The following is a 57671-nucleotide window of genomic DNA, read 5'->3' as shown; positions in this document are numbered from 1 at the left end:
ATCTCCATCGCCTGGGTCCAGGCCGGCCGGTCGTTGACGACGTCACGGACGCGATCGCAAGCGAAGGAGAATTGGCAGCGGTTGAACCAGCCCTTGTTTTGGTAGACGACGCCACAGATCGTATCAGGATAGGCTGGGTTCTTCACCCGGTTGATCACGACCTGAGCGACCGCCATCTGGCCGAGCCGGCTTTCGCTGCGCGCCTCGAAATAGACCGCCTCCGCCAGACATTTGATCTGGCGGGCATCGGTGATGTCTTCCGGCAGCGGGCGGTCGGACCACCAGTGGTCGAGTGGTCCGGCGGTCTTCGCCGTGCCGGCACCTTGACCCAATAGCGCTTCGAATGGCGCGTTCAGATCAATCCCGCCTTCCGAGGCATAGGCCGATGCCAGCGAGGCACTGGTCGCGGCCGTCGTGGCTGCCAGGAAGCGGGCCGTGGCTGCCTGCGCGGACTCGTTCGGTTCGATGCCGCCGGCAGCAAGCAGGCTCTTGGCTCCCGGCGCGCCTTCGAAGCCTTCCGGACGCACGAACGCCACGCGTGGGAAGTCCTTGATGGTACCGGGCGTTAACAGGCTGACGGCTGTGGCGACCGAGCCGGCCCCAATATCGGCATTGCCGGAGTCCGGCCGAATGGTTGCCAGTCGGTCGCCCTTGCTAGCGGTTTCGCTTCTCACAGAGAGGGTTGTGACCGTTGCCTTATCCGGCGCCACAACGTTGGCGTCGGCTAGCCCGAGAGCCTCGAATCCGTCGAGGCCCGCCATTGCGACTTTCGACGACCGGCTTTCCACCTCACCGACAGCGGTACCGTAGGCGAAGGTTGGCGCGATCGTTTCGCCATAGGGCGCATTGACGATCCGCGCGAGATAGCGGGGGCCTGCCTGCTGCGCGAGCATGTAGGAGACCACGTCCTGGTGAGCGACTTGACTGCCGAGCGCGAGCAAGACGCCGGCTGCGAGCGGAAGGCGGCGGGCGACAACACCGGCCGAAGCCACCGAACGCCACGACAAGACAGGGATACGCAAGACTTCAGTCCCCTGATGGATTTCGCGGTGCGATCGGCGCCCTTCGTGTCAAGCGCGCCACGCATGGAACGAGACGATGATGTGCGGGGACGGTTGCCAACGCGTTAAATAGACCGATCTTTTTTGATCGGTTTCAATCGCAAGCCCAGGAAAAGCGCCGCTCCGACTCTCCGTACGGAGCTGCCGGACCGATCTGTTTTCCATTGGATTGTTTGGCTTGATCGCTGAAACGTTAGCTGTTCAACCGCGCACCGAGGGCAGCAGATGCCTCGGCAATACGACGAAAAGGTGTCGTCGCAGCGCCCTCTCCCGTTTTGCGCAAGACGGCAAGACCGGCCGAGCCGAAGCGATCGCGAATCGCATCGGCAACCCAGGCGGCTTCTTGCTCGCGGCGGCGGGCTTGCAGCCGCCCTTCGCCGGAAAGCCATGCTTCATGGCCGGCGACAGCGGTGGTAAGTGCGTCAAGCCCAGAGCCGTTGGCGGCGGAAATCGTCAGCACTTTGGGCCGCCAGTTGCTGATCTCGACCGCGAGCGAGAGTGCCCCTTCCACATCGGCTTGCGCCCGCCGCGCCGGAGCGCCGAGATCCGCCTTGGTGACAGCCACCACATCGGGCAGCTCCATCACGCCGGCCTTCATGAACTGAAGCGAATCCCCCGAACCTGGCTGGACGCATAGCACCACCGTGTCGGCGACCATCGCAATGTCGGCTTCCGACTGCCCGATGCCCACCGTCTCCACGATGGTCACATCATAGAGCGCGCGCATCAGCACTGTCGCCGCTATCGCCGAATCGGACAGTCCGCCAAGGCGATCCCGCGCGGCGAAAGAGCGAACGAAGATATGTTCGTCGTCCGGGTCTGTTCGCAGCCGGGTCCGGTCACCGAGCAGCGCTCCCATCGTCCGCCGCGACGACGGATCGACCGCAATCACCGCAACCGATTGCCCGCGTCCGCGCGCGTCGGCGATCAAACGGTTGGTGAGGGTAGACTTTCCCACGCCGGGGGGGCCGGTAAGGCCGAGCACGCGGCCTTGAGGCGATCGCAAGGCTTCGTCGAGCAGGTCGGCATGGCGAAGCGATCCGTCGCGGGCTTCGATCAGAGCGAGCGCGCGCGCGATCCCTGCCTTACCCGCCGTCCGGATCCCATCGAGCGTGAGCTCTGCCATTCCACCTTGATCAGTTGTCGCTAAGCGGCCCACCCCGCCTCGCGATCACGCGAAGACACGAACCGCCGGATCGGGGTCCCGATGCGAAGAGCCTTTCGTCGACCTCGAGAATTGCTGATTCTTCGCCGTAATATTTTAGCGTAAAGGGTTGAAATTAAAGCGCCTTCAAGGGTGACGGTGGCCGGTCCGCATGGGGCCGACCACGATGCATCTGGCTATTGCCCCGGCGACCATGCGTCGTAGTCGCCGGTCGCCTGCGGACGATGCGGATCCTGGTGAACGATCGAACCCTTCGGCCGATAGGCTCCCGCCGTCCCGGTCAGGTTCGGCTGGAACGGCTTCTCCCATTCGCGCGGCTTGTAGCTGACCTCGCTCGGAGCGGGCACGTCCTTGTGGTGCATCCAGCCATGCCAGCCAGAAGGGATCTTGGTGGCCTCGGCCTCGCCTTTGAAGATCACCCAGCGCCGCTGGAACCCCAATGTCGGGTCCACCTTGCCGCCCTTGCTGCGATAGTAGCGGTTGCCGAACTCGTCCTCGCCGACAAATTCGCCGCTGAAATAGGTGTGCACCCGGGTTCCGATGGTTGCGGAATTCCACCAGGTGAAGATGTCGAGAAACAGACGTTTCAGCACGGCAACAGCCTCTGTCGATCGGCACCGGCCAATGGTCCCGCCGGCAAGGAACACAAATTCGGACGACGCGTCGATCCGCTTTCGGCTGCGGACGACACCCATTTGCCCGCGGACTATGGCGATCCGGCCTGCCGCTGTCCAGCCATGGGCGCTTGACTCAGACCAGTTCCTTCGTGGTGGCGAAGGTCACATCGGGAAAGCGCTCCGCGGTGTAGTTCAGCTCCCAGGCGCTCTTGGCCAGATAGACGGGGCTTTCGTCGTTGTCCTCGCCGATCTGCGAGGAGTTTTTGTTGATGAACTCCTCCACCTTCTCCTTCGGGCCGTAGATCCAGCGCGCGGCGGCATAGGGCGACGCCTCGAAGCCGATCTCGACCTTATATTCCGCCTTAATGCGGTCGATCATCACGTCGAGCTGCAGAGCGCCCACGACACCAACGATCCAGTCGGAGCCGAGCCGGGTCTTGAATACCTGGGCCAGCCCCTCCTCCGATAGATCGTGCAGCGCGCGACGGACCTGCTTGATCTTCATCGGATCGCCGGTGCGCACACGACGCATGATTTCCGGGGCGAACCTTGGCAGACCGGTGATCTTCACATCGGTGCGCTCCGACAGCGTATCGCCGACGCGCAGCGTGCCGTGGTTCGGAATGCCAAGGATGTCGCCGGGAAAAGCCTCCTCAGCGATATCGCGGTCCTGGGCGAAGAAGAAGATCGGTGCCTGAACCGCCATCGACTTGCCTGTGCCAACCTGATTGAGCCGCATGCCACGCTTGAACCGGCCCGAACAGATCCGCGTGAAGGCGATCCGGTCGCGGTGATTGGGGTCCATGTTGGCCTGAACCTTGAAGACGAAGGCGGTGACCTTGTCTTCGGTCGGGTCCACCGGCTGCGGTTCGGCGGGCTGGACGCGCGGCGGCGGCGCCCAAGCACCGATTCCATCCAAGAGGTCGGAGACGCAGAAATCGCGCAAGGCAGAACCGAAATAGACCGGCGTCAGGTGGCCTTCCCGGTAGGACTGAAGATCCATCGGGGAGCAGGCGGAGGTCGCAAGATCGGCTTCGGAGCGGAACGTCTCCATCAAGGTGTCGTCGCCAACCAACTCGTCCACCTTGGGATCCATGATGCCGTTGACGCGGATCCCTTCTTCGAACGCCCCTGCCCCTTCCCGGTTTGGCCGCAGGAACATGTTGTCGCGCAGATTGTAGCAGCCTTTGAACTGCGTCCCCATTCCGATTGGCCAGGTCACGGGAGTGACGTCCAAGGCCAACTTGTCGGAGATCTCGTCCATCAGCTCGAACGGATCGCGGCCTTCCCGGTCCACCTTGTTGATGTAGGTGATGATCGGAACGTCGCGCAGACGACACACCTCGAACAGCTTCAGGGTCTGGGACTCGATACCCTTCGCCGCATCGATCACCATCACGGCGGAATCGACGGCCGTCAGCGTGCGGTAGGTGTCCTCGGAGAAATCTTCATGGCCGGGCGTATCGAGCAGGTTGAAGGTGACGCCATCGCGTTCGAAGGTCATCACCGAGCTCGTCACGGAGATGCCGCGCTGCTGTTCGATGGCCATCCAGTCAGATTGTGTGCGCCGGCGTTCGCCGCGCGCGCGCACCTGTCCGGCCAGCCGGATAGCGCCACCGAAATAAAGCAGCTTCTCCGTCAGCGTCGTCTTGCCAGCGTCCGGGTGCGAAATGATCGCAAACGTCCGTCGATTGGCGATTTCTGCCTCGAGCGTGCCAGGGTTGGCCTTGCTCGCAAGCGCTTGATCCATTCCTGTTGATCCTTACGCTTCAGTACTTTTGGCGGAGCCGCGCGCGCCGCTTCCGTCAAACGGTCGTCCAGCCCGGAAGCGGCGAATCCTGCCAGGCGCCACCCTCGAATATCCTCGTTCGGATGTCGAGGTGGTCGCCGGTGACCTCGATCAGGTTGTAGGCGTTGGGTTCGTCACGCAGCCGGGTCGAGATCGCCGAGCCAGCCTGCAGGACCTTCAGCTCGTTGGTCTGTGTGACGTCGTCCGGCGTCACAATCCGCATATAGCCTCTGTGAAGGTGTCCGGAAAGGATCAGCCGCACGCCGGCCTTTGCAAATCGCGCAAGAGCGAGCTCCGCGCGGCCGACCAAGCGGGCGTCGGGATCGTCCTCGGGCGGGCGGAAAGGATGGTGCGCCACGACGATCGCCACTCGGTTCGATGGCGCGGCCGCGAGGGCGGCCTCCACCTGGCGGATCTGTCCGGCATTGATGCTGCCATGGGACCAGTTCAGCTCCAGTGCCATGCGCCGTGCGGTGTTGACGCCCACAAGCACGACGTCGTCGCCGACGTGGATGGGTTCGATGTCGCGATCGATGAACCGGCGGTAGGCGCGGAACGGGTCGAGGAAACGCTCCAGCAAGCGATAGGGCGAGATGTCGTGGTTGCCGGGTACGGCGAACCAGGGCAGACTCAACCCGTCTAGATAGCGTCGCGCGTCCTCAAACTCTCCATGGTCTGCCACCTGGGTGAGATCGCCGGACACCACCACCAAGTCAGGTGCTTGTGCCGAGAGCTCGTCGACCAAAGCGATAGCCGCGCGCGGATTGACCTTGCCGAAATGCAGGTCGGAAATATGGGCAAGACGCGTCATTCAGGAAGCTGCTGGGATCGGCGCGGTTGCCGGGGCGGACGTGGAGCGGAATCCGGTTCCATGGGGAACGAGAACCTTGAGCGCTTTCGGCCTGATCGCATAGTCGAGCGGTGGCGTGATCAGAACGGTCTCTCCGTCATTCATGACCCGGACGCGCTTGCGGCGTGTGGTGATACGTGCGGATTGGACAGGCAGCCGCAGCAGCCGTTGATCGTTGCGCCATCGGCCCATCACCATGGAAAGCGCCAGGCCGATGAGCCGCCACGGTGTGATCGGCTTCAGCGCGTAGATCACCAGCTGTCCGCCGTCCAGCGAGGCGCGCGTCAACACCTTGCCGAAGCCTTCGGCATAGTCGTTCACGACCACGGCCAGCGCGCGGGTGCGCATCGGGCGCTCCTCGCCTTCGGTTTCTATGCGCACGCCCATCGCCGGATAACGCTTGAGAGCCCGCAGACCGGCGCGAATGAGGCGGGCATAGAAGCGGCCGCTGGAACGTCCTCGGAAGCCTTCGCGCCGCCGGGCCAGGCGGGACGGTGCGCCCAGGACCGAATTGACCAGAAAAATGCGGCCGTTGACCGTGCCGACATCGATCGCGCGCGCCTCGCCGCTTGCAATCAGCGCCACGGCGATGTCCCTCGCCTGCGGCACGCCGAGTTCGCGAGCCAACACGTTCATGGTCCCGGCAGGAATGATGGCCAACGTTGTTTCCGTACCCACGAAGGCTTGCGCCGCGGCCATCACGGTACCGTCACCACCCACGACGGCGACGATCGGGAGACCACTGGCGCGCGCTTCGTCGATCTGAGCGGCGATGTCGGCCCCGTCGTCCGCGAATGTCGCGTCGATCCCCGCGCGGCGAAACAGGCCCCGAATGGTGGCGGAAAAATCCGGATCGTCGAGCCCGGCTCCAGCACGCGGATTGATGATGACGAAGCAGCGCACGACAGCCTTGTTTCCACTTGATTTGAGCAAACGCCAGGCCGAGCGCGGAGTTCCACCTCCCCGATCGCGACGCAAAGGGTGCGTCGTCCCCACTATTCACAGCCGACACAATATATATGGGGTCGCGCCCCGGAGGGACACACAACCCGTTGACCACTCCGTCGACTCGCCATACTCTCCAAACCATCGAGCAGCACCGGCTGGTCGCCCCCCATAGGAACCCCGGAACCGCACAGTTTTTTGACAGGCGGCGGCGCGTTTGGCGTCGGCGTACGGGGATGACTTGTGCCTATCAGACCACACGGCGCTTCGCTTTAAACAATTCGTTAGTACCCCATATCTAGTATTTCGGGTAGAATTCCCGACAACATGCGGGATCGGCATCTGCCGCCCGGCGCGATGCGAGCGCGCTCGGGAGGCGGGAACGAAGCGGCGCCTGGCGCGCCGGCACGAGCAGGGACGACAGAGACATGCGGATCGAGCGACGTTACACTCAGGCCGGGCACTCCCCTTATGAGGGGATCGAATTCCGGCGGTCGACCAGCGAGATCCGCAATCCGGATGGCTCGGTGGTGTTCCGGCTTGCCGACATCGACGTTCCGGCGGCCTGGAGCCAGGTCGCCACGGACGTGCTGGCCCAGAAATATTTCCGCAAGGCCGGCGTGCCTGCGGTTTTGAAGCGGGTCGAAGAGAACGACGTGCCGAGCTGGCTGTGGCGCTCCACGGCCGACACCGAGGCGCTGGCGGCGATGCCGGAAGCGGAGCGGTCCGGTCCGGAGATGGATGCGCGCCAGGTGTTCGACCGGCTTGCCGGTACCTGGACCTATTGGGGCTGGAAAGGCGGCTATTTCGATGGCGAGGACGACGCCCGCGCCTTTTTCGACGAGCTTGCCTACATGCTCGCCACCCAGAAGGTCGCGCCGAATTCGCCCCAGTGGTTCAACACCGGCCTGCATTGGGCCTACGGCATCGACGGGCCGAGCCAGGGTCACTTCTACGTCGACTATCAGACCGGCGAGCTGACCCGTTCGCAGACGGCCTACGAACATCCGCAGCCGCACGCCTGCTTCATTCAGTCGGTCCACGACGATCTGGTCAACGACAGCGGCATCATGGACCTGTGGGTGCGTGAGGCGCGGCTGTTCAAGTACGGCTCCGGGACCGGCTCCAACTTCTCCGAGCTGCGCGGCGAAGGCGAGCCGCTGTCCGGCGGTGGCCGCTCCTCCGGCCTGATGAGCTTCCTTCGGATCGGCGACCGGGCAGCGGGCGCGATCAAGTCCGGCGGCACCACCCGACGCGCAGCCAAGATGGTGGTGGTCGACGTCGACCATCCCGACATTGAGGCCTATGTGGACTGGAAGGTCCGCGAGGAGCAGAAGGTCGCCGCTCTCGTTACCGGCTCCAAGACGGTGAAGAAGCACCTTCAGGCCATCATGAAGGCCTGCGTGAATTGCGAAGGCCCGGGCGACGACTGCTACCTGCCGGAGAAGAACCCGGCGCTGAAGCGCGAGATCCGCGCCGCCAAGAAGGCGATGGTGTCGGAAAACTATATCCGCCGCGTCATTCAGTTCGCACGCCAGGGCTACACCGAGATCGAGTTTCCGACCTTCGACACCGACTGGGATTCGGAAGCCTACCTCACCGTTTCCGGCCAGAACTCCAACAACTCCGTGCGCGTGACCGACACCTTCCTGAACGCCGTCGAGCAGGACGGCGACTGGGATCTGGTGCGCCGCACCGACAAGAAGGTCGCCAAGACCATCAAGGCGCGCGAGCTTTGGGAGAAGATCGGCCATGCGGCCTGGGCCTCTGCCGATCCCGGCATCCAGTTCCACACCACCATCAACGACTGGCACACCTGCCCCGCCGGCGGCGACATCCAGGCCTCCAATCCGTGCTCGGAATACATGTTCCTGGACGACACGGCCTGCAATCTCGCCTCGGCGAACCTGATGCAGTTCCTGGGCGAGGACGGCCGCTTCGAGGTGGAATCGTTCGAGCACGCGGTGAAGCTGTGGACGCTGGTGCTGGAAATCTCGGTGATGATGGCGCAGTTCCCCTCGCCGCAGATCGCCAAGCTTTCCTACGACTACCGCACGCTGGGCCTCGGCTACGCCAACATCGGCGGCCTCTTGATGACCTCGGGCATCTCCTACGATTCCGATGAGGGCCGGGCCATCTGCGGCGCCATCACCGCAATCATGACCGGCACGGCGTACGCGACCTCCGCCGAGATCGCCCGCGATCTGGCCCCCTTCCCCGAGTTCGGCCGCAACCGCGCCGCCATGCTGCGGGTGATGCGCAATCATCGCCGCGCCGCCCATGGTCATTCCGGCGGCTATGAGCTGCTGCGCACCGATCCGGTCCCGCTCGACCATGCCTCCTGCCCGGATCGGCGGCTGGTGGATCATGCCATGCGCGCCTGGGATCGCGCGCTGGAGCTCGGCGAGCGCTATGGCTATCGCAACGCTCAGTCCACCGTGATCGCGCCGACCGGCACGATCGGCCTGGTCATGGATTGCGACACCACCGGCATCGAGCCCGACTTCGCGCTGGTGAAGTTCAAGAAGCTCGCCGGCGGCGGCTACTTCAAGATCATCAACCACGCGGTGCCGAAGGCGCTCGACGCGCTCGGCTACTCCGAGAGCGAGATTGCGGAGATCGTCACCTACGCGGTCGGCCACGGCACGCTCAAAGGCGCCCCGGCGATCAACCACGACGCCTTGAAGGCGAAGGGCTTCACCGACGACAAGATCGCCGCGATCGAAGGCGGGCTGAAGGCGGCGTTCGACATCCGCTTCGCCTTCACCAAGTGGTCGCTCGGCGAGGCGTTCCTGACGGAAACCCTCGGGATCGCGGCGGAGAAGCTCGACGACCCGATGTTCGACCTTCTGGCGGAGCTCGGCTTTTCCAAGGCCGAGATCGAAAAGGCGAACATCCACGTTTGCGGTGCGATGACCGTGGAAGGTGCCCCGCATTTGAAGGCCGAGCATCTGCCGGTGTTCGACTGCGCCAACCCGTGCGGCCGGATTGGTAAGCGCTATCTGTCGGTGGCGAGCCACATTCGGATGATGGCGGCCGCCCAGCCGTTCATCTCCGGGGCGATCTCCAAGACCATCAACATGCCGAACGATGCCACCGTCGACGACTGCAAGGAGGCCTACATGACCTCCTGGCGGCTGGCGCTGAAGGCCAACGCGCTTTATCGCGACGGTTCCAAGCTGTCGCAGCCGCTGAACAGCCAGCTCCTCTCCGACGACGAAGACGAGGCGGAAGAGCAGGCGGAGGCGATGGCCGCCACCCAGCCGGCCCAGGCCCGCGCGGCGGTGGCCGCCGAGCGCATTGTAGAGCGGATCGTCGAACGGGCGGTTCGCGAGCGCGACCCGATGCCGAACCGGCGCAAGGGCTACACCCAGAAGGCGATCGTCGGTGGCCACAAGGTCTATCTGCGCACCGGCGAGTACGATGATGGCCGGCTTGGCGAGATCTTCATCGACATGCACAAGGAGGGTGCGGCCTTCCGGGCGATGATGAACAACTTCGCCATCGCCATCTCGCTCGGCCTGCAATATGGCGTGCCGCTGGAGGAGTTCGTCGACGCGTTCACCTTCACCCGCTTCGAACCGGCCGGCATGGTTCAGGGCAACGAGGCGATCAAGAACGCGACCTCGATCCTCGACTACGTGTTTCGCGAGCTCGCGGTCTCCTATCTCGGACGCAACGAACTCGCCCACGTCCAACCGGAGGACGCCGGCGCGACCACGATCGGCCGCGGCGTCGAAGGCGACAAGCCACAGGTAGTGCCGGTCTCCCACGGCCTCGTGCGCGGCCAGACCCAGCGCTTCCAGGTACTGAAAGGCGAGCCGCGCGGCTCCGCCAGTGGTGGCGCCACCGCGCATGGCGGCTCGGCGACGGTGACCGCGCTCAGGACCGAGGTTCAGACCGCCTACAGCCGCGACGTGGAATCCGACGTGGAGGTGGAGACCGACGACCTCTCGATCGAAGAGGTCCGCCGCGAGGTGGAAAGCCTGCTCGGCAGCGAGGCCCGCGACAACGCCCGTAACCGCAAGTCGGAAGAGGCCAGCAAGGTCGCCCTCGCCCGGCTCCAGGGTTACGAGGGCGAAGCCTGCGGCGAATGCGGCAACTTCACCATGGTGCGCAACGGCACCTGCCTGAAGTGCGACACCTGCGGCGCCACCAGCGGCTGCAGCTGATCGAAAGCTGCAAAAGCAGCCAACTCAAGATCGGGCGCCGAAAACGGCGCCCGATCAAAGATACGGGAACAGAACGTAAACGCAATTTACCGCGGATCTTCCGCACAAAGAAAAAGGCCGGAGCAAACGCCCCGGCCTTCTACCCGCGAGAAACCAGCCAAGGTCCTGGCGGGCGACGAACATGACCGAAGCCGTGTCCTTTGTTGGCACTTCGGACAGTCGCGGATTCGATTGTGAAAGTCGAGACGGAACCTTGGCGCATAGCTAGCAAAGGACAACAGCTATGAGCGAACGTAAAACTTTCGATATCGGCCGCGACTCGAGGACCGGCCATTTCATCCCCGTTGACGAGGCGAAAAGGCGCCCTGCAACCACGACCGTCGAGCGTGTGCCCAAGCCGGGCCGGGGAGACACCAAGGGAGAACCGCACCGCTAATTTGGTCTGAGTTCTCTGTAAAGTCTGGCGGCCGGTCGGAAACGACTGGCCGTTTTGCATTTGGGGGCGCGGAGTTGCCTGCCCGTGAGGCACCGCCTGCCTCTCGAGATCAAGGAGCGGCCAGGATTTTCAATTCAAAATCGCGCACTGCACGCTCGCGATTCATCGAGGCAAATTCGCGTGGCATTCGATTTCGGCGAAGAGCGAACCACTGTGGACGAAAATGAGTGCGACAAAATCGCACGGCACGTCGGATGGCAAAATTGCGGCCGCCGCAGGTCGATTAAATCTTTTGACCACAAAGCACTTTTCGTATCGAGACCCCGCCGAGCCCTCCTGCTGCATTGCACCTAAAACGTATACAAGCGCGGTCAAGGGCGCCGGTTTTGAGCCTCGGCGGGTTTACCCTTTCCGCTGGTCCGGCTAAAAAATTGAGGTGAATTCGTCACTTGGTCGATTTCGTGAGCCTCACTCAAGGCCCTTCACGCGCGTCGAGATAACTGCTCGGAGGGGCGCTTCTTGCCCTCACGCCGAAGCGGCTTTCGAGCTCTCGTTGCCTACGGATTGCAGTGCAACGAGCCGCGGCGAAACAATTTGGGAGCGCATGAACGACAGGCAGACCATCAGCGGAGCGGACAAGCATTCCGTCCAGCCCGTCCTAGCCTGCGTCGCGCGGCTTTGGGCGGACCGATTCTTGCATACGGAGACCTCTCTCCTTGCGCAAATGGGTTGCCGCCTCAGGTTAGCCCGCTGCGCGGGCCAGCGCCCGTTATCGTTGCACGCTCCTCGATCTGGTCATCCCGGCCCGTTGCACGGCGTGTATGCGCTGATCGTCGGGTTCACATGGGCTGGTGGCGTTCTCTCCCGTCCGCCTCAGGGCATGTCCGCCCGTCCAGGATGAGGACCCGGAACGTTCAACCTGCCGAGGGCCAGCACCCGCTGGCATCGGAGGCTTACAATCGGCCGTTTGCCGGCAAGTCTCTCTGATCACCAACCACCTGCGGCCGGAGTCAAGGGGCGGCTTATGCAGCCGATCCAGGGGCCGGTCGTGTCAACAAACCGAAAAGCCGGAGACAAAACATGATGACAGCCCTGCAACACAGCCTGACAACGCGGCTGTGCGCTGCCACCTGCCTTGCCGCCGTTCCTTTCGTGGCTGCAAATTCCGCGCTCGCTCAGGACAGTGTTAAGATCGGCTTCGTCTACTTCCTGTCCGGTGCCGGCGCGGCCTACGGCACGCCCGCCCGCGACGGCGCCAAGCTGATGGTGGACGCGCTCAATGCCGGCGAAGTGCCCGCGCCCTACCAGGCGACCGGCATCAACGGCGTTTCCATCGAGCCGATCTTCATCGATGAGGCCGGCGGCGTGCGCAAGCAGATCGCCGAATATCGCCGCCTGGTCGAGCGCGAGGGCGTCGACATGGTGCTGGGCTACACCTCGTCGTCGAACTGCAACGCGCTGGCGCCGATCATCGAAGAGCTGCAGACGCTGACCAACTTCTTCCACTGCGGCAACCCGCAGCTGTTCGAAGAGATCGACACCGATCCGGTCTACGCGTTCCGCTCCTCGCCCATGGGCACGATGGATCAGGTCGCGCTCGCCCGCTACGTCACCGAAGAGTTCCCGGACATCAAGACCGTTTCCGGCGTCAACCAGGACTATTCCTGGGGCCAGGACAACTGGGCGGAGTTCCAGGCGGCGATGAACGTGCTCAGCGACGACGTTGAGTACAAGAACGCGCTGTTCCCGAGCCTGGGTGCCGGCGAGTACGGCAGCGAGCTCAGCGCACTGGCGAGCGATCCGGCCGACCTGACCTTCGTCTCGTTCTGGGGCGGTGATGCGGATGCGCTGATGCTGCAGGCGGCCTCGCGCGGTCTGGGTTCGAGCACGCGGTTTGCCTTCACGCTGGGCACCGGCGCGATCGACGGCCTCGGCAAGAACACCATCGACGGCACCATCGTCGGCTCGCGCGGGCCGAATTCCTACCTCGCCAAGGAGACCGAACTCTCCACCTGGTTCGCGGACGCCTATCAGAAGGCATATGACAAGTATCCGCCTATGGCGGCCTATGTCGCCGCCCAGGGTCTGCTCGCCGTCAAGGCGGCCGCCGAGGCAGCCGGTGCGCCCGCCGGGGACCTGCCGGATACCGATGCAATCGTAAGCGCGTTCGAGGGCATGACCTTCGACACCGTGAACGGCTATCCGATCTCCATGGCGCTTCACAACGGCCACCAGGGCATCTCCGACACCGGCTACGGCGTCTACACCGGCTGGGACAGCGAGAAGGACGCGCCGATCATCGAGCAGATCAAGATCTACGATGCGAAATGCGTGAACCCGCCGGAGGGCCAGAAGGCACTCGAGTGGATCAAGTCGGGCTTTGAGGGCGCAAGCTGCTGATCGGCGGCTAGCTCTTCCCTTATCGCTAAGAGACGGTGCGCCGGGCTTCCCTCGGAGTCTGGCGCGCCTCTCACCCCGCGGGTGAACCACCGGTTCCCGCATTTCCGCGATCCGACTTTAGAGAGACCATGAATCTCGCCCAAATCATCCTGATCGACGGCATCGCCTACGCCGGCTGGCTATTTCTGGTCGCCATCGGCCTGACGCTCGTCTTCGGGGTCCTGCGCCTGATTAACATCGCCCATGGCGGCTTCTATGCCATCGGGGCCTATGTCGCGGCCTACGCCATTGGCGCGAGCGTCGATGCCGGGTTCTCCACCGGCGTCCAGCTCCTGCTTGCCTTCGGCGGCGCGGTTCTCGTCGGCGGTCTCTTGGGCCTCGTCCTGGAGCGCACCGTGCTGGTGCGGCTCTACGATCACCCGGAAGTGCTGGTGCTGTTCGCCACCTATGCCCTGTTCCTGATGCTGGAAGACATCACCAAGCTCGTCTTCGGCGGTGCCTCGCTCTACGCTTTCCAGCCACGCAACGCCTTCGGGATGGTCGACCTCGGCCCCCTCGCCTATCCCGTCTACGACGTGCTGACGGTTGCGATCGCCGTGATCGTCGCGCTCGGCACTTGGTTCGTCCTCAACCGAACGCGCACCGGCAAGTGCGTGATCGCCGTCGTCCACGACCGCGAAATGAGCGCCTCCATGGGCGTCAACGTCGCCGCCATCATGACCGGCACCTTCGTCGTCGGCACGATGCTCGGCGCCTTCGCCGGCGCTGTCACGGCGCCGAAGATCGCGGTCAATCCCGGCATTGGCGTCGAAGTGATCGTCCTTGCCTTCGCCGTGATCGTCATCGGCGGTCTCGGCAGCATCGGCGGCGCCGTCGTCGGCGCGCTGGTGGTGGGGCTCGCCCGCGCGTTGGCAACCCACCTGTTTCCCGACCTCGCCGTGTTCGCCGTCTACGCGGTGATGGCCCTCGTCCTCGCGATCCGCCCCTACGGCCTGTTCGCTCGACCGATCGCGCGCAAAATATGAAAAACCGACTGATCGATCCGACCATTCTCGCCGTCGCCGCTGGTGCGATCGCGCTGTCATTCGCCTATCCAGCCATGCCGGGCTGGGTAACCTTTCTCCTGCAGATCGCCATCGCCGCGTCACTGCCGGCGCTTGGCTGCATGATTCTGCTGCGTGCCGGATTGCTGTCGTTCGGCCAGGGCTTTTTCTACTTTGTCGGCGCCTATGCGCTGGCCCTACTCTACCAGCATTTCGGCATCACGGACGCTTTCCTCGGAATCGTCGTCGGAGCGGTCGTGTCGGCCGTGTTCGCCGGGCTGCTCGGCTTCTTCATCGCCCGGTATCGCGGCATCTTCTTCGCGATGCTGACGCTTGCCATTACCATGGTGGCCTACGGCATCGCCGTGAAGATGGACCTGTTCGGCCGCTCGGATGGCCTCAATGTCGGCCGCCTCACCTATCTCGGCTTTTCGCCCTCGCGCGAACAGAGCGGTTTCGCCCTGTTCCTCCTGTGCGTCTGGATCTGGGCGGTGTTCGGCGTCTTGACCCATCTCTATCTGCGCTCGCGCTTCGGCAAGTTGATCTCGGCCATCGAGGACAACGAGACCCGGATCGAATATCTCGGCTGGTCGGTGAAGAAGGCGGTGCATATCAACTACATGGTCGCCGCGGTGTTGGGCAGTGCCGGCGGCGCGCTGGTGGCTGCGTCGGCCCACTATGCCGATCCGAGCCTCTCCTATTGGACCACGTCGGGTGAGTTCGTGTTCATCGTGCTCATCAGCGGTCAGGCGAACGTGCTGAGCCCGCTGTTCGGTTCGGTATTCCTAGAGCTCATGCGGACCTACGCGACCGCCTACTTCCCGGACGAATGGCAGCTCATCCTTGGCGGCGTGATGCTGGTCATCATCCTGTTCCTGCCGAGCGGCCTCGGCCATCTGTTCGTGCTGGGCCGCCGGGTTCTGCTCAACCGGCAAAGCCCCAGCCAAACGGGGCCGCGCTCATGACCCAAACCATGACAGAGACCCCAATCCTGGAATGCCGCGGCATTGCAAAAAGCTTCGACGGCTTCGCCGCGGCCAATGCCATCGACCTCACCATCTCCGAGGGCGAAGTGGTCGGCATCATCGGCTCCAACGGTGCCGGAAAGACCACGCTTTTGAACATCGTCTCCGGTCACCTGAAGCCCAGTTCCGGCCAGGTCCTTTTCGCCGGCGAGGATGTCACCGGCGTGCCGTCGCGTAAGCTTGCGCGCAAAGGGATCGCGCGCTCTTTCCAGGTTCCACAGCTCTTTGCACGCTCCACGGCGCTGGAAAATATGATGCTCGCCGTCAGCCTGCTCGCACGGCCGCACGAATCCATCCTGTCGCGCTTCGACAACGACAAGCTCGCTAAGGCGGCGCACGAGGCACTGGCGCACTACGGTATCGACGAGCACACCGACGCCGTCGTCGGCGAACTGCCCCAAGGGGTGCGCAAGCTCCTCGACATTGCGATGGCGACGGCCGCGCAGCCACGTCTGGTGCTTCTGGACGAGCCGACAAGTGGTGTCTCCAGCGAGGAGAAACACGACGTCATGCAGCGTCTTGCCGACCGCTTCGCAACCTCGGGCACCACGGTCGTCTTCATCGAGCACGACATGGAAATCGTGCGGCGCTACGCCAGCCGCGTGGTCGCGCTCACCGACGGCACGGTCATTGCCGATGGTGCGCCGGACGTCGTGTTCGCCGACGAAACCGTTGCCGAAGTGATCGTCGGCGAAGATGTCACCACGGGAGGCGCCTGATGCTTCGCCTCGAAAATGTCTCCGTCGCGATTGCAGGGGCGGACATCCTGCGCGATGTCTCCCTGCACGTTCCGACGAACACGTTCGTCGGTCTCGTCGGCCGAAACGGAGCGGGCAAGACCACCCTGATGCGTGCGGCCATGAACCTGGTTCCGGTGAAGGCCGGCACCATTCATATTGGCGGCGAGGACACCACCGCCGCCGCGGCGCATATTCATGCCCGCCAGGGCGTGGGCTATCTGCCGGAAGACCGCCGTCTGATTCCGGACTGGACCGTGGAAGACAATATCCGCCTGCCGGTCTGGGCCGCCAAGCGCAAGGGCGAGGCCGAAACGCGGCTGAAGCGGATCTACGATCTGATTCCGGAAGTAGCCAAGGTCTCCGACCGCAACGCGATGCAGTTGTCCGGCGGACAGCAGAAGCTGGTGGCGCTCGCCCGCGCGTTCGTGGCGGGCACCCGTCTCATGATCCTAGACGAACCGTTCGAAGGCGTGGCCCCTGCCCTCGTGCAGCGCTTGGTGGAGATCCTCGCAACCTTGCGCAACGAAGGCGATCACGCCGTGCTGATTTCCGAGTCGGATGCGGTCTATTCCACCACCTTGGTGGATCAGACTTACATCATCGAACGCGGCCGGGTCGCCGAAGGCGCAAGCGCGGGTTAGAGCCTTTTCCGCTCGGATGGAAACATCTGAGCGATAAGAAATGACTCCAGATTCAATCGCTTGAGCAATTCCTTTCCGCTCGGACCGATTCAGTCTGAACAGGAAATGCTCTAACGGTCACGCGTCGGATTTCAAGCGGTCTCACCCAACCCGATCGATCAGCGCCATTGCCGCAGCCGGGTTGGCCGGCTTGTAGCCGGATATGACGTAGAGAAACACGTCGCGCGGACCGGATGCCTTTTGCGGATCGCCAATGAGTTCCAGATCATCCGGAGCGCCGCCAGCGGCCCAGGTCTCGGCACGAGCCGCCCAACGATCGAGATCGGCGTTCGAATAGCCGGCTCCCTCCGTCTCCATCGTGCCCATGGCGCGGACATAGACGAATGGCGCGGTGACGTCGGCAATCAGCGGAAACTCCGAATCGCCGGCGATCACGACGGCCACGCCGTGCTTGCGTACCAGATCGACGAACGCCGGCGCCTGAAAGCTTGCGTGACGAACCTCGACGACATGACGAATCGCGCGACCATCGATCTGCTTCGGCAGCAGCTCAAGGAAGGCTTCGAAGTCGGCCGGATCGAATGCCTTGGACGTGGCGAACTGCCAGTTGATCGGCCCGAGCTTGTCGCCAAGCTCCATCACGCCACTGTCGAAGAAGCGGCCGATCGATGATCCAGCTTCCGCCAGAACCTTGCGGTTCGTGGCAAAGCGGGGCGCCTTCAGCGAAAAGACGAAATCGTCCGGCGTCTCGTCGCGCCATTTGATGAAGCTCGCCGGCTTCTGGCTGCCATAGTACGTGCCGTTGATCTCGATCGAGGTCAGATGGTGGCTGGCATATTCCAGCTCGCGCTTCTGCGGCAGCTTGTCGGGATAGAACGCCCCGCGCCAAGGCGCGAACGTCCAACCGCCAATGCCCACACGGATGCTGCCAGCCGCGTCCTTCGTCATGGCCCTCTCCCGAAGCCGCTTTCAATGACTGGTGCGCAACGGGCAACAAACGCCTGCCCGATCAGCACTTGCGCCTCAATAGGGCCCGTTCTGGTAGATGCCCTTGAGGATGCCCTGAATTTCGGCGATTCGCGCCTGGTAGGCAGATGCGATGCAGCTTGTGTCGGCGCCGCACGCGGAACGCTTTTCCAGGAACGCGCGTTCGGCATCCTGCTGGTCACCGCGTACGCCCATGGCAACGAGATTGGTCATTACCTCGTAGAGCGTCGCATTTTTAACGTCGAGATTGGCAAGCTCCCGGCTATCGCAGATTGCCTTTTCGTCCGGCTTCGACGCCTTCGCGCAATCGAAGCTCTGCGCGGCAGCAGAGCCGCACATTGCAAGCGCCGCACATGCGGAGACGAAGCCCAATTTCCAGATAGCCATGAACGAACTCCTCCAATCCTCGATCCGTGAGCATGTCCCGTAAAAATCGGCTCGATTTAAACGACAAGGACCTGCTCAAGCTATTCAATCTGGAGCCATTCTTTATCGCTCAGATGTTGCCATCCGAGTGGAATAGGCTCCGGGATTCTCGCCGCGCCTGGAAGGCGGCAAGAGACGGTTTCTCGTCGCCTTCTACCGCGAATCCGACGGACATACCGCCCCCCCCCCCGGAACTCCGAGAGGTGCGCCTAAAACAAAGGGCGCCCGAAAGCGCCCTTTGTGATTGGCTGCCGACCGATCCAAATCAGCAGGCGACGCGAACGAGCTCGCCGTACTGGTTGCGGACGTAGCAATCCTCTTTCGGCGCAGTGGCGACACCGGCCGCACCGCCCGCCGCAGCGCCGATCAGGCCGCCGGCAACGGCCGACCCGGCATCGCCGCCACCGATGATGGCACCCGTCGCCGCACCCAAGCCGCCGCCGATCAAGGCGCCGGTGGCACCGCGCTGGGTTTGAGTTTCCGTGCAAGCGCCGACCATCAAACCAATGACGATCGGAACAATGAGAATCCGCATGACCGCTCCTTTAGGCTCCATTCTCCGGAAAGATCAGATACGACGTTCGCGAGTTAGGGTAAACGCCAATCTTTCATGCCACAATTCCGTGAAAGTCCAGGGACTGGACCGGCACGTGTACCGACGATAACCGGTCGACCAGAAGCCAAAAGGAGGCCGAGGAATGGACGCCCTCTTCATCGGGCAAGCCTATATCGACATAACCTTCCTAACCGATCGGATTCCGACCGGGGACGAGAAGACCATTGCCGACGACTATGCCGTCTCGTTTGGCGGAAATGCGGTCACGGCCGCCTTTACCTGCGGTCGGCTGGGACTTGCGCCGGACATTCTATGCCAGATGGCCGACGATTGGCTCGCGAGAATGTTCCGCGAAATGGCATCGCGCTACGGCATGACCATCCACAGCCGGAAGGTGCGGGAATCGTCTCTCTCCTTCATCATGCCCAACGATGGCAAGCGCGCCATCGTCCGCTGCCGCGACGACGATTATCTGCATCCCTATCCGAACCTCAATCTGGAGGGGTGCCGGGGGTTGCATCTCGATGGGCACATGGCCGACGCGGCTCTGCACTACGCCAAGATGGGCCGGGAGATGGGGATCCTCACCTCGCTTGATGGCGGCTCGGTGCGCGCCAACACCGACGAGCTCCTGGGCTTCATCGACGTGGCCGTTGTCTCGGAACGCATGTGCGAGCAGATGCGCGTTTCCCAGGGCGGCATGCTGGAGCTGTTGCGGGCCAAGGGATGTAAGGTCGGCGGCATCACGTTGGGCGAACGCGGTCTCGTCTGGTACGAGGGCGACGAGGCGCCGCGTTGGATGCCTGCGCTCGCGGTTCCGCCGGAGAAGGTGGTCGACACCAACGGCGCCGGCGACGTTTTCCACGGCGCCTACATGTATTCGGCGATGAGCCGGCCGGAAATGCCGTGGGAAGCGCATTTCGCATTCGCGCGGGCGGCCTCGGCCCACGCCGTCCAGCACCTCGGCAACGAGCACAGTCTGCCAACGCTTGCCGAGGTCGAGGCTGCCGAACAGATGTTCCCGGAGGCCTGTGCCGGCGCCCCGTAGGTCGCGTCATTAGAGCCGTTCCGCTTTTCTCGGAATCGCGGCGCGGGTCTACCTCATTGTTTCGACGCGTTTCCGGACGGCCAACCGGTTTCCACTGGGCCTCGAAACGCTTCTGAGACCTCATCATCGAAAACAAAAATGCCGGTCTCTCAGAGACCGGCATTTTCATTCGTACTATCGGCCTTGGGCTTAGAACCGTCTGGGCAACCTCTCAGTCGCGCCCTCGTGCAACGCGCACAGGCACGGGCACAAGCACAGGATCAGCGACACGGTGGGGCCGGCGTGGCGGACGCGGTCCCTTCTCTTCCCCAAGGCTCATGATTGCTGCGCCCATGGACGCACTGGTCAACGTGACGAGGAAGCCGAAAAGCAGCATTACGATCGGCAGCACCGGGTTCGAGGAGGACATCACCAGTCCTCGGAGGCCTCCAAGATCGAACGCGAACAGAGCGGCGACAACAACCACGGTCGCGGCCGCTCCCACGAGCCAGTGGCGTAGAAGAAAGCGCAAGAGCTCTCCGCGATCGCGCTCCATAGGATTCTCCCAGCAAAGACGTTTGATCGATTGAATCGAAAATAGTGCGCGGCCCACGGGGCGGCCAGAGGCCAGTTTGCGGCGCGCAGTCGCATGGCGGTCGCAAGGCGTTCATATCGCAGCGCGCAAACGTGTGATCCGAAAGCCCTTGCGCTTCGTATTTCGGATCAGCATATGCATGATCAACATATATCGGCCATGAATATGCTGCATCGAGCGGCCACGGGAAAGCACACGGTTTCAGACTGAGATGAAAATGAACGTCCGCACCCTTTGCCTCGCCATTCTTCAACACGGTGATGCCACCGGCTACGAGATCAAGAAGATGTCCGTGGAGGGTGAGTACAGCTATTTCGTCGATGCCAGCTTCGGCTCGATCTATCCGGCGCTGTCGCGGCTGGAGGCGGACGGGCTGGTAACGGTGCGGGAGGAAACCCAGACCGGCAAGCCGGCACGCAAGATCTACTCCGTCACCGAAGCCGGGCGGGCCGCCCTGGTGGAGGCGCTGATGGCGGAGCCCGAAGAGGATTTGTTCCGCTCTCCGTTCCTTCTGGTCGCCATGAACGCGGAGCTCCTGCCCCGCGCGCATATCGCCCATGCCATCGACAAGAAGATCGACGAGTTGGAGCAAGAGGTCGCCCACCTCGGCCAGATCATCGAGGCCTACGAGAACCCCGGCTCGCGCTGGATCGCCTCATACGGCCTCAATTGCATGACGAATTCCCTTCGCTATCTGCGCGCCCATCGCGATGCGCTGGAAGCGCTCGCGCGCGACGACGCCACCATGCCTCAAAGCCCGCTCGCGGTGAGCTGAGCGGCTTTCGGAGAGGACCGACTTCATGCGCTTCAAGATCAACGGATCATTCGTCGCGGCTGCGGTCATCACCGCCGCGATCGCCGGGTGGATGAGCACCGGCGACGTGGTGATCGGCGGACAGGCGAACTCCGAGAATGCAGTTCCGCCGCCGGCAGAACGGACCGCGCAGGCGGAAGCCGAACCGTTCCGTGTGGAGGTGACCACCATCACCGCCGAACCGCGCCGCACGACCCTGAAAATGCGCGGCCGGACCGAGGCTGACGCTCGAGTGCCCGTTCGCGCGGAAACCCGCGGCCGGGTCGCCGAACGCCGAGTCTCCGCCGGCGACGCCGTGGCCGAAGGCGATCTCTTGTGCCAACTCGACAAGGGCGTACGCGAGTCCCAGCTCCTGAAGGCCAAAGCCGAGGCTGCGCGCGCGAAGCTCGACTACGAAGCGGCAAGCAAACTGAGGGAACGCCAGTTCGAATCCGACACCCGCGTGGCTGCCACCAAGGCTGCGCTGGACGCGGCGAACGCGACCGTCGACGAGGCGCAACTCGAACTCGACCGGACCTCCATCCTCGCTCCCGTCGCCGGAACGGTCGAAAGCCCGATGACGGAAACAGGCGAGATGCTGTCGGTCGGTGATGTTTGCGCGACGATCATCGACGTCGACCCGATGACGGTGACCGGACAGATCTCAGAGCGCGACATCGGCAAGCTCTCCTCCGGAATGGGCGCCACTGTCTCGCTGGTGACCGGCGAAACGGTGAGCGGCGACATCACGTTCATATCCAAGGCAGCCGATCCCGACACCCGCACCTTCACCGTCGAAATCGAGGTTCCGAACCCCGACGCGACCTTGCGCGACGGCGTGACGGCGCTCGCCGATATCCCGCTGCCGGCCATTAGCGCGCATCGCCTGTCGCCGGGCGTACTCACCCTTGCCGACAGTGGCGCGGTCGGAGTGCGCACCGTGGACGACGACAACAAGGTCCATTTTCAGCCGGTGACGATCCTTGGCCAGGACACCGGCGGCATTTGGGTCGACGGTCTTCCGGACACCGTCACGGTCATCACGGTGGGCCAGGACTACGTCGTCGAGGGCGAAGAGGTCGAACCGGTTCCCGCCGGGACCGTGAAGATCGGAGCGCGCTCGTGATCGACGCTCTCGAACAGATTATCCGCCATCGACGAACGGTGCTGACGATCATGGTCGTCAGCATCGTTGCCGGCATTTTCTCCTATCTGGCCATTCCGAAAGAGGCGAACCCGGACATCGACGTACCGGTGTTCTACGTCTCGATCGGCCAGCAGGGGATTTCGCCGGAGGACGCCGAACGCCTGCTCATTCGGCCGATGGAGACCGATCTCAGGAGCCTCGATGGACTAAAGGAATTGACGGCGATCGCGGCGGAGGGCCACGCCGGAATCGTGTTGGAGTTCGAGGCCGATTTCGACAAGGATACGGCACTGGCCGATGTTCGCGACAAGGTCGACCAGGCCAAGGCGGACCTGCCGACGGAAGCGGATGAGCCAGTCATCCACGAGACCAACTTCTCGCTGGTGCCGACGATTACAGTCGCCCTTTCGGGCGACGTCCCGGAGCGCACGCTCTATCGCCTCGCCCGTCAGCTCAAGGACGAAATCGAGGCGATCCCGTCGGTGCGCGAGGCCAACCTAGCAGGTCATCGCGAGGAGCTTCTGGAAGTCGTCATCGATCGCACGGCGCTGGAATCCTACGGCGTGACCCAGGACGAGCTCCTAAGCGCGCTCACCCAGAACAACCAGCTCGTGCCCGCCGGCTTCCTGGATACCGGCCGAGGACGCTTCCAGGTGAAGGTGCCTGGGCTCGTGGAAACCCGCGAGGACGTGTTCTCGCTACCGATCAAGCAGAACGCCGAGGGTGTCGTGACGCTGGACGACATCGCCGACGTCCGCCGCACCTTCAAGGACCCGTCCAGCTACACGATGGTGAACGGCAAGCCTGCGATTGCCATCAACGTGGTCAAGCGGCTCGGCACCAACATCATCGAGAACAACGATGCGGTGCGGGCGGTGGTCGCCGAGGCCTCGAAGGATTGGCCTTCAACGATCCGCACCGACTACCTGCTGGACCAGTCGAGTTTCATCTACGAAGTGCTGGGATCGCTGGAGTCGTCCATCATTACGGCGATCTGCCTGGTGATGATCGTGGTGGTCGCCGCCCTCGGGGTGCGCTCCGCCCTGCTCGTCGGGCTCGCCATACCGACCTCCTTCCTGCTCGGCTTTCTGATCCTGACCGCGCTCGGCATGACGGTGAACATGATGGTCATGTTCGGCCTGGTGCTCACCGTGGGCATGCTGGTCGATGGCGCCATCGTCATCGTGGAATATGCCGATCGCAAGATCGTGGAGGGCATGCCGCGCAAGGAGGCCTATATCCGCGCCGCGCGGCTGATGTTCTGGCCGATCACCTCCTCCACCGCGACCACGCTGGCCGCCTTCCTGCCGATGCTGCTGTGGCCCGGCGTCGCCGGCGAGTTCATGAGCTATCTGCCGATCATGGTGATCATCGTTCTGACGGCGGCGCTGGTCACGGCGATGATCTTCCTGCCGGTCGCCGGCGGCATTTTCGGGCGCGGTAGAGCCTCCGCCGAAGAACAGGCGGCGGCGAAGCGTCTGAGTGCGGCGGAAGACCTCGATCCCGATCACATTCCCGGTCTGACCGGTCTCTATGTCCGTGGCCTGCACTGGCTCGCCGGCACCGTCGCCGGCAACATGGTGACGCTGGTGGCAATCGTTGGGGTCTCGGCCGGCGCCATCATGGCGTTTGCCCAGAACGCCGAGGGCGTGGAGTTCTTCGTGGATGAAGAACCGGATGTCGCTGTCGTGCTGGTTTCCGGCCGCGGCAACATGTCTGCGTCCGAAGCCCTCAATCTGGTGTCACGAGTCGAGCAGGAAGTGCTGGCGATCGACGGCGTGGAAAATGTCGTCATGAACGCCTATCCGAGCGGCGGCTCCTCCGGCGAAGGGTTCAAGCTCGACGGCGTCAACGACAAGCCGGCCGACGTGATCGGCGAATTGCAGCTCGAACTCGCCGATTTCTGCTGCCGGCGCAAATCGGCGGAGATCTTCGAGGAGATCCGCCAGCGCACCGCGCCGATCCCCGGCATCAAGACAGAGGTCCGCAAGATCGAAGGAGGGCCGCCGACCGGCAAGGACATCCAGCTGGAGGTCAAGAGCAACACCTACGACACCGTCAAGCAGGTGACCGGAGATCTGCGCCGGCACTTCGAAACGGTTGTCGGCCTACGCGATATCGAAGACGACCGCCCCCTGCCCGGCATCGAATGGCAGCTCGACATCAACCGCGAAGAAGCCGGGCGCTTCAACGCGGCGATCGCTCCGGTCGGGTCGATGGTGCAGCTCGTGACCACCGGCGTCCTCATCGGCACCTACCGACCGGACGATTCCGACGACGAGATCGATATCCGCGTCCGCTTCCCGGAGGATCAGCGCACCATCGACCAGTTCGAGAGCCTCCGGCTCAAGACGCCGAACGGCATGGTTCCGATTTCGAACTTCGTGAAGGTGGCGCCGGCACCGCGAGTGTCGTCGATCACCCGCAAGGACGGCTCCTACGCCATGAACGTCAAGGCGGACGTGATCGAGAGCGAAGGCTACGACCAGAACGTCATCATCGGCGAGATGCAGGAATGGCTCGACAGCCAGGACTGGCCGTCCGGGGTCTCCTTTCGGTTCCGTGGTGCCGACGAGGATCAGAAGGAGTCCGGCGAATTCCTGATGCGGGCGATGCTGGGCTCGCTGTTCTTGATGTTCATCATCCTGGTGACCCAATACAACTCGTTTTATCAGACCGCGATTACGCTGTTCACCGTGGTGCTGTCCGTGGTCGGCGTGCTGATCGGGATGACGATCACCGGGCAGAAATTCTCCATCATCATGACCGGTACAGGCGTGGTGGCGTTGGCCGGCATCGTGGTGAACAACGCCATCGTGCTGATCGACACCTACAACCGCATGCGCGAGGACGTGGCCGACCCGGTGATGGCCGTCCTGAAGACCGCCGCCCAGCGGTTGCGCCCGATCATGCTGACCACGATCACCACGATCGCGGGCCTGGTGCCGATGGCGACGGAGATCAATCTGGACTTCATCAACCGCACCATTGCGGTCGGCGGCATAACCTCGATCTGGTGGGTCCAGCTTTCGACCGCGATCATCTTCGGTCTCGGCTTTTCCACGTTGTTGACGCTGGTCGTGGTCCCGGTGGCACTTGCCGCCCCTTCGGTCTGGAGCAGCAAGGCCGGCGCGCTCTGGAGACGCATCCGTGGCCGCGGCAAGCCAGATGATCGTTCCGGCGGAGGAACGGAAGGTTCGAGTAGCAATCCGTCACCTAGCGGTCCCGGCCTTCCACAGCCTGCCGAATGAGAGCGAACCGCCGCCCGCGCTTGATGCCGGGCGGCGGGGTCGTATATCTCAGAGACAATAGACGTTCTAAAACGAGCTGCGCGGTTACGTTCTCTCCTAGCTAGCGACGCGCGACGATGCCCTAAGAGGCTGGCCGGTCGCGGGTCGGAACTTCGAGACGCCATCGGGTCCCGCGCCATCCGTTCGCCCTTTTTCTTCCCGGCCGAACCCGACCGCATCGTACGGCATTCGCCGTCGTTGCCTTCCTTATTCGGCCGGCGCTCTAGAGTTCGTTATGACCTCATCGTCTGATCCTCGAAAGCGCGTCACGGCCGACCGTGGCCAGCTTCTGCGCGCAATCCAGGCGCTTTGGCCCTACATGTGGCCGTCCACTCGTCCGGACCTTAAGCGCCGCGTCATGATCGCGATTCTGGCGCTCGTCCTTGGCAAAGTCATCACCGTCCTCGTCCCCTACGCCTACAAATGGGCGACGGACGCGCTCACGGCCCCGCAATCGGACGGCGGCGCGGGGGTCCCTGGCTTCCTGAGCGTGCCGATCATGCTGGTGATGGCCTATGGCGCCGGCCGCATCCTGATGATGACCTTCAACCAGGTGCGCGACGCTCTGTTCGCCCGGGTCGGCCAGCATGCCGTGCGCGGCATGGCCTATCGCACCTTCGTGCACCTCCACGACTTGTCGCTGCGCTTTCATCTGAAGCGACGGACCGGCGGGCTGTCGAGGATCATCGAGCGCGGCACCAAGGGCATCGAGACGATTGTCCGCTTCACGATCCTGAACACCCTGCCGACGATCCTGGAGTTCGCGCTGGTGGCCGTGGTCGTCGCCTACCAATTCGACCTCTGGTACCTGCTCGTCATCGCCCTCACCGTCGTCTCCTACATGACCTTCACCTTGGCGGCATCCGACTGGCGCATCCGGATTCGCCGGGAGATGAACGAGTCCGACACCGACGCCAACTCCAAGGCGATCGACTCGCTCCTGAATTTCGAGACAGTGAAATATTTCAACAACGAGGCGATGGAGACGGCGCGCTTCGACGAGTCCATGGCGCGCTACGAAGGGGCAGCGATCCGGATCTGGACGTCGCTCGCCTGGCTGAACCTGGGCCAAACGTTCATCTTCGCGATCGGTATGACCACCTGCATGGTGATGTCGGCGCGCGCGGTGATGGCCGGCACACAGTCCATCGGCGACTTCGTCATGATCAACGCGCTCCTGATTCAGCTCTCCATCCCCCTGAATTTCATCGGCTTCGTCTACCGGGAGATCAAGCAGGCGCTGGCCGACATCGAGGCCATGTTCGGCGTGCTCGACGTGGACCCGGAGGTGCGCGACAAGCCCAATGCGCCGGCGCTTTCCGTCACGGATGGCGCGATCGGGTTCGAGCACGTCTTCTTCAACTACGACCCCGACCGGAAGATCCTGAAGGACGTCTCTTTCGAAGTGCCGCCGGGCCACACCGTGGCGCTGGTCGGGCCTTCGGGGGCCGGCAAGTCCACGATCTCACGGCTGCTTTATCGCTTTTACGACGTGACCGACGGCCATATCCGCATCGACGGCCAGGATGTGCGGGACGTTAGCCAGCAGTCGGTGCGCGCGGCGATCGGCATCGTTCCGCAGGACACCGTGCTCTTCAACGACACCATCGCGTATAATATCCGCTACGGCCGTCCCGACGCCACCGACGCGGAAGTTCACCAGGCCGCGGAAATGGCCCAAATCGCGGATTTCATCGAAACTCTGCCCCAGGGCTATCGGACCGAGGTCGGCGAGCGGGGACTGAAGCTCTCCGGCGGCGAGAAGCAGCGTGTCGCGATCGCTCGAACCATCCTGAAAGGCCCGCCGATCCTGATTCTTGACGAGGCGACCTCCGCCCTCGACAGCCGCACCGAGCAGGAAATCCAGGCGGCGCTTGACCGCGTCTCGGAAAATCGCACCACGCTCGTCATTGCGCACCGGCTTTCCACGATCGTACGTGCCGACGAAATTCTGGTGTTGGAGGCCGGCCGTATCGTCGAGCGTGGCACGCATCTGGAGCTGATCGAGCACGGTGGCGTCTATGCGCAAATGTGGAATCGCCAGCGCGAAGAAGCTGATGACGAAGAGGTCGGCGCTGATGGCGACGCCGCCAACGAGGCCGATGACGATGTGTCATCCAACTGGATCGAGCCAAGTGCCGAAGAAGTACTGACCAGCAATCGCTAATCGGCCAGGATGCATCTTGATCTGCGCGTCCCACGGCCCCTGCTCTTTTCGGTAATGTTGCATCCTGCTCCAATGGGAGGACGCCGCGGCTTTTGGTCCGTCTGGACGCGAGCCTGCGAACCGATCACAAGAGTCGGTGCAATGCTCCGTTGCTCAGGGGAGGACGACGGTGCGCGAGAGTTGCGATCTCGGTCTTTCCGGTGTGTCCCAGACGCTTCTGGTGCCGCTTGCTGCGCGCGCCCTTGCCCGCCGTCTATTCCCGGCGGCCGGGTTTGCCGACGTGGCGGCCGAACGCGCGATGGAAACGTTGGGAATCGAGCCCACCTCGGTGATCTCCGATCCCTTGAGCATTCTCGGTTTCATCATCCGCTCACGCCTGCTCGATCGGCTGACGAAACGCTTTCTGGCTGAACACGAAAACGCGGTCGTCCTGGACCTCGGGGCCGGCTTTTCTACGGCCTTCGAGCGGTGCGGAGCGAGCGATGCGACCTGGATCGAGGTCGATCTGCCGGCGGTGACCGAGCTCCATCGCCGGGTCGTACCGGCAGACGCACGCAGACGACGCATCGCCGCCTCCCTCGAAACGACCGACTGGCTCGTCGCGTTGGAGCTACCGGATGCACCAACCCTTGTGATCGCCGAAGGGGTCCTGCCTTATCTGTCGCGACCGGCCATCGTCAGTCTGTTTCGTGCCCTCGCCGACCGGCTTTGCGGGCGTACCAGCGTGCTGCTTTACGATACCTTCTCCTTTCTGATGGTGGGAACCGCCCGTTACCACCCTGCGATTGGACGGCTGACGCGCAAGGATCCGACGATCGAATTTCGCTCCGGGGTCCGCACGCGTGCGGACTTCATTTGGGGCGAGCCACGCTGGCACCTAGATGAGATCCACGATGTTTTGGCCCAGCAGCCCCCGCCGGTTGCGCTGTGGAGCGGAATCGTGGATGCGACCTTCGGCGTTCCACTCTATTGCGTGGTCCAGCTTCATCTCGACGCGCCCGCACCGGGAGAGTAGGAACCTCCGAAACCCAAGTTTGGAGTTGACGATATGAACGCCCCGATCACTCCCGAGGTCGAAACCCCGGACACCGACGTGGAGATCCGAGGGGTTCGCTTCGCCAATTCCGCCCCGCTGTCGCTGATTGCCGGGCCTTGCGTCCTGGAAAGTCGAGCTCACGTGCTGGAAATGGCGGCGGCGCTGAAGGAGATCACCGAAAAGCTCGGGATCGGCTGCGTGTTCAAGACGTCGTTCGACAAGGCCAACCGGACCAGCCGCAGCGGTGCGCGTGGGTTGGGACTGGAGGCTGCGCTTCCGATCTTCGCCGAGATCAGAGAAGGTTTCGGACTGCCGGTGCTGACCGACGTCCACGAAAGCCAACAGTGTGTCGCCGTCGCGGAATGTGTCGACGTCATGCAGATTCCGGCTTTTCTCTGCCGACAGACCGATCTTCTGATCGCCGCGGCCGAAACCGGCGCCGTGATTAACGTGAAGAAGGGGCAGTTCCTGGCGCCTTGGGACATGGCCAACGTGGTGGAAAAGATCACGGCGGCCGGGAACACGCGCGTGCTGGTCACCGAGCGCGGTGCGAGCTTCGGCTACAACACCCTCGTCTCCGATATGCGCGCCCTGCCGATTCTGGCAGCCACCGGCGCTCCGGTGATCTTCGACGCCACCCATTCGGTGCAACAGCCGGGCGGTCAGGGCTCGGCTTCGGGCGGAGATCGCCGTTTCGTGCCGGTGTTGGCGCGCGCCGCCGTGGCGGTCGGTGTCGCCGGCGTTTTCGTGGAGACCCATGACGATCCCGACCGTGCACCCTCGGACGGGCCCAACATGGTCCCGCTTAAGGCCCTACCGGACCTTCTGTCCGACCTGATGGCGATCGACCGGGTCGCAAAATCCCGTCCGCTGGACGCGGAGCTGTTCGAAACAAGTTGAGCGGAAAATCACTCTCGGCCGGGCGGTGAAGGTCGCATTTGCCCAATTCGCGCGATTGGATGGGGATCGGCTGGCCTCGTGCGGTTGACGAGGCGTCGCAAACCCACTACCCGAAACCCGTGCGGCGCACGTCGCACAAGCGGGGCGGCTTGTCGCCTTGCCTTCGATCGAACCTCGCGGCACGTCGTTTGCGGATCGCAACCGAACCTGGCCCTGGGTGCCAGAATGGCCGCGGCGAAGATCGAGATCGAACCCTAACTCGTGGACCTCTCCTCGGGCGGTTCGGGTGCCCGTAGCTCAGTTGGTAGAGCATTCGACTTTTAATCGAATGGTCCTCGGTTCGAGTCCGAGCGGGCACACCATTTTTTCAATGACTTAGCTGAGAATTCGGCATACGGCGCGCCCGCAAACTCGGCCCCGGGTAATCCTCAGGGTAACAAACCGAGCGTTCCAACGGCCGCTCTTTGCGTGATCCGATGGAGCTGTCCACCCGCGGACCAGCGCCCAGCGCTATGGGATTCGATCTCCTCGATCGATAGACCAGCAAGCGGCAGCATCTGCACAGCTATCTCTCTGACGGAACACCGCCGCCGGTTTCATTGCAGAAGCGGAACGCCTTCTCGGCACCCGTGGAGCACGGCACGTAGCAGGTCGCATCCTCGCCCATCTCCCGATACAACTCCTGCGCCAGTAGGCGCCTCTCCACCGCCAGGACCTCATTGATCCGTCAAAGCTCTCGCCGCGAGTGAAGCGGGACCTGGCGCTGAAGCCGGAGATCGAGCGTGTCTTCGCCGAGAACTTCGAGGTTTATGGCGCCCGCAAGGTCTGGCGACAGATGACGCGCGAAGGGGTCGATGTTGCTCGATGTACCGTCGAACGGCTGATGAAGGGGATAGCTCTCCAAGGCGTCATCCGCCGCAAGCCGATCCGGACGACGATCCAGAACACGTCGGCGCCATGCCCGCTCGACCATGTGAACCGGGTCTTCCGTGCCCCGGCACCGAACAGGCTGTGGCTCTCGGATTTCACCTACGTCTCGACCTGGTCAGGCTTCGTCTACGTCGCCTTCGTCATCGATGCCTATGCCCGCCGCATCGTCGGCTGGCGGGTGAGCCGGACCGCTCATGCCGGCTTCGTGCTGGACGCTCTGGAGCAGGCGCTGCATGAACGACGACCCGTCCACGGCAGCGGACTGGTGCACCATAGCGACCGCGGCTCGCAATATTCCAGCATCAGCTACACTGAACGTCTCGCCGAAGCCCATATCGAACCCTCCGTCGGCAGCGCAGGCGACAGCTACGACAACGCTCTCGCCGAGACGATCAACGGCCTTTACACGGCCGAGGTCATTCATCGACGCGGGCCCTGACGCTCCTTCGAAGCCGTCGAGATCGCGACGCTAAGCTGGGTTGATTGGTTCAACAATCGCAGGCTGCTGGAGCCCATCGGGAACATCCCGCCCACCGAAGCCGAGGAACGCTACTACGCCATGCTCGGTGAGCAAGCCATGGCGGCCTGACTTAAACCAAACAGCCTCCGGGGATGCCGGGGCGGTTCATCATGCAGTGTCGCGATACAATCAGGGGCCTATCAAGACCGCTCTCGCCGTTGCCATGAGAGACACCGCCTTCACGGCAACGGCAACTCCAACAGCCAGCCAAAGCCGAACCATGTGGTGACGAAAACCGTGGCGGCCACCGTGCCCGCGCGCAGCCACCGCTCCGGCCCGTCCATCAAGAGGACTCCCAGCAAGCTCGCCGCAGCAAGGCCGAGCGCCAACGGCACCCATTTGATAAGGGCAATCGTCAGCCCGAAAAGCCCCAGATAGATCAAGCCTCGCCTGCGCGCGGCGCCCTTCGCGCTGTCGCGGTTGCTCCAAATCTGAACCAGATAGGTTAGCGAAAGCACGATCCCGCAGGCGGCGATGATGACCGGGAGGAAAGCGCCGCCGACATCGCCGCGCGCGTGGGCGGGACTGAGATTCAGGGCGAGAATGACCACGATGCCGAAAAATGCCGTCAGCACCACGCCGGCAAGATACCCTTGCCACTTCATTTCAGCCCTCCGTCTTGTCGAGAGCGCAGGGCAGAGTTGCCCTGCGCCGCTTCGTCTTCGAACGCCTTATTCGAGGATGCCCGCGTCCTTCAGGAACTGTCGCTGGCCTTCGAGCTGGCCCTTCGCCATTTCGGTGAAAGCTTCTTCCTTCAGGTCAGGGCTATTCTGCTTCCGGTTTTCCTGAAACTGCTTCCACTCGTCGGAGGCGGTAACCTTGTCCAGCGCAGACTGGATTTCCGCCACCACGTCGTCCGGCGTGCCCGCCTTAACGGCGACACCCCGCCAGACCGAGTCGACGATATCGAAGCCCTGTTCCCCGAAGGTGGGCAGATCGGGGAAGTATTCCGAACGCTCCTCGCTGGTGATGCCGAGCAATTTCACATCACCCGAAGTCACTTGGCTCAACCCGGAAGAGGGCGTCATGAAAGCCGCATCGATATGGTCGCCGAGCAAGGCAAGCGGCACTTTTCCGGATGCATCGTGCGGGATCCAGCCGCTCTCGAAACCGGCCTCCTGCATGAGTTGGTAAAGCACATATTGGTGGAAGCCCGCAGGCGCGTGGCCACCTACGCGGAGGCCGTTCGGATTGGCCTTCATGTAGTCGACGAAATCGTTGACCGAGGTGAGTTCGCTATCCTCGGCGACGGCAAGCGAGGATGGCTCCGACTGCATCGCCCGCAGCAGGCGCAGATCGTCGATCTCGAACGGGATCAGTCCTTGGGCGATACCGAAGGTCAGCGTGCCCGTCAGGATCAGCAAATGATAGCCGTCCGCGGGCTGCGCCATGATCGTGGCCACACCGACCGCGCCGGAACCACCAGGACGGTTTTCCACCGTGGTCTCCCACCCTGCCTTTTCCTCGAGCAATCGGGCCAATTCACGGCCATAGGCATCGAGCGCGCCCCCCGTCCCGGCCCAGACGACGAGTTTGACGGTCTTGTCGGGATAGTTGCTCTGCGCCTGGGCGGTCGGGGCCATGCCAAGCGCCAATGTCGCGGCCGCAGCGGTCGCCAAAAAAGTCCGTCTGAAAAGCTTCAAAGTCATACTATTATCCTCCCGTGGATTGTGGTGGTGGATGATCTTTCGTGCGCTTAGCTACGCTCCGTCCCCAAGCTTGAGCGCGCAGATTTTCGCCAATGCCGCCAGACGGGCAGCAACAGGCTCACCAGGGACAGCAGCAGGAAAAGAAGACTAATCGGATCGGTAACGAAGATCGCGTAGCTGCCCTGTGAGGTAACGAGCGCCGACCGGAAATTCATCTCGATCAGATAGCCCAGCACCATGGCCAGAACGACAGGCGCAACCGGGAAGCTCAGCTTCTTCATGACATAGCCGACAAACCCGAAGCCCAGCGTGATCCAGATATCGAAGGTCAGGTTTCGCAAGGCAAAGGCACCCAATATCGCGAAGGCCATGATCCCGGCTGCGATCACCGAATTGGGGAGCCGCACGACGCGCGACATGACCGGCAAGGTGAGCGAGCCCACGATGTAGAGGGCGATCGATGAGGCGATCACGCCGAACAGGATAGTGTAAACCAGCCCGGGCGCCTGATTGAACAAGTCCGGTCCCGGATTGAGCCCATGCATGATGAGCGCGCCGACGATGACGGCGGTTGTCGGCGAACCGGGCACACCGAGGGCCAGCAACGGCACCAGCGCCCCGCCGACGGTAGCATTGTTCGCGCTTTCCGGTGCCGCAACGCCCTTGGACTCACCCTCTCCGAATTTCAGACCAGGATTGCGACGAGAGGTGTAATCACGCGCCACCCAGCACGCGATGTTGCCGCCGACGCCGGGAAGAATGCCCAACAGGGTGCCAATGACCGAGCCGGAAAGCATCGTACCGGCCAGCCGCTTCCACTCTGCAGCTTTCAGAAAAACGTGGTTCACTTTGGCGGTGACGTCGGGGCGGCCATCCTTGACAGCACTTTCGGCAATGACCAGCGCCTCCGACACCGCGAAAAGGCCGATCAACGCAGTCAGGAACGGCACCCCCTCGTAAAGCTGATAATAGCCGAAGGTGAAGCGAGGCAGCCCCGAGATCGGGTCGATCCCGACGAAGGCCACGACAAGCCCCAGGACGGCTCCGAGCAACCCCTTGATCAGCGAGCCGCTGGAAAGCGCGGCGACCGACGTCAGCCCGAACAGTGCCACCGCGAAATATCCCGCGGGGCCGAATTGCAGCGCGATCCGCGCCAGAGGTTCCGCCAGCGTCAGCAACGCGATCCCCCCGACGACGCCGCCGATCATGGAAGCCGACAGCGAAACACCGAGTGCCTCGTTCGCACGCCCCTTCCGGGTCATTTCGTAGCCATCCACCGCCGTGGCGGCGGCCGCAGCCGTGCCTGGCGTCGACAAAAGGATGGCGCTGACCGAACCACCATACTCGGCGGCCACATAAAGCGAGATCAGCAGCAGCATCGAGAGCTCAGGCGACAGGTTATAAGTAAACGGGATGAGAAGGCTGATACCGATGGAAGGTCCCAGTCCCGGCAACGCGCCCACAACGATTCCGATGGCCGCACCGGCCACAAGGGCAAGCAGCCCCTGAAACGAGGCCAGAATCGACAGCGCATCGAGAAGGCCGCTCATGTCCCGCACCTTCCCATTGCGTAACAACAAGGACTGCGACAGTCGCGCGCCGCTCCTCGCACCCCCCTGCCTTTCTTCATTGAGCTCATGTTTTTTTTCACATTTGCAGCTATTCAGCGACGTCTCCAACCATGGCCGGACAGATTGCCGACGATGCAGACGTATCGCTGTTTTTCCTCCAGCTCCCCTCGGGAGCAGGCCTCCAACCGCTGTGGACGGCGTCCTTCAGCAGGCTAGGCAAGGCCTCTCGTTGATGCTTCCTCGCATGCCCGGTAAGTTGAATGCTCATAAAAGCTCCATTGGAAGCCATAACTATTTTCGAATGAAGGCCATCAATGCCGTCAATTTGAGACACCTGAGAGCGTTCAATATGATCTGCGAAACAGGCTCCATCAGCCTGGCGGCCGACCATATGAACATGTCGCAGCCGGGCATCTCCCAAGCCGTCGCCAAGCTGGAAAAACGCTTCTCTGCGCGACTGCTCACCCGGCGAACCGCCGGCAGCTTTCCCACGCCCGAGGGCGAGATACTGTATCGCCGTGCAGCCCGTCTGTTCCGGCAACTGCGAGAAGCGGTTCTGGCGGTGGGAGGGCGCAGCTTGATACGGCAGCCCGACGCGATCGATCCCATTCTCAAGCGGATGACCGCGGTACAGTTGCGGGCGCTCCGTCTGCTGTCGCGCTACGGCACCCTGCGCGAAGCCGCCCAGGCGGAATCGATCTCGCTTTCCACCCTGCACAGGGCCGCGCATGATCTGGAGAGCAATATCGGCGTCACGCTCTACCTGCGCGGGGCCGCCGGTTTCACGCTGTCGGAACAAGGCAGGGAACTGGCCCGGCGCTGCCAGGTGGCGCTGAACGAAATTTTTCAGGCCGAAGAGGAGATCGTCGACCACACACGATCCACAGGCGGTCGCGTTGCCGTGGCCACTCTGCCGCTCGTGCGCACCGCGTTCCTTGCCCAGGCAATCTCCTACGCGAAAGCCGAACGGCCCGATCTCGAGTTCAAGATTCTGGACGGCGCCTACGAGGCTATGCTTGCGGCGCTCACACGAGGCGATTGCGATATGCTTTTCGGTGCCCTGCGGGGCCCGGCGCCAAGTCCGCACGTGATCGAGCGCAAGCTTTTCGATAATCCCTATGCCATCGTCGGCCGCGCCGATCACCCGCTCAACCGGGCCGATGTCACCCGGCAGGAACTTGCCCGCATGGACTGGGTCATTCCCCGGCACGGTACTCCGATCCGGGATGCCTTTGAGCAGATATTCGCCTCCATTGACGTTACGCCGAAGGTGGATATCGAGGCCTCTTCGATGGTTCTGATCCGGTCGCTTCTGCTCGACAGCGACCGTTTGACCCTTCTTTCACGGCGCCAGATCGCAGTGGACGAGCGGGCAGGCTTGCTGGGTGTCATCCCCTACCCTCTTCCCGAGACAAGCCGACCGATCGGCATCACCACCCGTGCAGACTGGCTGCCCAGCCCCGGCCAGCGCAGTTTCCTGGGCGCAGTCGAAAGAGCACTGAAGCAGCTCGATACGATGTAGTCCGGCCGGCGGACACAGGAAGACTTCGCATTTCCAATTCCCGTTTGCGGAAAATCAATACCCACTTCTCTGACTGGTCCACGTATGGGAGAGCCGAAGAGCCCCCAAATGCGCCACACAAAAGCGTGGCCCAGACCTGCCGGAGCGGCCCGCGGCAGGAGTAAATACCCTTATTTTTCAATCTGAAGCGTGCTGTCCGCGCCAAAACAGGGAGACTATGACCTTGAAGATCGCATTCATAGGATTTGGTGAAGCCGCCCGGGCCTTTACCGATAGCCTCTCCACCAAAGAAGGGGTGGAAATCACCGGGGCTTATGACGTGAAGACCGATGGTGAAATCCGCTCCGCCGCCGCGGAGCGTGAGATCCGCTTCTGCCCCGACTCAGCCGAGGCGATGGAGGGAGCCGACTGGATCATCTCGGCGGTTACGGCCAATCAGAGCCTCGAAGCAGCAAAAACCGCCGCACCGGCACTTCGGCCGAACCAGGTCTTCATCGATATCAACTCGGTATCACCCGGACGTAAGCGTGAGACAGCGACGCTTATTGAGGCGCAAGACGGCAGCTATCTCGACATGGCGGTCATGGCGCCAGTCCATCCGCGCGGCCACTCCACCCCGGTGCTGATTGCCGGCGCCTGCGCTTCCGATCTCGCGCCTGAACTCGATGCGCTGGGCTTCAGGCAAGAGCAAGTCGGCGACACGCCAGGCGCGGCCACGGCGATCAAGATGGTCCGTTCGCTTTTCGTGAAGGGGCTGGAAGCGTTGACGGTCGAGGCCGCGCTCGCCGCCACGGCGTCGGGCTGCTACGATCGCGTAATCGGCTCGCTTGCGGCCAGCTATCCTGGCCTCGGCTGGCCGGATATCATCAGCTACAACCTCGAACGCACCCTGAAGCATGGCGCCCGTCGGGCCGCGGAGATGCGGGAAAGCGCCCAGACGCTGGACGCGCTCGGCTTAACCGGTGGCCTAGCCGACAGGATCGCCGATGTGCAGGACGCCATGGGCGCACTCCCTCGCGAGGCGCCCGCCGAAGGAGGGCTGCAGGACGCCCTGCGCGAACTGCTGGAGCTTCGGCACGCCGCAGACGGATTTTCCACCAAGGGCTGATCAGGAAGTTCGCGGGGAGCGATTACCGAAGAAGACAGCCCATGGCCGATTATGACGCGTTCCTCGGCGCACTCTCGGCCGACGGTTTCGAAGGCGCGCTGTCGCGGCGGGCTTCCGACTGGGTGGTGATGGCAACAGACAATTCGATCTATCAGGTCGAACCCTATGCGGTCTCCCTCCCACGCGTAGCGCTCCGTCTGATCAGGTAGGTTGGAACGTCGGCGGGAACGGATCCCAGGCACTTATGAAAGCCCAGGAGAGCCTCACAGGGGATCGCGATCTGTCGGGACGGGTTCAACCTGCTCCACCAGCACGATGTGTCGAGTGGGCACACCAATTTTCTCAATGACTTACGAGATCTGGCGCTTCATCGCGCGGTCCAATTCGGGGCCCGAAGCGCTGCTGCTCGAAAGGCTGAGCCCGGTCGGACGCGCCCCTCGTCGGGACCTTTTGGCCTGAATCCATTGGGATTTCGACGCCTCAAACGATAGCATCCCAAAATGGCTGTTTGCACCGTTTGAGGAAAAACCTCGAAGGAGGAAGAGTGCCCTACTCGACGGTATTAGAGCCTTTTCCACTGAGATGGAAATACCCGAGTGAGAGAAAATGGCTTTAGATTCAATAACTTGAGTGAGTCAATTCGAGCGATAAGGACTTACTCTAGGAAGCCGTTTGGATCGAATCGATCCAGACTCATAAGATCTGATTGTCTTCCTGGTTTAAACAGGATGCGGGGCGGAAAACCGGTTCCACTTTCGACGGGTTAGACCTTGCGACCAAAACGCCTCTCCCGAAGCCCCTTCTTTCGCGCGTCGCCCGTAGAAGCGCCGTTCATTGCGGCAGGCCCTCGCCCACTGATCTTCAGGGGCTCGGACGGAAATTCGCTCGGGTCGCCTTCGTACCGTCCGCGCACGTCTGCCGATGCAAGGCTTGAGACCTTCCTGTCATGGTCGGCGGCCGTTCTCCTCATTGTCTTCGTCTTTTTCGAAGTCATCGGCTTCGGTGCCTTAGCGTCGGGCGGAGCTGCCGGGGCGGAGGCGCAAGGCGACAAGATCCGCCAGTTGGTGCTGATGGGCCTATTTGGCTGGTCGATCGTACTTGCGCTCGTTCGGTCGCAGGCGGCGATGCGCCTGGTTGTGGCAAGCTGGCCCGCACTTTTGGTGCTGGGGGTGATGACGGTCTCTTTGTTGTGGTCTCAGTTTCCCGGGCTGACCGTGCGCCGCGCCATGGTGTTCTGGATCTATCTCGGGATCGGGATCGGGACGTCCGTCTGGATCACCTCCGCCACGCGCTATGTTGGCATTTGGGCGCTCGCTTGCGGCATCGGAGTTATCGTCGACCTGTCGTCGGCTGTCGTGCTTCCCGACATCGCATGGACAGATCTCGGCTTTGCCGGGCTGCATTATCAAAAGAATTCCGCAGGGCTGTTCGCCTTCGTGGCGCTGGTCTTTCTTGCCGCTGGTGGATTCGCCTCCCGCACCATGCCGACCAGGCTCGCCGCCTTCCTCGTCTTCGGCCTCGGCCTTGTCTTTCTCATGCTGACCCGATCGAAGAACGCGATCGGCTTTACCGTCATCATCGCGCTCGTCGTGCTGCCCATGTTGATGCTGGCGCGGTCGGGACGAAATCGCTGGCTTATTTTGGTGGCCCTTCTGGGCGCGTTCACTGGGCTGATGCTGTTGGTGTTGGGCCTTCAGGGATGGAGTTTCTGGGACCTTCTGGGAAAGGTTTCGGGCGATTCCACCTTTACCGGGCGGAATGAACTTTGGGCGGCCGCGCTCAGCTATATCGGGGACAATCCGTTCCTCGGTCGCGGCTTCGGCGCCCATTGGTCCGTTCCGCCGGACGCCCATCCGCTGCTCAACAAGTACGGCTGGTGGAGCAGCAACTACGACGATCTGATCTCCTACAACCAATCGCATAACGGCTATCTCGATATCGCCGTCCAGCTTGGCGTGCTGGGAGCGGTCGTCGTAGCCGTTTTCCTGGTCTCCCTTGCCAACACGATCTGGATCATTTTCCAGCTTGGCGCGCGCCACGGCGAGGATCCGGTGCCGATCTATGCCGTGAGTTGTCTCATGATCGGCATCTTGTCGCTCAATCTCTTTGAGAGCACCTTGTTCTTCCCGTCGGCCCCCCTCGGGGCAGTGTTTTTTTTGGTCTCGATCTACCTGACGAGCTGGCGGCTCAATCTCAAGCAGGACATTGGCGCGCCTCGAGAGATCTCTATCTCCGAGCCCCAACGCAAACCAAACTCCGGTCCCTGGATCAGGCCTTGAGTTTCGGAGCTTTGTGAATGTCGTGCCGGGGTTTTGCGAAGATCGGATCCCACTCCTTAGCCGACGCGTCGCCCGCCAAAAATCAAAGGGATCGTTACCCCTTTGTCATAGGGCATGCCTAGGAAGAGACGTCCGCACGGGGATCGCGTTCGCGATCGCCTAGCAACTCAGAGCATCAGGCGAACGGTCTGCATCGCCTGATGCTCTCGTTTTTTTTTTGCTAGACCCGTTCCGCATTTACCGGAATCCCGGAGCGGCTCTAAGTTATTGCTTCGACGTGTTTCCGGAGGGCCAACCGGTTTCCACTTGGCCTGGAAACGCTCTAGCGGATCGGTCTTGCGGACACCAGAAGTCACTTGAGGGCCGGCGCTCAGCGAACGCGGTCGAGAAGCCGCTTGCATTCCAAGAGTTCGAACAAAGCGGCCTGGAGGTCGCGCACGTCTTCTCGCGACAAGCTCGTTCCCTCGCCGCCGGAACGAGCGGAATGCGGATCGCGCTTCAGCCGGTCGAGAAAGCGAAAGCCGGAACCGGACTCCGGCGTGTCGGATTCCGCGTCGTCGCGCAGAATCCCTTTCGGAAGTTCCTCGCTCTCATAGGACTCAAATCCGTCGTCCGGCGCGTCGTCGGGATCGGCAGCAGCGCCAGCCATGGGTGGTGCGGGCGCCTCCTCCCAATCCTTCTCGAGCTCCACCTCATCAGCCGGCCGCTTCGCCGCCCTCTCCGGCAGGCGCTTCGGGACCTCTGCCTTTCCGCGAGCACCTGAAAACACGGGGAAGTCGTCGTCGCTCTCCTCGGCGGCGGGCTTCAATGCTGGCGGTCTTGAGATCCCGCCCCGCAAATCCGGCTGGGCATCATGGGGGGTATCGGGAAATGGAAAGAAGGACTGAGCCTCCTCCATATTTTCGGAGAAACTGGCCGGCTTGAGCCGTGGTGGCGGAGCTTCGGCGACAGCCGGCTCAGCCTGGCCCCGGCCGATCGCGGCAACATGACGGGGCCCCTGTTCGCGCAACACCTTCTGCACCCCACGGATCGTCAAGCCTTCGGAATAAAGCAGATGGCGGATGCCGCTTAAGAGCTCGATGTCCTGGGGGCGATAGAAGCGGCGCCCCCCTGCCCGTTTCAAGGGTTTGATCTGGCCGAACCGCGTCTCCCAGAACCGCAGCACGTGCTGCGGTAAGTCGAGCTCGGCCGCGACTTCGCTGATGGTTCGGTAGGCCTCCGGACCCTTCTGGTCGCTCGAGGCATCTTGCGACGGCGCCATTCCTTCGGGCCTTCGGGATCTACTCGCTTGGTTGCAGTCCCGTCGTCGCCAGCGCGTCGTTGATCCGCTTCTTCAAGACGTTGGACGGCTTGAACACCAGAACACGACGTGGCGCGATCGGCACTTCCTCGCCGGTTTTGGGGTTACGGCCAATCCGCTCGCCCTTATCGCGAATCACGAAAGTGCCGAACGACGACAGTTTGACCGGTTCTCCGCCAACCAGCGTCTCCGCGATCTCTTTGATGACCATCTCGACAAGATCGGCGGACTCCGTCCTGGAAAGACCGACCTTTTGATAGACAGCCTCGCACAGGTCCGCCCGTGTTACGGTCCGTCCCGACATGGCTTCCTCGCGGATATGGATGGTCGGCATCCGAACCGGTCGCCGACAGACCTTCGCAAACGTATTGCGCAAGTGCCTTCCGGTCAACCGCGCAACTCACTGAACTCAGGATCTAAAGCGTGTTTGTGACAGCCTAATGCGATCACCAGCGCAACAGGCAGGCACCCCAGGTGAAGCCCCCGCCCATCGCTTCCAACAACACCAGATCGCCGCGTTTGATCCGTCCGTCCTTCACGGCCACATCCAGGGCCAGCGGAATCGATGCCGCCGAAGTATTGCCATGCCGGTCGACGGTGGTGACCACCTTGGAATCGGGAATGGAGAGCTTGCGTGCTGTCGCATCGATAATACGCTTATTGGCCTGATGCGGAACGAACCAAGCGATGTCATCGGCTGTCGTCCCGGTCTTTTCAAACACATCTTCGATCACGTCGGTGATCATGGCGACGGCATATTTGAACACTTCGCGGCCCTGCATGCGCAGGTGGCCGACGGTCTGGGTCGAAGACGGACCGCCATCGACATAAAGCTTTTCCTTGTGGCGACCATCGGAGCGCAGCTTACTGGCCAGGATCCCACGGTCCGCCGAAGTCCCCGCGCCCGGCTGCGCCTCCAACACCACCGCGCCAGCACCGTCGCCGAACAAAACACAGGTGCTGCGGTCCTGCCAGTCCAGAATGCGGGAGAAGGTCTCAGCGCCGATGACCAGGGCACGAGTCGCAAGCCCATTCTTTAGGTAGGCCTCTGCGGTGGTCAGCGCGAACACGAAACCGGAACAGACCGCCTGCAGGTCGAACGCCGCACCGCTGGAAATCCCGAGCCGCTCCTGGATCGTGACGGCGGTGGCCGGAAAAGTATTGTCGGGCGTAGCCGTCGCCAGCACGATCAGATCGATCGTCTCGGCTTCGACACCGGCGTCGGCCAACGCGCGCTGGGCTGCGCGGAGCCCGAGGTCGGCCGTGGTTTCGCCCTCCGACACAATTCTGCGCTCGCGAATTCCGGTTCGCTGGACGATCCATTCGTCCGACGTCTCAACCATCTCCGCCAGTTCGGCGTTTGTCAGGACACGATCGGGAAGCGCACTCCCGCACCCCAAAACAACTGCGCGGGTTACGCTCACTTAGCCGCCTCCTTTCCCTGTTCCGTCCGTACTGTTGCGCCCGATGCGTGATAGGCGTCGATGTCTGCGGCAATGCGGCTCATAAGATCGTTACGCACCATATCGGCGGCTAGTTCCACCGCCGACGCGAAGCCTTCCGCATCGGTGCCGCCGTGGCTCTTGATGACGAGACCGCTCAAGCCCAGAAACACGCCGCCGTTGACTTTGCGCGGATCCATCTTTTCGCGCAGCCGGTCGAAGGCGGGCTTTGCGAGCAGATAGCCGAGCCGCGCCTGCAGGGTCCGGCTCATGGCAGCCCTGAGATATTCCGAAATCTGGCGCGCCGTGCCTTCCGCGGTTTTCAGCGCGATGTTGCCGGAAAAACCTTCCGTCACCACCACGTCCACAGTGCCCTTGCCCAGATCGTCGCCTTCGACGAAGCCGGTATAGTCGATCGATGCGAGACCCGCTTCGCGCAGCATGCGCCCGGCCGCCTTGATCTCCTCAAGGCCTTTCACTTCTTCGACGCCGACATTGAGGAGCCCAATCGTGGGCCGTTCGATTCCGAATACCGCGCGGGCCATGGCCCCGCCCAAAATCGAGAAATCGATCAATTGCTGCGCGTCCGCGCCGATGGTGGCGCCGACATCGAGCACGATGGATTCGCCTCGAATGGTCGGCCATATGGCCGCAATGGCGGGGCGTTCGATGCTCGGCATGGTGCGCAGGCAGAACTTGGCCATCGCCATCAGCGCACCGGTGTTGCCCGCAGACACCACCGCGCCGGCGGTGCCATTCTTGCCGGCTTCGAGCGCCTTCCACATGCTCGACTTCCAGCGCCCTTGGCGCAGCGCCTGGCTCGGTTTGTCGTCCATCTGCACCGCGACTTCGCAGTGGTGGAGCTGGCTCGCCTCTTTCAGGCGCGGACATTTTTCCAGGATCGGCTCAAGCCGGGGAAGATCGCCGAAAATCTCGTAGCGGATGTCCGGACAGCGCTCCAGTCCGATTTCGGCTCCCGGAAGCACCACCTCGGGTCCTCCGTCGCCGCCCATGGCATCGAGCGAGAGCGTGACGTTTTTCGCCATGTCTTTGTCGGACCTAGAGGCTGTTAGGGACTTCGAATAGGGCGGCGCCGGCCCCGATTTTGCTCTTTCCGACCGCTACATGCCGCAAAAGCCACGGCTTGGACGAGCCGCAGCGATGGGTCGGCACCGTGCCGAGCGGCCGGTGGACAATACCCGTTTCGATCGCCCGCACAACCACATTTTGCCCCATGGTTCGCCGCGAACTCATTGATCGCCGCCGCGTTTCAGTTTCTCCAAAACGGCGAACGGCGACGGCTCTTTGTCGCCAACTCCCGCCTCGCGGGGATCGAAGCGTGCACCGGGCGCACGCGGATAGGGATCGATGCCGAGCGCCACATGCTCGGCGGCGATCGCACCGAGATCGAGGGAATCGCCATCGAAAACGTCCGGCGGGTCTTCCCCGGTGGGATCGACGGAGACTTCGCTCACATCCTCACGCACCCGTGCTTCCGGCAGGAAGTGCAGATCGACGGTCTCGCGAATGGTTTGCCGGACGGGAGCGAGCGTGACAACGCACGGCTGGACAACGACGGCATCCACGGTCCCAGCCACCGACAGTCCGTCACCTCGCCACGGCTTGATCAGAAAACTCACATCGAGAGAGCGGATCTCGTCGAGATCGAATGTATCGGCCAGCGCCTTGCGCTCGGTCTCGTCGGCGCTGAACGTCACGGTCTCGCCATCGGGCGGCACATCGCCCGCCGAAATCGGATGGCTGAGCGGAAAGGTCTCCGTCATCCGGTCTGTCCTTCTTGGGTTGCGGTCGGATCCGGCCAGCTGATCCGCCCCGCCTCGATATCGGATGTCGCCTGGGAAGCCAATCGCGCGAACGCGGAAATCGCATAGGCGGCGATTCGCTCTGAGGCCTCGGGTTCGGATGTCTCCGGGAACATGTTGCGTTCGATCGCTTTGGCAAGCGCCTCGCCATCGCCGGTTTCCAACAACGGTCCGAATGCGTCGAAGCGGCCATAGACCGCTTCGCCGATCTTCTTCATGCGCTTGGGCACCGAGAGATCGCCAACCCCCATTTCTCTGAGAGAGCGGTCCATATCGAGCAGAAAGAAATCGAACAAGTCCTGCGCGATCGGCGAAATCGCCCGGTGCGGGCCACGCAGACGTTCCGTCACGAGCACCAAATGCAAGACCACCATCTCGAACCGGCCGTCGACGGTATCGGGAACCGACCAATCGCGATAAAAGGACGTCTGCCGTGCCTGTGCCACGATCGACGAATAGAGGGGCGCGGCCACTTCACCCCTGCGACGATTGAAAAAACCGAAAATCATGTTCCGTTCACGCATCGATCAAGTGGAGGCCCGTCGGGCCGATATGGAAAGAACCGTTCGCTTTCGCCGCACCAGCGGCCCGGCCCGGCCGGCGTCCGCTCCCCTTCCGGTTACCCGCGCCGGTCTCGCCGCGCTGATTCTCGTCTTCGGCCTTACCGCTTGTACATCGGAGACGCTGGTCCACGGCCAGAAGATCACCGAGGAGCAGCTCCAGCAGGCCCCTGTCGGCGCGAGCCGCGAACAGGTCGAACTGGCGCTCGGCACGCCGTCCACCACGGGCGTGACCAACAGCGAAGTCTTCTACTACATCTCTCAGACCGAGGAGCAACCGGTTCGCTTTCTCAATCCCCGTACCGTCGACCGCCGTATCGTCGCGGTCTATTTCGACGAGAACGGCCGGGTAGAGCAAATCGCCGAATACGGTCTCAAGGACGGCAAGGTGTTCGACTACATCGCTCGCGTGACACCGACGACGGGTCAAGACATCGGGTTCGTCTCGCAGGTTCTCAAGGGCGTGTTGCAGCCGACCCTCTAAAAAAGGGGCGCCTGCCTACCATAACGAAGACGCCCGCGATCCGGCTGGAGCGCGGGCGTTTTTGTGTTTCCCAAAAGGGGGCGTCCAAGAACGGGGCTCCCTTCGCATTCCGATTTTTAAGCCCGTTCCGCTTTTCTCAGAATCACGGATCGGGTCCAAATTATTGTTTCGACGCGTTTCCGGGCGGCCACCCGCTTTCCTCTTGGCCTGGAAGCGCTCTAGAGCCTGTCAGCGTTTCACGGAAACGCTGACAGGCTCTAACCCTTTGTTTTGACGCATGTCCGGACGGCCAACCGGTTTCCACTTGGCGTGGACATGCTCTAGTGCGCCAGCACGGCCAGCAGCAGCAGTGCGACGATGTTGGTGATCTTGATCATCGGGTTCACGGCCGGCCCCGCGGTGTCCTTGTACGGGTCGCCCACCGTGTCACCGGTGACGGCTGCCTTGTGGGCATCCGACCCCTTTCCACCGTAGTTGCCGTCCTCGATATACTTCTTGGCGTTGTCCCAGGCACCGCCGCCGGCGGTCATCGAGATCGCCACGAACAGGCCCGTGACGATCACGCCCAAAAGCATCGCGCCAACCGCTGCGAAAGCATCCGCTTTGCCGGCGATCGCGAGCACGACGAAATAGACCACGATCGGCGACAGAACCGGCAACAGCGACGGAATGATCATCTCCTTGATGGCCGCCTTGGTCAGCATGTCGACCGCGCGCCCATAATCGGGACGCTCAGTGCCCTGCATGATCCCGGGCTTTTCCTGGAACTGTCGGCGCACCTCCTGGACCACGGCGCTGGCCGCGCGTCCAACCGCCGTCATGGCAATGCCGCCGAACAGAAACGGTAAGAGGCCTCCGAAGAACAAGCCCACCACCACATATGGATTGACCAGCGAGAAATTCAGCGCGCCGGCGGGAATGTCCTGAAAATAGGGATATTCCGCGGAGTTCGCGATGAAGTACTGGAGATCCTGGTTGTAGGCGGCGAACAGCACCAACGCGCCGAGGCCGGCGGAGCCGATCGCGTAGCCTTTGGTGACCGCCTTGGTGGTGTTGCCGACGGCGTCGAGCGCATCGGTCGTATCGCGGACTTCCGAGGGCAGGTCCGCCATCTCCGCAATGCCGCCGGCATTGTCGGTGACCGGCCCGAAGGCATCGAGCGCCACGACCATGCCAGCGAGCGCAAGCATGGTCGTCACCGCAATCGCGATTCCGAACAACCCGGCAAGCGAGTTGGTGACGATGATGCCGGCGATGATGACGAGAGCCGGCAGCGCTGTTGCCTCAAGCGAGATCGCCAGACCCTGGATCACGTTGGTGCCGTGACCGGTCTGGGACGCGTCCGCAATCGAACGCACAGGGCGAAAGCCGGTGCCGGTGTAGTACTCCGTGATCCAGACGATCAGTCCCGTGACGGCAAGGCCCGTGACGCCGCAGAAATAGAGCGCCAGCGGGGTGAAGCTGAGCCCGTTTGCGATGGTCAGCGGCTCCGTCAGACCGCCGAATACAACCGCCGTGACCGGCAGAAGCACGATCAGCGACAGGATCGCCGTCGTGATGAAACCCTTATAGAGGGCACCCATGATCGACTGGTTGGCCCCCAACCGGACGAAAAAGGTGCCGATGATCGATGTAACGACGCAGGCACCGCCGATCGCTAGCGGATAGAGCATCGCCGACGTGAGCAGATCGGTACCGGCGAAGAAGATCGCCCCGAGCACCATTGTGGCGACGACCGTCACCGCATAGGTCTCGAACAAGTCGGCCGCCATGCCGGCGCAGTCACCGACATTGTCCCCCACATTGTCGGCGATGGTGGCCGGGTTGCGCGGATCGTCTTCCGGAATACCGGCTTCCACCTTGCCCACGAGGTCGCCGCCAACGTCCGCCCCTTTGGTGAAAATGCCGCCGCCGAGACGGGCGAAGATGGAGATCAGCGAGGCGCCGAAGCCGAGTGCGACCAGCGCATCCACCACCATCCGGTCGCCGGGAGCAAAGCCCAGCATACGCGTCAGGATCAGGTAGTAGACGGCAACGCCCAAAAGCGCGAGGCCGGCGACTAGCATGCCGGTCACCGCGCCCGACTTGAAGGCGATGTCCAGTCCGGCTCCGAGGCTGGTGCTGGAGGCTTGGGCGACGCGCACATTGGCGCGCACGGAGACCAGCATGCCGATGAAGCCTGCCGCGGCCGACAGGATCGCGCCGATGGCGAAACCGACGGCAACGGCGATCCCCAGCAGGAATGCGACGACAATGAAGATAACGACGCCGACAATGGCGATGGTGGTGTACTGGCGCGCAAGATACGCCTGCGCACCTTCCTGGATCGCTCCGGCGATCTCGCGCATCCGTTCCGTTCCGGCGTCGGCCGACATGACCGAACGGATCGCCCAAATGCCGTAGAGCACGGACAACAGTCCGCACAGGATTACGAGCAGCACTCCCACCATTCCAATTCCTCCCTCGACAAGCCGACCGCTCCCCAGGATCGGCCGATTAAGTCGCTTTTTCTTTGGTTATGTTCGGCGCATCGGCCGATGGGAGCGTCAATATTGGTGCCGGTCGGACCGGGGGGCGTCAAGGGAAACCACAGGCAGTCACGATTTTAGGCTGTCTTGTGGCGGCCGGTCAGCACGAGCCAGGCGAGCGCGACGACGGCCAGCGCAATGACCGGGAACAGCGCCCAGTTGACGGTCTCCCAGCCGGCGACGTTCAGGATCTTGCCGGACGAAAATGACGCGGCGGCGACGCAGCCGAACACCAGAAAGTCATTGGCCGCCTGCACCCGCGCGCGCTCCTCCGGGCGCTGGGCATCGGTCAGCATGGCCGTCGCGCCGATGAAGCCGAAATTCCAACCAAGGCCGAGCAGGATCAGCGCCACCCAGAAATGCGTGACCGTCAGCCCGGCGAGCGCGACGATCCCAGTGGCGGCAAGCAGCGCGAGCCCGACAAAGGTGATGGTCTCGCGGCCATAGCGCGCAATCAGGGTTCCGGTGAAAAAGCTCGGCCCGAACATGGCGATCACGTGCCACTGGATCCCGAGTGCCGCATCGTCCGCCGACAGCCCGCACTGGACCATGGCCAGCGGCGCGGCCGTCATCACCAGGCTCATGAGGGCATAGGACACCACCGCGCACATGACCGCGATCGCAATCCGGGACTCCGTCAGGATCGTGACGAGCGACCGGCCGCCGGATCCGCCGGCCTGCCCCGTCGGCTTTGGGATCGAGACGAAGGACAGGATTGCCATCGCCACCAGGCAGAGCGCGCTTTGGGCCAGGAAGGCGCCGGCAAACTGGATCGGCGAAAACATATCGCGGGTGAGGATCACCGCTTGCGGACCGATCACCCCGGCCAGCACTCCGCCGGCCAATACCCAGGAAATCGCCTTGGGCCGGAAGGACGCGCTCGCCGTGTCGGCGGCCGCAAAGCGATATTGTTGGACAAAGGCGGCGGCAAACCCGGTCACCCAGGTGGAGAGCGCAAACAGATAGAAGGCTCCGGCGAGAACCGACAGGCAGGCAGCGACGCCACCGACGGCTCCGATCCCAGCGCCGGTGAGAAACCCACCGCGGCGGCCCAAGCGACGCATCAACAGCGCGGCCGGGACGGTCCCGCAAGCGGTGCCGAGAACCATCGTGGTAACCGGCAAAGTCGCGAGCGATTTGTCGGGGCCGAGCAGATAGAAGCCAGTGAGACCGCCGGTCGCGATCGTGATCGACATCATCGCGCCGCCGATCGCCTGGGCGGCAGCCAAAAGCAGCGCGTTACGTCGCGCGAGACGATCGTCGATCAGGGGCAAATCGGCAGTGGTGGTGGACATCGAGAACTCTGAAAGACTGGAGCAAACGAAAGCATCGGGCAAACCGGAATCCGCTTGCCCGAACATGCCTCAAGCGCCGGCACGATGCGACGAACCCGGCCAGGACACAAGCCGAGCGGCGAAGGTCATTAGAAATGACTAAAGGACGTGCCGTCCAAAGGAAACGGGCGACCCGCTTCGTCCTCCACATGGACCCCCTCGCCTTCTGCGCAGACGCCGATCTCTGCGACAGCGACGCCGGATTCCGAAAGGGCTGCGACGAACGCTGCTGCATGGTCGGGGGGAACCGCGGCGACGATCTCGAAATCGTCGCCGCCGGTGAGTGCTTGGCGGAACGCTGCGGGATCGGCGCGCGCGGCCTCCGCAACGGCGGGTGAGATGGGTACGCGGGCCGCTTCGATCCGCGCGGCCAGATCGGAGCCTTCGGCGAGGTGGGCGAGATCGCCGATGAGGCCGTCGGAGACGTCAAGGGCGGCAGATGCAAACGCCCGCACGTGCGCGGCCGCAGCGGTCCGTGGCTCCGGCTTCAAATAACGGGCAAGCAGGTGATCGCGTTGATCGTCATCGAGCCCCCAGGCTTCGGCCTTCCCCGGCTCAAGCCTTAGCGCAAGACCGAGCGCGGCATCCCCGATCGTGCCGGTCACGAACAGCCGATCGCCGGGACGCGCCCCGGAGCGACGCACGATCGATCCCCTCGGCAGCCAACCGAAGGCCGTGATGGAGACCGTCAGTCCACCCGACGCCGTCAGTGTATCGCCACCGAGCAGCGTGACGCCGTAGCTCGTCTGGTCCGCCGAAAGCCCGCCGACAAAGCCGGCAAGCCAGTCTGTCGACCAGTCTTTCGGCAGCGCGAGTGCCATCAGATAGCCGAACGGATCGGCGCCCTTGGCAGCAAGATCGGAGAGGTTGGCGCGCAGCGCCTTCGCCGCGATCGTATCGGGAGGGTCCTCGGGAAAGAAATGGACGCCGGCCGCGATGGCATCCTTGGTCACCACCAGATCCATGCCAGGTCGGCTGGAGATGACCGCGACGTCGTCCTGCAACCCTGCCGCGCCGGGGTCGGAAGCGAGCGGCGCGAGAAAGCGCTCTATCAGCTCGAATTCGCCCGGCCGGTCGTCCCCGCTCATTGCGCGTCCGGACGCGGCCTGTCCGCCAACTCCTCCGGCCGGAGTTCTCGGCCGATCCGATCGAGCACGCCGTTGACGATGCGCGGCTCGTCCTCGTCGAAAAAGGCCTTGGCGACCTCGACATATTCGGTGATCACCACGCGCGCCGGCACGTCGCGCCGCTTGAGCAGCTCATACACACCGCAGCGCAGGACGGCGCGCAAGGTGGCGTCCACCCGCTTCAGCGGCCAGTCGATCGCCAGCGCCTTGTTGACGCGGGGATCGATTTCGCGCTGCTCCGCCACCACACCGGAGACGATCATCCGGAACCAGCCGAAATCGATATCGCGCAACGATGCGCCCTCGATTTCCTGCTTGAGCCGAAACAGCTCGAACTCGGCGATAACGTCGTTGACCGGCGCCTGCCCGATCTCAAGCTGATAAAGCGCCTGAACGGCAGCCAACCGCGCGACCCCGCGCTGATTGGCGGGACGGTCCGGATTCGACGAAGGATCGGCCAAGGCCATTTCGGTTCCTGAAGTGGATTTCATTAACGTTTTCAATCCGCTGGGCGGATTTTTCCAAGATTTAATGCGAACGGCCTACGCGCCGAAACGGGTCGAAAGCTCGTACATGGCGAGGGCCGCCTCCGCGGCGCCACCGCCCTTGTTGCGCCGATTGACGTCGGCCCGCTCCCACGCCTGCTCGCCATTCTCCACGGTCAAAATGCCGTTGCCCAACGTCAGGCCGGTTTCGACCACGAGATCCATGATCGCCCGGTTGGATTCTCCGGCTACGATATCATAGTGACCGGTCTGGCCGCGGATCACACAGCCGGTGACCACGACCAGATCGAAATCGGCCCGGTCGTCGTCCTGCGCGGTCAACGCCATCGACAGGGCCGCCGGAATTTCCAGCACGCCGGGCACCGCAATTCGCTCGTAGGTGACGCCGCGCTCATCAAACACCCGACGAACCCCCTCAAACAAGGCGTCGGCGAGATCGGTATAGAAGCGCGCCTCGATCACAAGCGCATGGGGAGCCGTCTGTTTCATGGTTCAAAACGCCTGTTGAGACGGATCGGTTCGCGGTCGCCGCGCCGAGATCCGTGAGCGGGCGGCCGTCGCCGCACCTGGAATTCGCGAGCGCAGAGACCAACCATGCGCGCCCGACTTTGTCCAGTCGCCAACACGGGACGTCAGCTTTGCGCAGACAAATTTTGTACGTCCTGAAGTCGCGCCACATAGCGCGCCATCATATCGACCTCGAGGTTGACCATGTCTCCCGCCCTGGCTTCGCCCCATGTCGTGACGGCCAGCGTGTGCGGGATCAGCATCACCGTAAAGCAGGCATCCTCGACCCCGTTTACGGTGAGCGAGGTCCCGTCGAGCGCGACGGATCCCTTTTCCGCAATGAAGCGCTTCAAAGCGTCCGGCGCGCGAAACACGAAGCGCGCCATCTCGCCTTCTTCGGCGCGGTCCAAAAGCTCAGCAACGCCATCGACATGGCCGGTGACAATGTGGCCGCCGAGCTCGTCGCCCAGCGTGAGGGAGCGTTCCAGATTGATCCGCGTGCCCCGCGTCCATATCGAAAGCGTGCTGCGATCCAGCGTTTCGGGTGAAATATCGACGGAAAAGCGGGCTCCGCCCGTGTTGGTCGCGACGCAGTCAACGACCGTCAGACAAACACCGGAGCAGGCAATCGACGCACCAAGCGCAATGCCGTCGGCCGGATAGCGGGTTTCGATCACCGCCCTCTGCCCCGCTTCGATTGGGGATATGTCGGCAACGGTTCCGACATCGGTGACAAGTCCGGTGAACATGCGCAAAGCCTCTGGCTCAGGAAAAGTGGAAACCGGTTTTCCCGTTCGAAAGCGCGGCAAAACAGACGGTCAGGTCGCTCGCCAGAAATGGGTCATGCGATCGACGCCGACCAGTCTTTCCCGTAGCAGATCGAACCGTGGACGATCGAAGACGGCATCGACATCGAGTCCGCCGAGCGCGGGGATTCCGCCCGTCCCGATCCGCATCGGCGCTCTGTAGAGAATGGCCTCGTCGACGAAATCGGCGTCCAGAAACGACCGCGCGACACGGGCCCCGCCCTCGACGAGCATGGTGGTCAGTCCACGATCGCTAAGCCCACGTAGCACATCGTGAAGATCGAGCTCGCCACCCGGTCGAATCAGTCGCGGAATTACGACCGCGCCCCGCTCCGCCAACGCCTCCATTCGCGGCTTCGGTGCGTCAGGCGCCACCACCACCCACACAGGTGCGATGTCGATTGTCTGCATAAGCCGGCTGTCCAAAGGAAGCCGCGCCGAGGGATCAAGCACCACGCGCACCGGCGAGCGGTGGAGAAGGCCCGGCAAGCGGCACGTGAGTTCGGGGTTGTCGGCCACAACGGTGCCTATCCCGACCAAAACGGCATCCGTCGTGGTGCGCAACAGGTGCGTACGCGCCCAAGCCTCAGGCCCAGATATCTTGACCTGACCCTCACTTGTGCGCCCGATCATGCCGTCGTCGGATATCGCGAGCTTCAGCCGTACATGCGGCCGTCCATCCAGCATTTTACGGATGTGCCCGGCGTGCGCACGCCGGGCGTCTTCGGAAAGCACGCCAGAGGTGACGGGAATGCCCGCTGCCTCGATCCGCTTCAGGCCGCGACCGAAGACGAGCGGGTTCGGATCGTCGAGCGCACTCACCACCCGGCCAACGCCCGCTTCGATCAATGCGCTGGAACACGGGCCGGTGCGGCCATAGTGAGCGCAAGGCTCCAGGCTGACATAGCAGGTCGCGCCCTTGGCCGCTTCGCCGGCGGCAGCAAGCGCCCTGACCTCCGCATGCGGCCGGCCTCCAACATCGGTCCAGCCGTGGGCGACCACCCGAGGGGTTGGGCCATCGGTCCGCACGATGACCGTACCGACGGCCGGGTTCGGCCAGGTATGGCCCGCGTTGCGCCGGCCAAGCGCCAAAGCGGCGGCCATGAACCGCCGGTCCAACGCTGAATCAGAAGAAGCGGGACCCGGCCTTCCCGCCGCATCCCGCTCTTGGGCATGGGACTCTCGCGCCGTCGGCGCTTCCCAACTGACACCCGCCGTCGTCATTGATCGTGAGAGACCGTATCCGTGTCGTCAGGCTGGGCGAGCTCGCCGATGAAGGCCTCGAAGTCCTTCGCCTCGCGGAAGTCCTTATAGACCGAAGCGAATCGCACATAGGCGACGTCGTCGATGGTCTTCAACGCTTCCATCACGAGGTTGCCGATCTCCTCGGCGGTGATCTCGCTCTCGCCGGAGCTTTCGAGCTGGCGCACGATGCCGGTGACCATCTGCTCGACCTGCTCCGGAGGGGTCGGTCGCTTGCGCATAGCCACCTGTACGGAACGCATCAGCTTGTCGCGGTCGAACGGCATACGCTTGCCCGACCGCTTGATCACCGTGAGCTCGCGAAGCTGGACCCGCTCGAAGGTGGTAAAGCGCCCGCCACAGGTCAGGCAGACCCGGCGCCGACGGATGGCGGTGTCGTCCTCCGTCGACCGGGAATCCTTCACCTGCGTATCACTGCCACCACAGTACGGGCATCGCATCGAAGATCAGAGACCCTGATAGATCGGGAAGCGATCGGTCAACGCCCGCACGCGGGTGTTCACCGCCTTCTCCACGTCGCCGTTGCCGTCTTCGCCGTTCTTCGCCAGACCGTCCACCACCTCGGTGATGAGCGCCGCGACCTCCTGGAACTCCTTGGTTCCGAAGCCGCGTGACGTGGCCGCCGGCGTGCCGAGCCGGATGCCGGAGGTGATCGTCGGCTTCTCCGGATCGCCGGGAACGCCGTTCTTGTTGCAGGTGATACCGGCACGCTCCAGCGATGCTTCCGCCGCCTTGCCGGTGATGCCCTTCGGCCGCAGATCGACCAGCATCAGGTGTGTATCCGTACCACCCGACACGATGTCAAAGCCGTTGTTCTTCAGCGTATCGGCCAGCACCTTGGCGTTGTCGGCAATCGCCCGAGCGTAGAGCTTGAACGCCGGCGTCAGCGCCTCGCCGAACGCCACCGCTTTACCGGCGATCACATGCATCAGCGGCCCGCCCTGCAAGCCCGGGAACACGGCCGAATTGATCTTCTTGGCGATCTCGGCGTCGTTGGTGATCACGATGCCGCCACGCGGTCCGCGCAGCGTCTTGTGCGTCGTCGAGGTGACGACATGCGCATGCGGCACCGGGCTCGGGATCACGCCACCGGCAACCAGACCCGCGAAGTGAGCCATATCCACCATGAAATAGGCGCCGACCGAATCCGCGACCTCCCGGAAGCGGGCGAAATCGATGGTGCGCGAATAGGCCGAGCCGCCGGCGATGATGACTTTCGGCTTATGTTCGCTCGCGAGCTTTTCGACCTGGTCGTAGTCGATCGTGCCGGAGTTATGGCCAACGCCGTACTGGATCGCGTTGAACCACTTGCCGGAGAGGTTCGGCTTGGCGCCGTGAGTAAGGTGGCCGCCGGCATCGAGGCTCATGCCGAGCACGGTGTCGCCGGGGGTCGCCAGCGCCATCATGACGGCCTGGTTTGCCTGACTGCCGGAATTCGGCTGCACGTTGGCGAAGCCGCAGTCGAACAGGCGCTTCAGCCGGTCGATCGCCAGGCTTTCGGCGATGTCCACGAACTGGCAGCCGCCATAGTAGCGCCGGCCCGGATAGCCCTCGGCATATTTGTTGGTGAGAATCGACCCCTGCGCCTCCAACACGGCGCGCGAGACGATGTTTTCAGAGGCGATCAGCTCGATCTCGTGCCGCTGGCGACCGAGCTCCTGGGCGATCGAACCGAAAATCTCGGGATCTGCGTCGGCGAGCGGGGTCGTAAAGAACCCGGTCTCTTCGGGTTCAAAGGCGGCGGAGGAAGAACTCTGCATGGTCATAGCTGTCCGTCTTTCGGGTCAAGGACCTGATGAGTGTTCCCGGCAACAGCGGTTCGCAAGCCTGTCGGCCGGGAAAAGGGACCTACCGGTTCGCAGGAAGAGTCGGCCATCCGCGTCCGAGTCGCGGTCAAATTAGGCCGGATCGCCGCGTTCGGCGATTTCAAAAGCGACATGCTTGCGATGCTGGCGGACGATAGTGGGGCCTGGGCGCCATTGCAACAGGACCCCACGCGCTCCTTTTCGCGCGGTTGGACGAACGCCCCTCGCTCCACACGAAAAAGGCCCGCGCATCAGCACGGGCCTTGGTCAGAGCCGGTCCGGCTCAAACGGCGAACATGTGGATCAGCGCAGCGCCAGACCTTCCGCGCCGTCGCGGTCGTAGATGTCCTGACGGAAATGCACCACGCCGTCGGCCGTCGCCCAGGCGGTGATATAGCTGAAATAGACCGGTGTCTGCGTCTTCAGGTCCACGTCGAGACGCTCGCCGGAGCGGATCGTTTCATCGACCTGGGCGCGGTTCCAGCCGTTGTCCTGCAGCAGCCAGGTGATCAGCTCACGCACGTTCTGCACCCGGACGCAGCCCGAAGAGTGGAACCGGAAGTCCTGACCGAACAAATTCTTGGCCGGCGTGTCGTGCATGTAGACTTGATACTGGTTGTGGAACGACAGCTTGACCGACCCGAGCGAGTTCCCCTCGCCCGGCTCCTGCCGGAACATGTACTGCGCCGCCTCGTCGGTGTTCCAGTCGATATCGGTCGGCTGGAACTCTTCCTCGGTATTACCCCAGCGATAGATCTTGATGTGATTGCGCGTGAGGTATTCCGGGTCTTCCTTCATCTTTGGGATCAGATCCTTCTTGATGATGGAGACCGGCACCGTCCAGTACGGGTTGAAATTGATCTCGTAGATCTTGCTCGACAGCACCGGCGACGGACGATCGATCTTGCCGACCACGGCGGTGTGGCGGGAGCGGACCTGACCGTTCTCGACAGCCTCGATCTCGGCCGCCGGAATGTTCACCATCACGTAGCGATCGCCGAGATAGCCCGACATCGAGCGCACGCGCACCAAGTTGGTCTCAAGCTGGCGCAGCCGGACATCCGCGGGCACGTTCATTGCGATCTGCGTGTTTTGATCCACCACGCCGTCCGGGTTGAGCCCATGGCGAAGCTGAAACCGGCGGACCGCCGCGTCGACATAGGAATCGAACGTCAGCGCCGCCCCGGCCGTCTGGCTGAGATCGCCGGAGATCATCAGGCGTTGGCGGAGAATCTTGACCCGCTGATCCTTGACGCCCAGGCGCAACTCCGGCTGGCCGGGCGGAAGCAGCGGCCAGCCGCCCTTCGACACGATCTGTTGATAGCGCTGGATCGACTGCTCGATATAGCTGGCCGTTTCCGGCGACAGCGTCGGCTGCGAGGACTTCACAGCACTCACCGCCGGCAACGTCGCGTCGAACCGGTCGGCCCATTCGGCGCGAACCTTGTAGTCCTGAAGTGCCTGCAGCGGGCTCCCCCCTTGCGCCAGGGCGGGAAGTGCGCCGGTTACGCTCACCAAAGCTGCGAGCGCAAGACCGGCCATCCGGAACCTGCCGCCGAGGCCGGCTGATCCGGCCGCCGAGTGCACGCGTAGGGACATCGTCGAAACTCCGAAAAACCTAGGGCCGTCCGGTGACCCTGTTCAATCAAGGGGTACCACGGAGAGGGTTAACAAACAACGAGCCGGCGAGATCCCCCGCCGGCATCAACCGGCATCACGACCGAGTGAACCGACTTTGATCAAACCGACCTGTCACGAGTGGAGACGGTATTGAAATGACCGCGTCCCCCGTCCTGATCCTTGCCGCCACGTTGGCGCTCACCTTGCTGATGTTCACGTGGATGTGGCGAATTCATGTCGCGATGTCCGACGTGGGCGTCGTCGACTACTACTGGGGGCTAGGTTTCGCCGTCCTGGCTGCCTTGGAGCTTGTCGCCGGGCCGAGCATGGACCTCATGCGGTTCCTGTTCGCCGCGGCCATCGGGCTGTGGGCGCTACGGCTGACGGCCTATCTCGGTCTCCGCCATCGCGCCGCCTCGGCGGAGGACGCCCGCTACCGACGCATGCGGGAGGCGACCGGACCGTCGTTCTGGTGGCGCAGCCTGTTTTCGGTCTTTCTGCTGCAAGGGTTGTTGCAGTGGCTGATCGCAGCCCCGATCCATGCGGCCCTCGCCTTCCCTCCGTCCGGGAAAACGACCTGGGCGCTTGGGACCGGCTTCATCTTATTCGCGATCGGTTTTGTCATCGAAGGAGTGGCCGACTGGCAGCTTGCCCGCCATAAGCGGGACGGCAGCACCGCAACTCTGGCACGTGGCCTGTGGGCCTGGAGCCGCCACCCGAACTATTTCGGCGAGGCCGTGCTCTGGATCGGCCTCGCCCTCGTCGCCTACGGTCTGTCCGGCCACGCGTTGGCGTTCGCGGGCCCCTTTCTGCTCATAGTTGTAATGGTGGGCGTTTCCGTGCGCGTGACGGAATCGCATCTCGTCCAGTCGCGGCCGGACTACGCCGCCTACCGCGCCCGCACCAGCGCGTTTCTGCCCCGGCCGCCGCGCCCTATCGCCAGCGGCCAGAGCGAACGCTTCTATAGCCGGTAAAGGATCTGGTCCTGCCAGAGTCCTGAAGGGTTTCTGGCTCAGTCAGATAGCGCCGGAGTTGCACGCTTTTGGCACGTGGCATCTAGAGCGTCTGACAAGACGACAAATTCTCTAGAGCGTGTCATTTAGTTTTTGAATCGGAAATGGGATTCCCTTGAGGGGTTGGATCTGATTCAAGCTGCCTGCTGGGTGGAGGCTGGCATGC

The 57671-nt window shown here is 63.0% G+C and carries 47 protein-coding genes, 1 tRNA gene and 2 pseudogenes (1 of these 50 running past the window's edge); 21 read left to right on the top strand and 29 right to left on the bottom strand.

Going from position 1 to position 57671, the window contains the following annotated elements:
- From HNS03_RS11335 to HNS03_RS11310, 6 genes are all read right to left on the bottom strand, one after another.
- Nucleotides 1–1022: the 5' portion of a cell wall hydrolase gene (locus HNS03_RS11335; RefSeq protein ID WP_367195381.1), read on the bottom strand. It extends 163 nt beyond the left edge of the window; 1022 of the gene's 1185 nt are visible here — the first part of the coding sequence; the start codon lies at nucleotides 1020–1022; its stop codon lies off the left edge, out of view.
- A gap of 232 nt (nucleotides 1023–1254) precedes the next feature.
- Nucleotides 1255–2187 carry a methylmalonyl Co-A mutase-associated GTPase MeaB gene (meaB, locus tag HNS03_RS11330; RefSeq protein WP_367195380.1) on the bottom strand — a complete coding sequence of 311 codons (933 nt, stop codon included), beginning with the start codon at nucleotides 2185–2187 and terminating at the stop codon, nucleotides 1255–1257.
- Between the two features lie 215 nt (nucleotides 2188–2402).
- Complete coding sequence (locus HNS03_RS11325; protein WP_367195533.1) at nucleotides 2403–2816, bottom strand: NADH:ubiquinone oxidoreductase subunit NDUFA12; 414 nt, start codon at nucleotides 2814–2816, stop codon at nucleotides 2403–2405.
- A gap of 160 nt (nucleotides 2817–2976) precedes the next feature.
- A complete protein-coding gene (locus tag HNS03_RS11320) occupies nucleotides 2977–4593 on the bottom strand; it encodes a peptide chain release factor 3 (protein WP_367195379.1) in 1617 nt (538 codons plus the stop codon).
- A 55-nt stretch (nucleotides 4594–4648) separates the two neighbouring features.
- Complete coding sequence (locus tag HNS03_RS11315; protein ID WP_367195378.1) at nucleotides 4649–5443, bottom strand: metallophosphoesterase; 795 nt, start codon at nucleotides 5441–5443, stop codon at nucleotides 4649–4651.
- On the bottom strand, nucleotides 5444–6385 hold the full coding sequence (locus HNS03_RS11310; RefSeq protein ID WP_367195377.1) for a diacylglycerol kinase family protein: 942 nt from the start codon (nucleotides 6383–6385) through the stop codon (nucleotides 5444–5446).
- A gap of 470 nt (nucleotides 6386–6855) precedes the next feature.
- Between HNS03_RS11310 and HNS03_RS11305 the strand changes: the two genes are divergently transcribed.
- From HNS03_RS11305 to HNS03_RS11280, 6 genes are all read left to right on the top strand, one after another.
- Nucleotides 6856–10599: a vitamin B12-dependent ribonucleotide reductase gene (locus tag HNS03_RS11305; RefSeq protein ID WP_367195376.1), complete on the top strand. Its 3744-nt coding sequence runs from the start codon at nucleotides 6856–6858 to the stop codon at nucleotides 10597–10599.
- Nucleotides 10600–12115: 1516 nt separating this feature from the next.
- Complete coding sequence (locus HNS03_RS11300; protein WP_367195375.1) at nucleotides 12116–13435, top strand: ABC transporter substrate-binding protein; 1320 nt, start codon at nucleotides 12116–12118, stop codon at nucleotides 13433–13435.
- Nucleotides 13436–13563: 128 nt separating this feature from the next.
- A complete protein-coding gene (locus HNS03_RS11295; RefSeq protein ID WP_367195373.1) occupies nucleotides 13564–14460 on the top strand; it encodes a branched-chain amino acid ABC transporter permease in 897 nt (298 codons plus the stop codon).
- The gene (locus HNS03_RS11290) at nucleotides 14457–15443 is read left to right on the top strand and encodes a branched-chain amino acid ABC transporter permease (RefSeq protein WP_367195372.1); all 987 of its coding nucleotides are present in this window, start codon (nucleotides 14457–14459) and stop codon (nucleotides 15441–15443) included. The genes HNS03_RS11295 and HNS03_RS11290 overlap by 4 nt, the downstream gene beginning before the upstream one ends.
- A gap of 8 nt (nucleotides 15444–15451) precedes the next feature.
- Nucleotides 15452–16222, top strand: coding sequence for an ABC transporter ATP-binding protein (locus HNS03_RS11285; RefSeq protein WP_367195371.1), 771 nt, complete (start codon nucleotides 15452–15454; stop codon nucleotides 16220–16222).
- Nucleotides 16222–16884 carry an ABC transporter ATP-binding protein gene (locus tag HNS03_RS11280; protein ID WP_367195370.1) on the top strand — a complete coding sequence of 221 codons (663 nt, stop codon included), beginning with the start codon at nucleotides 16222–16224 and terminating at the stop codon, nucleotides 16882–16884. The genes HNS03_RS11285 and HNS03_RS11280 overlap by 1 nt, the downstream gene beginning before the upstream one ends.
- Before the next feature lie 141 nt (nucleotides 16885–17025).
- On the opposite strand, the gene HNS03_RS11275 is transcribed toward HNS03_RS11280, so the two are convergent.
- From HNS03_RS11275 to HNS03_RS11265, 3 genes are all read right to left on the bottom strand, one after another.
- On the bottom strand, nucleotides 17026–17832 hold the full coding sequence (locus HNS03_RS11275) for a DUF72 domain-containing protein (protein ID WP_367195368.1): 807 nt from the start codon (nucleotides 17830–17832) through the stop codon (nucleotides 17026–17028).
- Between the two features lie 75 nt (nucleotides 17833–17907).
- A complete protein-coding gene (locus HNS03_RS11270; RefSeq protein WP_367195367.1) occupies nucleotides 17908–18258 on the bottom strand; it encodes a lysozyme inhibitor LprI family protein in 351 nt (116 codons plus the stop codon).
- Between the two features lie 304 nt (nucleotides 18259–18562).
- The gene (locus HNS03_RS11265; RefSeq protein ID WP_367195365.1) at nucleotides 18563–18832 is read right to left on the bottom strand and encodes a bacteriocin; all 270 of its coding nucleotides are present in this window, start codon (nucleotides 18830–18832) and stop codon (nucleotides 18563–18565) included.
- 163 nt (nucleotides 18833–18995) lie between these two features.
- Between HNS03_RS11265 and HNS03_RS11260 the strand changes: the two genes are divergently transcribed.
- Nucleotides 18996–19901, top strand: a complete 906-nt coding sequence (locus tag HNS03_RS11260) for a PfkB family carbohydrate kinase (RefSeq protein ID WP_367195364.1) — start codon at nucleotides 18996–18998, stop codon at nucleotides 19899–19901.
- 211 nt (nucleotides 19902–20112) lie between these two features.
- On the opposite strand, the gene HNS03_RS11255 is transcribed toward HNS03_RS11260, so the two are convergent.
- Complete coding sequence (locus HNS03_RS11255) at nucleotides 20113–20436, bottom strand: hypothetical protein (RefSeq protein ID WP_367195362.1); 324 nt, start codon at nucleotides 20434–20436, stop codon at nucleotides 20113–20115.
- A 256-nt stretch (nucleotides 20437–20692) separates the two neighbouring features.
- On the opposite strand from HNS03_RS11255, the gene HNS03_RS11250 reads away from it, so the two are divergent.
- The 8 genes and pseudogenes from HNS03_RS11250 to HNS03_RS11215 all read left to right on the top strand — a co-directional run.
- The gene (locus HNS03_RS11250; protein WP_367195361.1) at nucleotides 20693–21250 is read left to right on the top strand and encodes a PadR family transcriptional regulator; all 558 of its coding nucleotides are present in this window, start codon (nucleotides 20693–20695) and stop codon (nucleotides 21248–21250) included.
- Between the two features lie 25 nt (nucleotides 21251–21275).
- Nucleotides 21276–22394, top strand: a complete 1119-nt coding sequence (locus tag HNS03_RS11245; protein WP_367195359.1) for an efflux RND transporter periplasmic adaptor subunit — start codon at nucleotides 21276–21278, stop codon at nucleotides 22392–22394.
- A complete protein-coding gene (locus HNS03_RS11240; protein WP_367195358.1) occupies nucleotides 22391–25666 on the top strand; it encodes an efflux RND transporter permease subunit in 3276 nt (1091 codons plus the stop codon). The genes HNS03_RS11245 and HNS03_RS11240 overlap by 4 nt, the downstream gene beginning before the upstream one ends.
- A gap of 274 nt (nucleotides 25667–25940) precedes the next feature.
- Nucleotides 25941–27872 (top strand): ABC transporter ATP-binding protein/permease, encoded by a 1932-nt coding sequence (locus HNS03_RS11235; RefSeq protein ID WP_367195356.1) that lies wholly within the window; start codon nucleotides 25941–25943, stop codon nucleotides 27870–27872.
- Nucleotides 27873–28041: 169 nt separating this feature from the next.
- On the top strand, nucleotides 28042–28887 hold the full coding sequence (locus HNS03_RS11230) for a class I SAM-dependent methyltransferase (protein ID WP_367195355.1): 846 nt from the start codon (nucleotides 28042–28044) through the stop codon (nucleotides 28885–28887).
- A gap of 33 nt (nucleotides 28888–28920) precedes the next feature.
- Nucleotides 28921–29808 (top strand): 3-deoxy-8-phosphooctulonate synthase, encoded by an 888-nt coding sequence (gene kdsA / locus HNS03_RS11225; RefSeq protein WP_367195353.1) that lies wholly within the window; start codon nucleotides 28921–28923, stop codon nucleotides 29806–29808.
- Between the two features lie 286 nt (nucleotides 29809–30094).
- A tRNA-Lys gene (locus HNS03_RS11220) sits at nucleotides 30095–30170 on the top strand.
- Nucleotides 30171–30538: 368 nt separating this feature from the next.
- Nucleotides 30539–31327 (top strand): annotated as a pseudogene (locus HNS03_RS11215) (IS3 family transposase); the annotation flags it as partial.
- 110 nt (nucleotides 31328–31437) lie between these two features.
- On the opposite strand, the gene HNS03_RS11210 reads toward HNS03_RS11215, so the two are convergent.
- From HNS03_RS11210 to HNS03_RS11200, 3 genes are all read right to left on the bottom strand, one after another.
- Nucleotides 31438–31863: a tripartite tricarboxylate transporter TctB family protein gene (locus tag HNS03_RS11210; RefSeq protein ID WP_367195352.1), complete on the bottom strand. Its 426-nt coding sequence runs from the start codon at nucleotides 31861–31863 to the stop codon at nucleotides 31438–31440.
- Nucleotides 31864–31929: 66 nt separating this feature from the next.
- Nucleotides 31930–32901 carry a Bug family tripartite tricarboxylate transporter substrate binding protein gene (locus tag HNS03_RS11205; protein ID WP_367195531.1) on the bottom strand — a complete coding sequence of 324 codons (972 nt, stop codon included), beginning with the start codon at nucleotides 32899–32901 and terminating at the stop codon, nucleotides 31930–31932.
- A 53-nt stretch (nucleotides 32902–32954) separates the two neighbouring features.
- Nucleotides 32955–34457 (bottom strand): tripartite tricarboxylate transporter permease, encoded by a 1503-nt coding sequence (locus HNS03_RS11200; protein ID WP_367195350.1) that lies wholly within the window; start codon nucleotides 34455–34457, stop codon nucleotides 32955–32957.
- A gap of 322 nt (nucleotides 34458–34779) precedes the next feature.
- Here HNS03_RS11200 and HNS03_RS11195 point away from each other — a divergent pair, with 322 nt between their 5' ends.
- The 4 genes from HNS03_RS11195 to HNS03_RS11180 all read left to right on the top strand — a co-directional run bounded on the left by HNS03_RS11195 (nucleotide 34780) and on the right by HNS03_RS11180 (nucleotide 39387).
- A complete protein-coding gene (locus HNS03_RS11195) occupies nucleotides 34780–36000 on the top strand; it encodes a LysR family transcriptional regulator (RefSeq protein ID WP_367195348.1) in 1221 nt (406 codons plus the stop codon).
- A gap of 217 nt (nucleotides 36001–36217) precedes the next feature.
- Entirely contained in the window at nucleotides 36218–37108 is an 891-nt protein-coding gene (locus HNS03_RS11190) for a DUF1932 domain-containing protein (protein ID WP_367195347.1), read from the top strand.
- Nucleotides 37109–37149: 41 nt separating this feature from the next.
- On the top strand, nucleotides 37150–37317 hold the full coding sequence (locus HNS03_RS11185) for a hypothetical protein (protein ID WP_367195345.1): 168 nt from the start codon (nucleotides 37150–37152) through the stop codon (nucleotides 37315–37317).
- Nucleotides 37318–37878: 561 nt separating this feature from the next.
- Nucleotides 37879–39387: an O-antigen ligase family protein gene (locus HNS03_RS11180; protein ID WP_367195344.1), complete on the top strand. Its 1509-nt coding sequence runs from the start codon at nucleotides 37879–37881 to the stop codon at nucleotides 39385–39387.
- A 982-nt stretch (nucleotides 39388–40369) separates the two neighbouring features.
- Here HNS03_RS11180 and HNS03_RS11175 read toward each other — a convergent pair.
- The 6 genes and pseudogenes from HNS03_RS11175 to HNS03_RS11150 all read right to left on the bottom strand — a co-directional run.
- Nucleotides 40370–40648 (bottom strand): annotated as a pseudogene (locus tag HNS03_RS11175) (MerR family transcriptional regulator); the annotation flags it as partial.
- Nucleotides 40649–40667: 19 nt separating this feature from the next.
- The gene (locus tag HNS03_RS11170) at nucleotides 40668–40991 is read right to left on the bottom strand and encodes an integration host factor subunit alpha (protein ID WP_367195530.1); all 324 of its coding nucleotides are present in this window, start codon (nucleotides 40989–40991) and stop codon (nucleotides 40668–40670) included.
- A gap of 142 nt (nucleotides 40992–41133) precedes the next feature.
- A complete protein-coding gene (locus HNS03_RS11165) occupies nucleotides 41134–42111 on the bottom strand; it encodes a beta-ketoacyl-ACP synthase III (RefSeq protein WP_367195343.1) in 978 nt (325 codons plus the stop codon).
- A complete protein-coding gene (plsX, locus tag HNS03_RS11160) occupies nucleotides 42108–43175 on the bottom strand; it encodes a phosphate acyltransferase PlsX (protein ID WP_367195341.1) in 1068 nt (355 codons plus the stop codon). Before plsX ends, HNS03_RS11165 begins: the two co-directional genes overlap by 4 nt.
- Before the next feature lie 204 nt (nucleotides 43176–43379).
- On the bottom strand, nucleotides 43380–43913 hold the full coding sequence (locus HNS03_RS11155) for a DUF177 domain-containing protein (protein WP_367195339.1): 534 nt from the start codon (nucleotides 43911–43913) through the stop codon (nucleotides 43380–43382).
- On the bottom strand, nucleotides 43910–44425 hold the full coding sequence (locus tag HNS03_RS11150) for a ubiquinol-cytochrome C chaperone family protein (protein WP_367195338.1): 516 nt from the start codon (nucleotides 44423–44425) through the stop codon (nucleotides 43910–43912). Before HNS03_RS11150 ends, HNS03_RS11155 begins: the two co-directional genes overlap by 4 nt.
- A 34-nt stretch (nucleotides 44426–44459) precedes the next feature.
- Between HNS03_RS11150 and HNS03_RS11145 the strand changes: the two genes are divergently transcribed.
- Nucleotides 44460–44996, top strand: a complete 537-nt coding sequence (locus tag HNS03_RS11145; RefSeq protein ID WP_367195337.1) for an outer membrane protein assembly factor BamE — start codon at nucleotides 44460–44462, stop codon at nucleotides 44994–44996.
- 320 nt (nucleotides 44997–45316) lie between these two features.
- Here HNS03_RS11145 and HNS03_RS11140 read toward each other — a convergent pair whose 3' ends face one another.
- From HNS03_RS11140 to HNS03_RS11095, 10 genes are all read right to left on the bottom strand, one after another.
- Nucleotides 45317–47446, bottom strand: a complete 2130-nt coding sequence (locus HNS03_RS11140) for a sodium-translocating pyrophosphatase (protein ID WP_367195336.1) — start codon at nucleotides 47444–47446, stop codon at nucleotides 45317–45319.
- Nucleotides 47447–47601: 155 nt separating this feature from the next.
- Nucleotides 47602–48819, bottom strand: coding sequence for an MFS transporter (locus tag HNS03_RS11135; protein ID WP_367195335.1), 1218 nt, complete (start codon nucleotides 48817–48819; stop codon nucleotides 47602–47604).
- Between the two features lie 128 nt (nucleotides 48820–48947).
- Nucleotides 48948–49946 (bottom strand): thiamine-phosphate kinase, encoded by a 999-nt coding sequence (thiL, locus tag HNS03_RS11130; protein ID WP_367195334.1) that lies wholly within the window; start codon nucleotides 49944–49946, stop codon nucleotides 48948–48950.
- Nucleotides 49943–50452 carry a transcription antitermination factor NusB gene (gene nusB, locus HNS03_RS11125; RefSeq protein WP_367195332.1) on the bottom strand — a complete coding sequence of 170 codons (510 nt, stop codon included), beginning with the start codon at nucleotides 50450–50452 and terminating at the stop codon, nucleotides 49943–49945. Before nusB ends, thiL begins: the two co-directional genes overlap by 4 nt.
- 75 nt (nucleotides 50453–50527) lie before the next feature.
- On the bottom strand, nucleotides 50528–50980 hold the full coding sequence (gene ribH, locus HNS03_RS11120) for a 6,7-dimethyl-8-ribityllumazine synthase (protein ID WP_367195330.1): 453 nt from the start codon (nucleotides 50978–50980) through the stop codon (nucleotides 50528–50530).
- Between the two features lie 143 nt (nucleotides 50981–51123).
- Nucleotides 51124–51747: a riboflavin synthase gene (locus HNS03_RS11115; protein ID WP_367195328.1), complete on the bottom strand. Its 624-nt coding sequence runs from the start codon at nucleotides 51745–51747 to the stop codon at nucleotides 51124–51126.
- A gap of 69 nt (nucleotides 51748–51816) precedes the next feature.
- Nucleotides 51817–52908, bottom strand: a complete 1092-nt coding sequence (ribD, locus tag HNS03_RS11110) for a bifunctional diaminohydroxyphosphoribosylaminopyrimidine deaminase/5-amino-6-(5-phosphoribosylamino)uracil reductase RibD (protein ID WP_367195327.1) — start codon at nucleotides 52906–52908, stop codon at nucleotides 51817–51819.
- Nucleotides 52909–53024: 116 nt separating this feature from the next.
- Complete coding sequence (gene nrdR / locus HNS03_RS11105) at nucleotides 53025–53507, bottom strand: transcriptional regulator NrdR (RefSeq protein WP_367195325.1); 483 nt, start codon at nucleotides 53505–53507, stop codon at nucleotides 53025–53027.
- Nucleotides 53508–53513: 6 nt separating this feature from the next.
- The gene (glyA, locus tag HNS03_RS11100) at nucleotides 53514–54827 is read right to left on the bottom strand and encodes a serine hydroxymethyltransferase (RefSeq protein ID WP_367195324.1); all 1314 of its coding nucleotides are present in this window, start codon (nucleotides 54825–54827) and stop codon (nucleotides 53514–53516) included.
- A 348-nt stretch (nucleotides 54828–55175) separates the two neighbouring features.
- Nucleotides 55176–56471: a murein L,D-transpeptidase gene (locus HNS03_RS11095; RefSeq protein WP_367195322.1), complete on the bottom strand. Its 1296-nt coding sequence runs from the start codon at nucleotides 56469–56471 to the stop codon at nucleotides 55176–55178.
- Between the two features lie 176 nt (nucleotides 56472–56647).
- Between HNS03_RS11095 and HNS03_RS11090 the strand changes: the two genes are divergently transcribed.
- Nucleotides 56648–57466 carry a DUF1295 domain-containing protein gene (locus tag HNS03_RS11090; protein WP_367195321.1) on the top strand — a complete coding sequence of 273 codons (819 nt, stop codon included), beginning with the start codon at nucleotides 56648–56650 and terminating at the stop codon, nucleotides 57464–57466.
- Nucleotides 57467–57671: the final 205 nt, after the last annotated feature.

It is taken from the genome of Amorphus sp. 3PC139-8 (assembly GCF_040750475.1).
GTDB lineage: Bacteria > Pseudomonadota > Alphaproteobacteria > Rhizobiales > Amorphaceae > Amorphus.
This window is presented reverse-complemented; position numbering and strand designations above follow the sequence as displayed.

Excerpts from the sequence above, each read along its gene's own strand:
- meaB (WP_367195380.1), bottom strand. The coding sequence starts at position 2,187 with ATGGCAGAGCTCACGCTCGATGGGATCCGGACGGCGGGTAAGGCAGGG.
- HNS03_RS11320 (WP_367195379.1), bottom strand. The coding sequence starts at position 4,593 with ATGGATCAAGCGCTTGCGAGCAAGGCCAACCCTGGCACGCTCGAGGCA.
- HNS03_RS11315 (WP_367195378.1), bottom strand. The coding sequence starts at position 5,443 with ATGACGCGTCTTGCCCATATTTCCGACCTGCATTTCGGCAAGGTCAAT.
- HNS03_RS11305 (WP_367195376.1), top strand. The coding sequence starts at position 6,856 with ATGCGGATCGAGCGACGTTACACTCAGGCCGGGCACTCCCCTTATGAG.
- HNS03_RS11300 (WP_367195375.1), top strand. The coding sequence starts at position 12,116 with ATGATGACAGCCCTGCAACACAGCCTGACAACGCGGCTGTGCGCTGCC.
- HNS03_RS11295 (WP_367195373.1), top strand. The coding sequence starts at position 13,564 with ATGAATCTCGCCCAAATCATCCTGATCGACGGCATCGCCTACGCCGGC.
- HNS03_RS11290 (WP_367195372.1), top strand. The coding sequence starts at position 14,457 with ATGAAAAACCGACTGATCGATCCGACCATTCTCGCCGTCGCCGCTGGT.
- HNS03_RS11285 (WP_367195371.1), top strand. The coding sequence starts at position 15,452 with ATGACAGAGACCCCAATCCTGGAATGCCGCGGCATTGCAAAAAGCTTC.
- HNS03_RS11280 (WP_367195370.1), top strand. The coding sequence starts at position 16,222 with ATGCTTCGCCTCGAAAATGTCTCCGTCGCGATTGCAGGGGCGGACATC.
- HNS03_RS11275 (WP_367195368.1), bottom strand. The coding sequence starts at position 17,832 with ATGACGAAGGACGCGGCTGGCAGCATCCGTGTGGGCATTGGCGGTTGG.
- HNS03_RS11270 (WP_367195367.1), bottom strand. The coding sequence starts at position 18,258 with ATGGCTATCTGGAAATTGGGCTTCGTCTCCGCATGTGCGGCGCTTGCA.
- HNS03_RS11265 (WP_367195365.1), bottom strand. The coding sequence starts at position 18,832 with ATGCGGATTCTCATTGTTCCGATCGTCATTGGTTTGATGGTCGGCGCT.
- HNS03_RS11260 (WP_367195364.1), top strand. The coding sequence starts at position 18,996 with ATGGACGCCCTCTTCATCGGGCAAGCCTATATCGACATAACCTTCCTA.
- HNS03_RS11255 (WP_367195362.1), bottom strand. The coding sequence starts at position 20,436 with ATGGAGCGCGATCGCGGAGAGCTCTTGCGCTTTCTTCTACGCCACTGG.
- HNS03_RS11250 (WP_367195361.1), top strand. The coding sequence starts at position 20,693 with ATGAACGTCCGCACCCTTTGCCTCGCCATTCTTCAACACGGTGATGCC.
- HNS03_RS11245 (WP_367195359.1), top strand. The coding sequence starts at position 21,276 with ATGCGCTTCAAGATCAACGGATCATTCGTCGCGGCTGCGGTCATCACC.
- HNS03_RS11235 (WP_367195356.1), top strand. The coding sequence starts at position 25,941 with ATGACCTCATCGTCTGATCCTCGAAAGCGCGTCACGGCCGACCGTGGC.
- kdsA (WP_367195353.1), top strand. The coding sequence starts at position 28,921 with ATGAACGCCCCGATCACTCCCGAGGTCGAAACCCCGGACACCGACGTG.
- HNS03_RS11210 (WP_367195352.1), bottom strand. The coding sequence starts at position 31,863 with ATGAAGTGGCAAGGGTATCTTGCCGGCGTGGTGCTGACGGCATTTTTC.
- HNS03_RS11200 (WP_367195350.1), bottom strand. The coding sequence starts at position 34,457 with ATGAGCGGCCTTCTCGATGCGCTGTCGATTCTGGCCTCGTTTCAGGGG.
- HNS03_RS11195 (WP_367195348.1), top strand. The coding sequence starts at position 34,780 with ATGAAGGCCATCAATGCCGTCAATTTGAGACACCTGAGAGCGTTCAAT.
- HNS03_RS11190 (WP_367195347.1), top strand. The coding sequence starts at position 36,218 with ATGACCTTGAAGATCGCATTCATAGGATTTGGTGAAGCCGCCCGGGCC.
- HNS03_RS11185 (WP_367195345.1), top strand. The coding sequence starts at position 37,150 with ATGGCCGATTATGACGCGTTCCTCGGCGCACTCTCGGCCGACGGTTTC.
- HNS03_RS11170 (WP_367195530.1), bottom strand. The coding sequence starts at position 40,991 with ATGTCGGGACGGACCGTAACACGGGCGGACCTGTGCGAGGCTGTCTAT.
- plsX (WP_367195341.1), bottom strand. The coding sequence starts at position 43,175 with ATGGCGAAAAACGTCACGCTCTCGCTCGATGCCATGGGCGGCGACGGA.
- HNS03_RS11155 (WP_367195339.1), bottom strand. The coding sequence starts at position 43,913 with ATGACGGAGACCTTTCCGCTCAGCCATCCGATTTCGGCGGGCGATGTG.
- HNS03_RS11145 (WP_367195337.1), top strand. The coding sequence starts at position 44,460 with ATGTTCCGTTCACGCATCGATCAAGTGGAGGCCCGTCGGGCCGATATG.
- HNS03_RS11140 (WP_367195336.1), bottom strand. The coding sequence starts at position 47,446 with ATGGTGGGAGTGCTGCTCGTAATCCTGTGCGGACTGTTGTCCGTGCTC.
- HNS03_RS11135 (WP_367195335.1), bottom strand. The coding sequence starts at position 48,819 with ATGTCCACCACCACTGCCGATTTGCCCCTGATCGACGATCGTCTCGCG.
- thiL (WP_367195334.1), bottom strand. The coding sequence starts at position 49,946 with ATGAGCGGGGACGACCGGCCGGGCGAATTCGAGCTGATAGAGCGCTTT.
- nusB (WP_367195332.1), bottom strand. The coding sequence starts at position 50,452 with ATGGCCTTGGCCGATCCTTCGTCGAATCCGGACCGTCCCGCCAATCAG.
- ribH (WP_367195330.1), bottom strand. The coding sequence starts at position 50,980 with ATGAAACAGACGGCTCCCCATGCGCTTGTGATCGAGGCGCGCTTCTAT.
- HNS03_RS11115 (WP_367195328.1), bottom strand. The coding sequence starts at position 51,747 with ATGTTCACCGGACTTGTCACCGATGTCGGAACCGTTGCCGACATATCC.
- ribD (WP_367195327.1), bottom strand. The coding sequence starts at position 52,908 with ATGGCCGCCGCTTTGGCGCTTGGCCGGCGCAACGCGGGCCATACCTGG.
- nrdR (WP_367195325.1), bottom strand. The coding sequence starts at position 53,507 with ATGCGATGCCCGTACTGTGGTGGCAGTGATACGCAGGTGAAGGATTCC.
- glyA (WP_367195324.1), bottom strand. The coding sequence starts at position 54,827 with ATGCAGAGTTCTTCCTCCGCCGCCTTTGAACCCGAAGAGACCGGGTTC.
- HNS03_RS11095 (WP_367195322.1), bottom strand. The coding sequence starts at position 56,471 with ATGTCCCTACGCGTGCACTCGGCGGCCGGATCAGCCGGCCTCGGCGGC.
- HNS03_RS11090 (WP_367195321.1), top strand. The coding sequence starts at position 56,648 with ATGACCGCGTCCCCCGTCCTGATCCTTGCCGCCACGTTGGCGCTCACC.